Origin of the sequence: Desulfovibrio sp. JC022 (genome assembly GCF_010470665.1) — a bacterium.
Lineage (GTDB): Bacteria > Desulfobacterota > Desulfovibrionia > Desulfovibrionales > Desulfovibrionaceae > Maridesulfovibrio.
Window position 1 is genome coordinate 1 of record NZ_VOPZ01000011.1, and the last position, 57525, is coordinate 57525.

57 protein-coding genes and 1 tRNA gene (1 of these 58 only partly in view) are annotated in these 57525 nt (G+C 45.3%); 27 read left to right on the top strand and 31 right to left on the bottom strand.

All coding sequences use genetic code 11. The features are described from left to right. The coding region (locus FMS18_RS17020; RefSeq protein WP_163294810.1) for an integrase core domain-containing protein at positions 1-132 on the top strand (132 nt) is incomplete at its 5' end. A 21-nt stretch (positions 133-153) separates the two neighbouring features. Next, on the top strand, positions 154-927 hold the full coding sequence (locus tag FMS18_RS17025; RefSeq protein ID WP_368854184.1) for a tetratricopeptide repeat protein: 774 nt from the start codon (positions 154-156) through the stop codon (positions 925-927). Between the two features lie 205 nt (positions 928-1132). Here FMS18_RS17025 and FMS18_RS17030 read toward each other — a convergent pair whose 3' ends face one another. The 9 genes from FMS18_RS17030 to FMS18_RS17070 all read right to left on the bottom strand — a co-directional run bounded on the left by FMS18_RS17030 (position 1133) and on the right by FMS18_RS17070 (position 8954). Continuing rightward, a complete protein-coding gene (locus FMS18_RS17030) occupies positions 1133-1873 on the bottom strand; it encodes a protein phosphatase CheZ (protein ID WP_163295885.1) in 741 nt (246 codons plus the stop codon). A gap of 42 nt (positions 1874-1915) precedes the next feature. Continuing rightward, positions 1916-2428 carry a hypothetical protein gene (locus FMS18_RS17035; RefSeq protein WP_163295886.1) on the bottom strand — a complete coding sequence of 171 codons (513 nt, stop codon included), beginning with the start codon at positions 2426-2428 and terminating at the stop codon, positions 1916-1918. A 34-nt stretch (positions 2429-2462) separates the two neighbouring features. Next, on the bottom strand, positions 2463-2891 hold the full coding sequence (locus FMS18_RS17040) for a 4Fe-4S binding protein (RefSeq protein ID WP_163295887.1): 429 nt from the start codon (positions 2889-2891) through the stop codon (positions 2463-2465). 19 nt (positions 2892-2910) lie between these two features. Then, positions 2911-3822 (bottom strand): tol-pal system protein YbgF, encoded by a 912-nt coding sequence (gene ybgF, locus FMS18_RS17045; protein WP_239061085.1) that lies wholly within the window; start codon positions 3820-3822, stop codon positions 2911-2913. Between the two features lies 1 nt (position 3823). Then, entirely contained in the window at positions 3824-4060 is a 237-nt protein-coding gene (locus tag FMS18_RS17050) for a PLD nuclease N-terminal domain-containing protein (protein WP_136675960.1), read from the bottom strand. Continuing rightward, positions 4060-4815 (bottom strand): prolipoprotein diacylglyceryl transferase, encoded by a 756-nt coding sequence (gene lgt / locus FMS18_RS17055; protein WP_163295889.1) that lies wholly within the window; start codon positions 4813-4815, stop codon positions 4060-4062. The genes FMS18_RS17050 and lgt overlap by 1 nt, the downstream gene beginning before the upstream one ends. Position 4816: 1 nt before the next feature. Beyond that, entirely contained in the window at positions 4817-5287 is a 471-nt protein-coding gene (lspA, locus tag FMS18_RS17060) for a signal peptidase II (protein ID WP_163295890.1), read from the bottom strand. A 327-nt stretch (positions 5288-5614) separates the two neighbouring features. Next, positions 5615-8428: an isoleucine--tRNA ligase gene (gene ileS, locus FMS18_RS17065; RefSeq protein ID WP_163295891.1), complete on the bottom strand. Its 2814-nt coding sequence runs from the start codon at positions 8426-8428 to the stop codon at positions 5615-5617. A 265-nt stretch (positions 8429-8693) separates the two neighbouring features. Further along, positions 8694-8954 carry a DUF493 domain-containing protein gene (locus FMS18_RS17070; protein WP_163295892.1) on the bottom strand — a complete coding sequence of 87 codons (261 nt, stop codon included), beginning with the start codon at positions 8952-8954 and terminating at the stop codon, positions 8694-8696. 223 nt (positions 8955-9177) lie between these two features. On the opposite strand from FMS18_RS17070, the gene FMS18_RS17075 reads away from it, so the two are divergent. Beyond that, positions 9178-9597, top strand: coding sequence for a hypothetical protein (locus FMS18_RS17075; RefSeq protein WP_163295893.1), 420 nt, complete (start codon positions 9178-9180; stop codon positions 9595-9597). A gap of 189 nt (positions 9598-9786) precedes the next feature. Next, positions 9787-12018, top strand: a complete 2232-nt coding sequence (locus FMS18_RS17080; RefSeq protein WP_163295894.1) for a DUF3536 domain-containing protein — start codon at positions 9787-9789, stop codon at positions 12016-12018. Positions 12019-12104: 86 nt separating this feature from the next. Here FMS18_RS17080 and FMS18_RS17085 read toward each other — a convergent pair whose 3' ends face one another. The 8 genes from FMS18_RS17085 to FMS18_RS17120 form a co-directional block, all read right to left on the bottom strand. Next, complete coding sequence (locus FMS18_RS17085) at positions 12105-12944, bottom strand: MBL fold metallo-hydrolase (RefSeq protein WP_163295895.1); 840 nt, start codon at positions 12942-12944, stop codon at positions 12105-12107. Further along, positions 12929-14530: a citramalate synthase gene (gene cimA, locus FMS18_RS17090; protein WP_163295896.1), complete on the bottom strand. Its 1602-nt coding sequence runs from the start codon at positions 14528-14530 to the stop codon at positions 12929-12931. Before cimA ends, FMS18_RS17085 begins: the two co-directional genes overlap by 16 nt. Positions 14531-14533: 3 nt before the next feature. Then, positions 14534-15772 (bottom strand): aspartate kinase, encoded by a 1239-nt coding sequence (locus tag FMS18_RS17095; RefSeq protein WP_163295897.1) that lies wholly within the window; start codon positions 15770-15772, stop codon positions 14534-14536. A gap of 38 nt (positions 15773-15810) precedes the next feature. Then, entirely contained in the window at positions 15811-16305 is a 495-nt protein-coding gene (tsaE, locus tag FMS18_RS17100) for a tRNA (adenosine(37)-N6)-threonylcarbamoyltransferase complex ATPase subunit type 1 TsaE (protein WP_163295898.1), read from the bottom strand. A gap of 2 nt (positions 16306-16307) precedes the next feature. After that, a complete protein-coding gene (locus tag FMS18_RS17105; RefSeq protein WP_163295899.1) occupies positions 16308-16757 on the bottom strand; it encodes a CBS domain-containing protein in 450 nt (149 codons plus the stop codon). Further along, positions 16751-18286, bottom strand: a complete 1536-nt coding sequence (locus FMS18_RS17110) for an NAD(P)H-hydrate dehydratase (protein WP_163295900.1) — start codon at positions 18284-18286, stop codon at positions 16751-16753. Before FMS18_RS17110 ends, FMS18_RS17105 begins: the two co-directional genes overlap by 7 nt. Before the next feature lie 220 nt (positions 18287-18506). Beyond that, positions 18507-18881: a holo-[acyl-carrier-protein] synthase gene (locus FMS18_RS17115; RefSeq protein ID WP_163295901.1), complete on the bottom strand. Its 375-nt coding sequence runs from the start codon at positions 18879-18881 to the stop codon at positions 18507-18509. A 3-nt stretch (positions 18882-18884) separates the two neighbouring features. Continuing rightward, complete coding sequence (locus FMS18_RS17120; RefSeq protein WP_163295902.1) at positions 18885-19610, bottom strand: pyridoxine 5'-phosphate synthase; 726 nt, start codon at positions 19608-19610, stop codon at positions 18885-18887. A 274-nt stretch (positions 19611-19884) separates the two neighbouring features. On the opposite strand from FMS18_RS17120, the gene FMS18_RS17125 reads away from it, so the two are divergent. Beyond that, positions 19885-21228, top strand: a complete 1344-nt coding sequence (locus FMS18_RS17125) for a UDP-glucose/GDP-mannose dehydrogenase family protein (RefSeq protein WP_163295903.1) — start codon at positions 19885-19887, stop codon at positions 21226-21228. Positions 21229-21594: 366 nt separating this feature from the next. On the opposite strand, the gene FMS18_RS17130 is transcribed toward FMS18_RS17125, so the two are convergent. After that, positions 21595-22536: a tetratricopeptide repeat protein gene (locus FMS18_RS17130; RefSeq protein WP_163295904.1), complete on the bottom strand. Its 942-nt coding sequence runs from the start codon at positions 22534-22536 to the stop codon at positions 21595-21597. A 190-nt stretch (positions 22537-22726) separates the two neighbouring features. Between FMS18_RS17130 and FMS18_RS17135 the strand changes: the two genes are divergently transcribed. After that, positions 22727-23050, top strand: a complete 324-nt coding sequence (locus FMS18_RS17135; protein ID WP_163295905.1) for a helix-turn-helix domain-containing protein — start codon at positions 22727-22729, stop codon at positions 23048-23050. Between the two features lie 55 nt (positions 23051-23105). Here FMS18_RS17135 and FMS18_RS17140 read toward each other — a convergent pair whose 3' ends face one another. The 6 genes from FMS18_RS17140 to FMS18_RS17165 form a co-directional block, all read right to left on the bottom strand. Next, a complete protein-coding gene (locus FMS18_RS17140; protein WP_163295906.1) occupies positions 23106-23456 on the bottom strand; it encodes a hypothetical protein in 351 nt (116 codons plus the stop codon). Next, positions 23450-24553, bottom strand: a complete 1104-nt coding sequence (locus FMS18_RS17145; RefSeq protein WP_163295907.1) for a DNA sulfur modification protein DndB — start codon at positions 24551-24553, stop codon at positions 23450-23452. Before FMS18_RS17145 ends, FMS18_RS17140 begins: the two co-directional genes overlap by 7 nt. A 214-nt stretch (positions 24554-24767) precedes the next feature. Continuing rightward, on the bottom strand, positions 24768-25322 hold the full coding sequence (locus FMS18_RS17150) for an RNase H family protein (protein ID WP_203544685.1): 555 nt from the start codon (positions 25320-25322) through the stop codon (positions 24768-24770). A gap of 332 nt (positions 25323-25654) precedes the next feature. Next, positions 25655-25864 carry an AlpA family transcriptional regulator gene (locus tag FMS18_RS17155; protein ID WP_163295908.1) on the bottom strand — a complete coding sequence of 70 codons (210 nt, stop codon included), beginning with the start codon at positions 25862-25864 and terminating at the stop codon, positions 25655-25657. Between the two features lie 315 nt (positions 25865-26179). Continuing rightward, positions 26180-26728 carry a hypothetical protein gene (locus FMS18_RS17160; protein ID WP_163295909.1) on the bottom strand — a complete coding sequence of 183 codons (549 nt, stop codon included), beginning with the start codon at positions 26726-26728 and terminating at the stop codon, positions 26180-26182. A gap of 110 nt (positions 26729-26838) precedes the next feature. Next, complete coding sequence (locus FMS18_RS17165; RefSeq protein WP_163295910.1) at positions 26839-28059, bottom strand: tyrosine-type recombinase/integrase; 1221 nt, start codon at positions 28057-28059, stop codon at positions 26839-26841. Positions 28060-28577: 518 nt separating this feature from the next. Here FMS18_RS17165 and FMS18_RS17170 point away from each other — a divergent pair. The 10 genes from FMS18_RS17170 to FMS18_RS17215 all read left to right on the top strand — a co-directional run bounded on the left by FMS18_RS17170 (position 28578) and on the right by FMS18_RS17215 (position 38848). Beyond that, positions 28578-29345, top strand: a complete 768-nt coding sequence (locus tag FMS18_RS17170; RefSeq protein WP_136676022.1) for a hypothetical protein — start codon at positions 28578-28580, stop codon at positions 29343-29345. A 181-nt stretch (positions 29346-29526) separates the two neighbouring features. Then, on the top strand, positions 29527-29739 hold the full coding sequence (locus FMS18_RS17175) for an AlpA family transcriptional regulator (RefSeq protein ID WP_136676023.1): 213 nt from the start codon (positions 29527-29529) through the stop codon (positions 29737-29739). Next, complete coding sequence (locus FMS18_RS17180; RefSeq protein WP_136676024.1) at positions 29740-31359, top strand: DUF3987 domain-containing protein; 1620 nt, start codon at positions 29740-29742, stop codon at positions 31357-31359. A gap of 265 nt (positions 31360-31624) precedes the next feature. Beyond that, positions 31625-31927, top strand: coding sequence for a plasmid mobilization relaxosome protein MobC (mobC, locus tag FMS18_RS17185; protein ID WP_136676025.1), 303 nt, complete (start codon positions 31625-31627; stop codon positions 31925-31927). Continuing rightward, positions 31918-33453, top strand: a complete 1536-nt coding sequence (locus tag FMS18_RS17190; RefSeq protein WP_136676026.1) for a relaxase/mobilization nuclease domain-containing protein — start codon at positions 31918-31920, stop codon at positions 33451-33453. The genes mobC and FMS18_RS17190 overlap by 10 nt, the downstream gene beginning before the upstream one ends. A 409-nt stretch (positions 33454-33862) precedes the next feature. Further along, positions 33863-34360, top strand: coding sequence for a hypothetical protein (locus tag FMS18_RS17195; protein ID WP_136676027.1), 498 nt, complete (start codon positions 33863-33865; stop codon positions 34358-34360). A 12-nt stretch (positions 34361-34372) separates the two neighbouring features. After that, complete coding sequence (locus FMS18_RS17200) at positions 34373-35338, top strand: hypothetical protein (RefSeq protein ID WP_136676028.1); 966 nt, start codon at positions 34373-34375, stop codon at positions 35336-35338. Next, entirely contained in the window at positions 35338-36591 is a 1254-nt protein-coding gene (locus FMS18_RS17205; protein ID WP_136676029.1) for an MBL fold metallo-hydrolase, read from the top strand. The genes FMS18_RS17200 and FMS18_RS17205 overlap by 1 nt, the downstream gene beginning before the upstream one ends. Beyond that, the gene (locus tag FMS18_RS17210) at positions 36588-37955 is read left to right on the top strand and encodes a PD-(D/E)XK nuclease family protein (protein WP_136676030.1); all 1368 of its coding nucleotides are present in this window, start codon (positions 36588-36590) and stop codon (positions 37953-37955) included. The genes FMS18_RS17205 and FMS18_RS17210 overlap by 4 nt, the downstream gene beginning before the upstream one ends. A 41-nt stretch (positions 37956-37996) precedes the next feature. Beyond that, the gene (locus FMS18_RS17215; protein WP_136676031.1) at positions 37997-38848 is read left to right on the top strand and encodes a Fic family protein; all 852 of its coding nucleotides are present in this window, start codon (positions 37997-37999) and stop codon (positions 38846-38848) included. Positions 38849-39043: 195 nt separating this feature from the next. Here the strand turns inward: FMS18_RS17215 and FMS18_RS17220 are convergent, their stop codons facing one another. From FMS18_RS17220 to FMS18_RS17235, 4 genes are all read right to left on the bottom strand, one after another. Next, positions 39044-39352: a HigA family addiction module antitoxin gene (locus FMS18_RS17220; RefSeq protein ID WP_136676032.1), complete on the bottom strand. Its 309-nt coding sequence runs from the start codon at positions 39350-39352 to the stop codon at positions 39044-39046. 13 nt (positions 39353-39365) lie between these two features. After that, the gene (locus FMS18_RS17225; protein WP_136676033.1) at positions 39366-39644 is read right to left on the bottom strand and encodes a type II toxin-antitoxin system RelE/ParE family toxin; all 279 of its coding nucleotides are present in this window, start codon (positions 39642-39644) and stop codon (positions 39366-39368) included. A 53-nt stretch (positions 39645-39697) separates the two neighbouring features. Then, positions 39698-40915: a tyrosine-type recombinase/integrase gene (locus tag FMS18_RS17230; protein WP_136676034.1), complete on the bottom strand. Its 1218-nt coding sequence runs from the start codon at positions 40913-40915 to the stop codon at positions 39698-39700. 179 nt (positions 40916-41094) lie between these two features. Further along, a tRNA-Arg gene (locus tag FMS18_RS17235) sits at positions 41095-41171 on the bottom strand. Between the two features lie 372 nt (positions 41172-41543). Between FMS18_RS17235 and FMS18_RS17240 the strand changes: the two genes are divergently transcribed. From FMS18_RS17240 to FMS18_RS17250, 3 genes are all read left to right on the top strand, one after another. Next, positions 41544-43109: a methyl-accepting chemotaxis protein gene (locus FMS18_RS17240; RefSeq protein WP_163295911.1), complete on the top strand. Its 1566-nt coding sequence runs from the start codon at positions 41544-41546 to the stop codon at positions 43107-43109. A 137-nt stretch (positions 43110-43246) separates the two neighbouring features. Further along, positions 43247-43717 carry an Sbal_3080 family lipoprotein gene (locus FMS18_RS17245; protein ID WP_163295912.1) on the top strand — a complete coding sequence of 157 codons (471 nt, stop codon included), beginning with the start codon at positions 43247-43249 and terminating at the stop codon, positions 43715-43717. 136 nt (positions 43718-43853) lie between these two features. Then, positions 43854-44255 carry a hypothetical protein gene (locus tag FMS18_RS17250; RefSeq protein ID WP_163295913.1) on the top strand — a complete coding sequence of 134 codons (402 nt, stop codon included), beginning with the start codon at positions 43854-43856 and terminating at the stop codon, positions 44253-44255. On the opposite strand, the gene FMS18_RS17255 is transcribed toward FMS18_RS17250, so the two are convergent. The 3 genes from FMS18_RS17255 to FMS18_RS17265 all read right to left on the bottom strand — a co-directional run bounded on the left by FMS18_RS17255 (position 44256) and on the right by FMS18_RS17265 (position 46417). After that, positions 44256-45041 (bottom strand): AraC family transcriptional regulator, encoded by a 786-nt coding sequence (locus tag FMS18_RS17255; RefSeq protein WP_163295914.1) that lies wholly within the window; start codon positions 45039-45041, stop codon positions 44256-44258. Positions 45042-45052: 11 nt separating this feature from the next. After that, positions 45053-45640 carry a LysE family transporter gene (locus tag FMS18_RS17260; RefSeq protein ID WP_163295915.1) on the bottom strand — a complete coding sequence of 196 codons (588 nt, stop codon included), beginning with the start codon at positions 45638-45640 and terminating at the stop codon, positions 45053-45055. A 96-nt stretch (positions 45641-45736) separates the two neighbouring features. Continuing rightward, positions 45737-46417: a Crp/Fnr family transcriptional regulator gene (locus FMS18_RS17265; RefSeq protein ID WP_163295916.1), complete on the bottom strand. Its 681-nt coding sequence runs from the start codon at positions 46415-46417 to the stop codon at positions 45737-45739. Between the two features lie 127 nt (positions 46418-46544). On the opposite strand from FMS18_RS17265, the gene FMS18_RS17270 reads away from it, so the two are divergent. The 8 genes from FMS18_RS17270 to FMS18_RS17305 all read left to right on the top strand — a co-directional run. After that, a complete protein-coding gene (locus FMS18_RS17270; RefSeq protein ID WP_163295917.1) occupies positions 46545-47534 on the top strand; it encodes an arsenic resistance protein in 990 nt (329 codons plus the stop codon). A 184-nt stretch (positions 47535-47718) separates the two neighbouring features. Beyond that, positions 47719-48033, top strand: a complete 315-nt coding sequence (locus FMS18_RS17275; protein ID WP_163295918.1) for a tetratricopeptide repeat protein — start codon at positions 47719-47721, stop codon at positions 48031-48033. Positions 48034-48341: 308 nt separating this feature from the next. Continuing rightward, positions 48342-49649, top strand: coding sequence for a trigger factor (gene tig, locus FMS18_RS17280; RefSeq protein ID WP_163295919.1), 1308 nt, complete (start codon positions 48342-48344; stop codon positions 49647-49649). 257 nt (positions 49650-49906) lie between these two features. After that, positions 49907-50515, top strand: a complete 609-nt coding sequence (clpP, locus tag FMS18_RS17285; RefSeq protein WP_163295920.1) for an ATP-dependent Clp endopeptidase proteolytic subunit ClpP — start codon at positions 49907-49909, stop codon at positions 50513-50515. 6 nt (positions 50516-50521) lie between these two features. After that, the gene (clpX, locus tag FMS18_RS17290) at positions 50522-51775 is read left to right on the top strand and encodes an ATP-dependent Clp protease ATP-binding subunit ClpX (protein ID WP_163295921.1); all 1254 of its coding nucleotides are present in this window, start codon (positions 50522-50524) and stop codon (positions 51773-51775) included. 190 nt (positions 51776-51965) lie between these two features. Continuing rightward, the gene (locus FMS18_RS17295; RefSeq protein WP_163295922.1) at positions 51966-54644 is read left to right on the top strand and encodes an ABC transporter substrate binding protein; all 2679 of its coding nucleotides are present in this window, start codon (positions 51966-51968) and stop codon (positions 54642-54644) included. 303 nt (positions 54645-54947) lie between these two features. Further along, a complete protein-coding gene (gene lon / locus FMS18_RS17300) occupies positions 54948-57401 on the top strand; it encodes an endopeptidase La (RefSeq protein ID WP_163295923.1) in 2454 nt (817 codons plus the stop codon). 2 nt (positions 57402-57403) lie between these two features. After that, positions 57404-57525, top strand: the start of a protein-coding gene (locus FMS18_RS17305; RefSeq protein ID WP_239061086.1) for a serine hydrolase. 1123 nt of this gene lie beyond the right edge of the window; the window shows 122 of its 1245 coding nt (coding positions 1-122); it begins with the start codon at positions 57404-57406; the stop codon falls past the right edge of the window.

Sequence of the window (57525 nt, forward strand, 5' to 3'; positions counted from 1 at the left end):
AAGGACATAACCGAATACTGGATTCGTCAATACAACGAAGAGCGGCCACATGAATCGCTCGGAGACATGACCCCAGTCGAGTATGTCCAAAAACATTCACCCCAAGAGAACTCTACTTATGGATGGCACTAACTTGGGGAGGTTTACAATTTAATTGCCTCTGCGTTTGGTGGTGTCGGAATCATTAATTTGTTGAGGGGAGAATTATACAAAGCAGAAGATAACTTTATGAAAGCTTTAGAACTTCATAAAAAAGATAATAACATGCTTAATGTCGCTAGGAGTTATGCTAATTTAGGGTTAATTTATAAAATTTTTGGTCAACTTGATAAGGCTGAATGCTATCACAAAAAATCTTTAACCATAGGTTTAGAGCTTAATAATAGGGAATGTATTGGTCAGCAATATTGTAATCTTGGTATTATATGGAAAGAGCGTGGTAATTATGTAAAGGCAGAAGAACTCTACCGTAAGGCTCTAGAGATATTCATTGATTTAGGGTGCAAAATTGACATTGCTAAACAATATGGAAATTTAGGTGTACTTAGAACTATTCAAAAAAAATATGAAGATGCAGAGCAATTTTATCAAAAAGCATTAAAAATTAATCACGAGTTAAATAGTAAAGATGGTGTTGCAACTCAATATGCAAATTTAGGAATTTTACGCCGATATCAAGGAAACTTTGATGGTGCAAAAGATCTCTTTGAGAAAGCTTTAAAAATTAATGCTGAATTGGAGAGTATAGAAGGAATAGCTCTTTGTTATGTCAGTATGGGGTTAATGTATAAGGCATCTAATAAGTTAAAATTAGCTGAAAAGTATTTTCAGATGTCGCTCTGTTTATACAAGCGATTGCATGCAACTATGATGATTGCTAAAGTGCAAGGCTATCTAGACGAACTCGCTGCCGAAAAGGAAAACTAAATGCCAACCCCCGCAAAAAGAATCCTAAAAAGCCTAAAACAGGCAATATCAATAGCCAAAGGCGAAACAGATAAATCCAAGTACAGAATAAGTACTCCTGAACAAGTTGAAAAAGATAACAAAAAGCGGGAAGCCTAATCAAAAAGGCTTCCCGCTCTCATTTTTCCAATCAATAAATAAAATTTAAATCAAATCATCCCCAAAATTACAACCCAAGCGACGCCAACAAATCATCAACATCACCCTGATCGGCCTTTTCGGTGGGGCCTTTTAGTTCGCTCATTTTGGATTCAGCTTCCTGATCGAGCTCTTCAAGGGATTTTTCCGGGGCCTCTTCGCGGGCTTTGATTTTCAGCCCGGTGGACATGTACAGATCGAGAACGATCTTTTCGACACTCTTGATGGTATCGATGATTATCTTGATGCGCTGCCCGGTGAGATCCTGAAAGGAGAGGGTGGTCATGATGGTCATAATATCCTGACCTAGCGTATCATTGATATTGGCCAGTTCCTGACGCTGTTCTTTTTTTACACCGCCGGATTCAAAAGCCTTAACAATATTAGCGAGGGCTGATTGGGTTTCCTGAGTTTTCTCAAGAATATCCATAATGTCCTGCGTGGCTTTTTCGGTTGTGCGCATAATGGCATCAAGCTGGTCGGATGCTTCGGTGAAAAGCTGATCAGGGTCAGAATCAACACATACTACCGGTTCAGGAGAACCTGCGGGTCCTTTTTTGGCCTTGGCTACTTCCTGATAGATATCACGGAGACCGTTTTGCAGGTCAATGTTGATGCGGCGGTAGAATTCTCCCTCAAGCAGGGTTTTAGACATGCTCTTGGATATTTCTTTTTGCACTGCGTCGGCAATGCTTTCCTTGAGACTTTTGCTCAGGTCTTCAGAAACCTTTTCCATCATCTCCCGCACTATCTGATCATCATGAATCACTGCGCTCTCCTTGGCGTTGGCTTTATTAATAAAGTTGCAGGGCTAACCCAGCTTTTCTGTTCTGATTATTTCACGCTGTTCGCTGAAAACAAATTGGATAATGGACTCAAGGTCGTGTTCCCTGATTTTCTCAAATTTCATTACCCAGCTATTGTCTTTTTTGCCGGCTTTGATGTGTCCCTTTGCCCCGGCAAGGCGCATGGGAATCTGTTCAATTTCCGCAACCACTTCCATTATGCAGGGGACTGTGACGGCCTCTGAACGGAAGATCATGCCGTTTCCGGAAATTTCTATTATTTCAAGATCCATAGGGAAATCATGTTTAAGATCCAGTTTACTCTGCATACCGAGCAACTGATCCAGCTTGCGGTCCAGCTCTGTTACGTAGACCTTCAGCCATTCCGGAACCTTTGAATCATCAAGGTCTTCTGCCGGATGTTTTTTCATCCCGGTGAATCCCCGGTACACGGGCTGGCTCTCCAGAGATGAAGAGATGCGACCATGTCCTTTGATTCGTGTTTTTACACTTGCGTAGTGCGGCGTGTTCCGGTCCATGTGGATTTCCTTGATTTTCCTTTAGCAGTTGCAACTAATCCTGCGGATCAACTTCCATGGCCCGTACGGGACAGACTTTGGTACAGAGTCCGCAAGCGGTACATTTTTCCAAATCAAAAAGAACCAGACGGGTGTCCTTTTCAAGGGAAAGAGCGCCTGTGGGGCACATGGCGAGACACATGCCGCAATGCATACAGGATTCTTCATCCCTGGCAATTTTCTGAGCAACAGGGATAAGTCTTACCCCGTTCTCTTTAAGGTAATTGATACCTTTATGGTAATCTTCTTCGAGCCCGGTAATCTCAAGGGTCATACTGCCTTCGAGTCTGGGGTTGATATCAGCTTTAAGGATGTTGAAGCTGAGGTTGTAGAGTTTACCCAGATTGCACACAACCGGGCGGCCGGATGTGTTCGGGGGAAAAGAAAGGTGGATAATTTTATTAAAGTTCTTGCTCTCGCTCATGGTGTTATATCCGGTTAAATTATTTTAAGTTCTTGATTATGCTTTTCGCACGTTTTGCTTCAGCTGAATCCGGGGCTTTTTTGACCAGATCTTCGAGGATATAGCGGCCTGATTTGGTTTTGCCCAGTTTGATCAGGCAGAGTCCCTGCTTGAGCAGTGCGGATCTGTATTTGTTGCTCTTGGAATGCTTGGCAATGACAACCTGATATTTGAGGGCGGCATTGGCGTAATCCTTGAGCTGGTAGTAACATTCACCTTCCCAGAAAATCGCGTTGGGAACAAGCTTATGCTTAGGGAAGGTCTTGGTGAATTCGGCCATATCCCTGATAGCGTCTTTGTATTTACGCTCTTTGAACAAGGCAAGTCCCTTATCATACAAAGCCTGCGCCGGGTCGGCTGGTTCAGCTTTTTTCGGATCAGGAGCTACTACCGCGGCAATCCCTCCCACGGCTGCTGCTGTTTCAGCTACAGCTTCCTGTGTCGCTTTGTCTTTGGGAGCCTGAGCTTTGATCAGACCGAGATCAATGGCGAGTTGACTTTCAAGAGCCAGCCGCATGTTTTCGACTTTTTTGGAAAGATCTTCAAGAGATAAGGTGCTGTTGGTGTCCCCGGCATCAAGTCTGTTCACAGACTGGGACATAGTGTTGACTGTTCCCTGAAGTTTGGCGACCTGCATTTTCAGGGCATTAACTTCAGCATACATGTTTGCCTGCTGGGTCTGCACCGGGGAACTTGTTTTTTTTATTTCTTCACGCAGGGTGACGTTGTCTGCGGAAACCTGCTGGTCGAGATTATCAATCTTTTTATTGAGCTGGGTTCTGGTCTGCCTGAGTTCCAGACGCATTTTATCCATATCGGATGTGGTTACGCAGCCATTAAGGCCGGTAGCCAGAGGAAAGGCAATCAGGGCAGCAATAAGAGATTTTTTCATATTATTCTTCATTATTTTTTATCCCCCTTTTTCTACCGAGGAGAAAGTAAGCCAGACAGCCGAAAAAAGGAATAAAAATCGCAAGCTGTATCCAGCCGACTTTTTCCATGTTTGACGGAAATTCCCTGTTGAATGCATCCCATATGGCGAAAAGTGTCAAGGCTGCAAAAAGACCGACACTGCCGAGGATGATGATCCAGGTTTCCATGGGAAGATTGGGAATTGATCCGAAGAACATTAGGAACTCCTTTTTTTGTATATTGATAACAGGTATATACCAATTGCGAAAAAGACAAGTGTTATGAACTGAGTCATAGACAGCGGACCGAGTTCGCCCCGGTAATCCGCCCTGAAAAATTCAATAATAAATCTGAACGCAGAAAACAATATCAGGAAAAGCCCGGTAATGCGGCCTTCGGTATGAATATAGTTTCCGGCAACAAGCAGAATCAGAAATGTAACAAGCCCGGCAAGTGAGTGGTAAAGCTGGGTAGGGTGCAAGGATTGAAAGAGCGGGGCCAGCGATGCAGAATTCTTGAAAGTAACCGCCCACGGCAGGTCAGTCGGTTTGCCGTAGCAACATCCGGCGAAGAAACATCCCAGACGTCCCACTGACATTCCCAGCGCGATACCCGGTGCAAAGCAATCCAGCCAATCCATAATAGGTTGCTGCTTGGAACGCAGATAAAGCAATCCCGCCAGTGAACCGAAAATTATTGCGCCGGAAAAGACCAGCCCGCCCTGCCAGATGTAAAATATTTTGATCAGGGTTCCGGCGAATTCTTGTGGATACAGCGCAACATAAAGTGCCCGCGCGCCGATAACGCCACTTATTACAGCAATTAGCCCGGCGACCGGAGCAAGTTTATAATCCAGCTCCCAAAGTCTTGCTGCGCGCATGGCCCAGCCTATGCCCAGCAAGCACCCGGCAGTCAGGTACACGCTGTAAGCGTAAACATTTATGGAACCTATGCTGAACAGGATCGGATTCATCTTACTTGTTCTTATAAAAGGATATGATCAATGCAAAAGCACCCACGCAGATGGCGATATCTGCCACATTGAAAGCCGGCCAGTGATGCGATCCATAGTAGATATCCAGAAAATCGGTCACTTCATGATAAAGCACCCGATCGATCAAATTACCGATCGCTCCGCCCAGCACACAGCCCAGACCCACGATTTGGAATTTGTCCCGTTCTTCAGCAGATTTCAGCAGCATGCCGATGGCACCGAGCGCAATAATGGTAACCACCACAAAGAAATTGCGCTGCCAGGTGATATCCGCACGGTTCAAAAATCCGAAGGCCGCGCCCTTATTGACCACGTGCACCAGATTAAAGAAGCCGGGAATAACGACCTCTGATGTCCAGAGAACCATCTTTTCACGAACCGCAATTTTAGTGACCTGATCTAGAACCAGCGTCACAACAGAAATGATCCCAGCCAAAAAATATTTGTTCATTTTGCCTTCGGCGACCCTGCGGGGCTGATTTTGATGCGCTATTGCGCTTTTAAAAATATTTGATTTCGCCTCCGGCGGCTTAAACCCTTTTCCAAAAGGGTTTAAGAATCCCAAAACGTTTTAGTAGGCTTTGTCTCTTTTGATTCGAAAATCGTTGTAACGCGCTACTTGCGAAGCATAATAAAAAGTTTTGAGGGGATGGGGTCTGGGGAAGGGGGACTTTYCCCAAAAGTYCCCCTYCCCCAGCCGTCGGAGACATTTTAAAAAAGCCCCCGCTTTTCGGAGAAAACGGGGGCATTCATATTTAATTTACAAAGATCTTGAAACTTAACCGGCCAGAACTGCTGTGCAGCGCGGGCAGAGTTCCGGGTGTTCTGCATTGGAGCCGAGGGTGTCGTATCTCCAGCAGCGGCTGCATTTTTCACCCTGTGCTTTTTCGACCTTGATGGCAAGACCTTCCAGCTCTTCCGGCTTGTCCGCATCGTCGGATGCATCGGCCAGAGACGCGATTTCAACACCGGATACGATGAAGAATTCACGACGCTCGATGTTCTCGAGAGCCTTGGCGATGTCTTCGTTGGCGAAGAGGGTGATCTTGGTATCGAGAGAGTGACCGATGACCTTTTCGCGGCGCAACGGTTCGATAGCCTTGGTTACTTCGGTACGAACTTCCATGAGCAGTTCCCATCTTTTGCGCTCGGCGTCGTCGATTTCAGCTTTGAGCAGCTCGGGACGGATGGCGAAGACGGTATCGGCGTCACCTTTCATTTCTTCCGGCATGTGGGAATATGCTTCCTCTGCGGTAAAAGAAAGTACGGGAGCCATGTCTTTGAGCAGCATGAGCATGGTCTGCCAGAGTACGGTCTGTGCGGAGCGACGCTCTAAGCTCTTCTCGCCGGACACGTAGAGTCTGTCCTTGATGATATCAAGGTAGAAAGCGGAAAGCTCAGTGGTGCAGAGGTTGTGCAGGGTGTGGTAAACTTTGTGGAATTCAAAGTTTGCGTAAGCCTGCTGGATTACCTCGTGCTGGCGGCCTACCAAATCAAGTGCGAAATGGTCGACAGGCAGCATTTCCGCGGGTGCTACTGCGTCAGTCTCGGGGTTGAAACCATTGAGGTTACCGAGAATGTAGCGGCAGGTGTTACGCACGCGGCGGTAGGTATCAACCATGCGGCTCAGGATTTCGTCGGAGATACGCACGTCTTCCTGATAGTTAACCGCGGAAACCCACATACGCAGGATTTCTGCACCGTGCTGGTCGATGATTTCCTGCGGTGCCATGACGTTACCGATGGACTTGGACATCTTGCGACCGTTCTTGTCCACAACGTAACCGTGAGTCAGTACGGTTTTGTAGGGAGGCACGTCGCGGGTACCCACGGATGCGAGCAGGGAGCTGTGGAACCAGCCGCGATGCTGGTCGGAACCTTCGAGGTACAGATCTGCGGGGAAGCGGTGTTCCTTGCGTTTTTCAACAACAGCTGCGTAACTGGTACCGGAATCAAACCATACGTCGAGGATGTCGTCTTCCTTGGCCCAGTGGTTGCCGCCGCATTTTGGGCATTTGAGGCCGTCGGGAGCGATTTCTTCAACGGATTTTTCGAACCAGTAGTCACAGCCGCGTTCGTGTTTTTCAAATTCGTCTACTACGGAGAAAACCCATTCAGATTCGTTGTATACTTCGTCGCAATCTTCACAGATCAGGGCGATGATGGGTACACCCCAGTTACGCTGACGGGAGATACACCAGTCAGGGCGGTTTTCAACCATGCTGTAGATGCGTTTTTCACCCCATGCGGGAATCCACTCAACATCATCTTTGATGGCTTTGAGGGCTTTACCGCGCAGGTCGTTTTCTTCCATGCCGATGAACCACTGGGTGGTTGCGCGGAAGATTACAGGCTCTTTACAACGCCAGCAGTGGGGGTAGGAGTGGGTGATTTTTTCATGTGCGAGGAGATTGCCCAGCTCTTCCAGTTTTTCGATGACCTTGGGGTTGGCTTCCCAGACATTCATGCCACCGAAGAATTCCACTTCTTTGAGGAACACACCGCTGTTGTTCATGGGGGAGTATATTTCAAGACCGTTCTTCAGGCCGGTTTCAAAGTCTTCGCGACCATGGCCGGGAGCAGTGTGAACACAACCGGTACCGGAGTCGAGAGTTACGTAATCAGCCAAAACGATGGGAGATTCGCGGTCGTAGATGGGATGCTTTGCAACTGCGCCTTCAAGTTTTGCACCTTCAACGGTTGCCAGCACATTCCAGCTTTCCCAGCCGAAGGACTCAGCGCAAACGGGCAGCAGTCTTTCGGCAAGGATGTAGATGTCGCCGTTTACTTCAGCAACAACATATTCAAATTCGGGATGAACAGCCACAGCCATGTTGTCGGGGATGGTCCAGGGAGTGGTGGTCCAGATACACACGTAGGTGCGGGACAGGTCCACTTTGGATGCAACATCTTCGGGCAGGGCTTTGAGAACTTTTTCATCGCTGAGCGGGAAGCGTACATATATAGAAGGCGAAGTGTGATCTTCATATTCTACTTCCGCTTCAGCAAGAGCTGTACGGCAATCACAGCACCAGTGGATGGGCTTCTTGCCGCGCACAACAGAACCTTTTTCCATGAAACGGCCCAGTTCACGGGCAGTTGCTGCCTCGTATTCGGGCTTCATGGTCAGGTAAGGATCTTCCCAGTTACCGAGCACGCCGAGGCGTTTGAATTCCTTGCGCTGGATACCGACGAATTTCTCTGCGTATTCGCGGCAGAGGCGGCGGATAACGGTGGTGGGCAGTTCTTTTTTCTTTTTCTTAAGTTCCTGCTCAACTTTGTGCTCAATGGGCAGACCGTGGCAGTCCCAGCCCGGAACATATTCGGCTTTCATGCCCTGCAGGTTGCGGGATTTCACGATAATGTCCTTGAGGACCTTGTTCATGGCTGTGCCCATGTGAATGTGGCCGTTTGCGTACGGGGGGCCGTCGTGCAGGACGTACTGCTCGGCATCAGCGTTAGCTTCTACCATCTTGTCGTATACGGACATTTCCTCCCAGCGTTTGAGCATTTCGGGCTCGCGCTGTTTGAGGTTGGCTTTCATGGGAAATTTGGTCTTGGGCAGACACAGGGTCTTTTTATAATCGCTCATGACTGGAAAAGTCCTCCGGAACTCTCTTAAGGATATGATATTTGATTAAAAGCCATTTACATAATTCACATTGCTTAAATAAAATTGTTCAAAATAAAAAACTGACATTTCAGTCTATTACTAATGATATGAACAAAAAAATAATGAATGTGGAAAATTAAACAGCCATTCTAGCTTAAACTTGAAAAATAAAAAGTGCTCGAAAATGAGCGGCGTTATCTTGAAACAAGGTGTGATGGAAGTCAACCCGGAGTTGCTTCATTATCTAAAGGGAAATGAGTCCTTCAATGGTTGCTGCTTTTTCATAGACATTCAAGATCACATCTGAACTATTGGCATGGATAACCACGGTTACGCTGGTGTATTTGCCTGTTTTGGAATCTCTTTCAGTGTAGGGGAATCCGTCGATCATGGATTTTAGTTCATCCAGAGACTTGCTGGGCACGATGAATTTAAAGGTGTAGTCGCAAGGCCATTCGTGATGTTCATCTAAGGTTGCTTTGAATTGTTCCATGGATGCTCCCATGTCTATCTCCTTATATTTTAATTAGATATCTTGTTTTTATATTATACGGCAGGTGTCAGGTAAAATCTTTACGCTGCCTGTCGGGTTTTGTTGATATATGGATCGGATATGGTGCTGTCAATGGTGTGAAAAAAGTTTTTAGCTGATCCCTAAAGGAAATTTCCGTGATGTCGATAAAGTATGCAGGTGTTCCTAAAATAATACAGAAGGGTAGGGCGGAAAAATGAGTAAAAAAAATCTACACGCAACAAATTTCAGAAAAGTACTTGAGCTTTTTAATGATGGGCGTGACCGTGATGCAGAAAGTCTGCTGAGAATTATTCAGGAAGACTATCTTAGTATGTATGAGGAAAATAAAGAACTCAGATCTCAGATTAAAGAAGTCGCTGAGATTCTGGATCTTGCAGAGTGCATGGAATTTGACGGACAGAAATACTGGATAGATGAGGATAATGATAAAACCGGTCCTTATTGTCAGGTTTGCTATGATCGCGATGGAGTCCTGATCAGGCTTCAGGAAAGATCAAAGCACTGGGAGTGCTACTCCTGCCAGAATCTGTTTGTAAAAATGCCTACCGGCAACATCATTCATAAAAGCAGGCCCAAGAAAGATAACAAGCCTCTAATCAGGCTTTTCAGTTAAATATTAAAATCATTTTTCAGTCCTTAATATACACCTTGAAGCGGGATTGTTTGCATGTGCAGGCAATCCCGCTTCTATTTTTTTGAGCAGAACAAGTTAATTTGTCGCTACAATTGTGGTTTGTATTGGATTTAATAAATTGATTGAGGTAGTCTTCTCATAATCGAACTAAAATTGTGAGGAATAATTATGTCAGGCAAATTCTTGTGCATACATGGCCATTTTTACCAGCCCCCCCGCGAAGACCCGTGGCTGGATATGATTTTTCCTGAAGGAAGTTCCGCTCCATTCCGGCATTGGAATGAACGCATCTGCCGTGAAAGTTACGGACCGCTGGCATGGGCCAGACGTATGGGCGGTGATGGTATTTTTGATATCGTCAACTGTTATGAGTGGATGAGTTTTAATGTGGGACCGACTCTGTTTCGCTGGATTGAAAGGGCCGAGCCGGAACTTTACGCCAAGATAATTGAAGGGGACGCCCTGAGCCTTAAGCGTTGGGGACACGGTAACGCCATTGCCCAGATTTACCATCATGTTATCATGCCTCTTGCTTCGGAGCTGGACCGTGATGCCGAGGTGGCCTGGGCTGTTGCTGATTTCGAGTCCCGCTTCAAGCGTAAGCCTGAAGGGATGTGGCTTTCTGAAACTGCCTGCAATACAGACACCTTAGAAACACTTGCCGACCATGGCATTGCATTTACTTTGCTGGCTCCGCGACAGGCTGAATCAATTGCTGATTTGAATTCAGATGACTGGCAGGAAGTGGACGAATATTCCATCAATATCAAAGAACCTTATCTGGTTGAGCTTCCTTCCGGCAGGACTATTTCGGTTTTCTTTTATGACGGAGGTCTTTCGCAGGCTATTGCATTTGAAGGTCTTCTTAAGAACGGGGATGAGTTTTGGAACAAACTCTCGGGTGCATCGGCTGAAGGACTTCTTTCCATTGGTACGGACGGTGAAACATACGGACACCACGTTGAATTCGGAGAAATGGCTCTTGCCTATGTTCTTGCTCAGGCTATTGAAGAGCGCGACGGAATCTCTTTGCTTAATTACGGGGCTTATCTCGAACAGAACCCTCCTACACGTAAGGTGAAAATTCGTGAAGACTCTTCATGGAGTTGCTATCATGGAATTGAGCGTTGGCGCGCCGATTGCGGTTGCTGTACCGGAGGGCATCCGGACTGGAATCAGCAATGGCGTAGACCTTTGCGTGAAGGGCTTGATGCCGTTAAAACTTTGATGAATGCCCATTATTTTAATCATGGTGATCAAATTTTCAAGGATTCCCGTAAGGCATTGATTGAGTATGGAACTGTTTTGAGTGGTCTGGCTACTGAAGAAGAATTCTTCAAGCAGAACTTTAAAGTTTCTAAAGAGAGTGTTGAGGCTGATATGGGCTGGAAGCTCCTTTCCATGCAGAAATGGGCCCTTTCATCCTTTGCGAGCTGTGGCTGGTTCTTTGATGATCTGGCCCGTCTGGAGCCAGTCAACAATATGAGCTTTGCACTCAGGGCAATTGAAATTGCACAAGAAACCGGGTTGATCGGTCTGGAAGAAAAATTTCTTTCTATTGCCGGGGAGGCCCGGTCCAATGAAGAGCGGTACGGTTCTACCGTTGATCTTTGGAGCAGTAAGATTAAACCTCAGAGCGAAACTCCGGGTAGCCTGATCGGGCAGGCTCTGGCCCGCCTTTACGTGGAAGGGGTGCTGCCTCAGCCCGGCGAAGAAGGGCGCATTGAGTGGCCGGGAGTTTCTGTGCTGGTGAGAACTAATGACAGTTCTCTGGTTGTTGCCCGCGGTGAGGCTGAAATAAAGTGGCATCTTGAATCGGAGCTCAGAACTTACGGCTGGAAGTGGGAAAAAGGAGAGCGTGTACTTACCGGATCGGTAGAAGTATCCCTTCCCGGAGGGCAAATAGAACATTATCCGCTGACTGAGATTTCGTGGAAAAAGAAGCAATCCTTAGCTCTTACCTGGGTAAACAGGTTTGCACAGAAATCATGGGAAACCCAGATATTAAACACCGGATGTGGTCCGGTTCTTTTCAATGAATTTGAAGATTACCAGACTTCACAGACTTGGGCACCGCGCTGGCGTAAATTATGGCCCGGATTGGCTTGGAGTTACATTTTTTCCGGTGATAATGTCAGTAAGGACTTTCTACTTTTCATGAAGGAAGTCGGGCATGATCATGCTGATGTGGACTATTTTATTGAGCAGCTTGCTAAGCAGCTTTGCGTAATGCTGCATAATGACCTGACACTCTGGGATAGCATCCGCGGTGTTATTGAAAGGGCGCGAAAGATTAATCTTCCTGTTGACCTTTGGCGGCTTCAGAACTGCTATTGGGATAAAATCCTGCTGGGAGAAAACGATCCTGAACTTGCGAAAATGATAGGTTTTGATTTGTAATCAATAATTACGTTCCAATAAATAATGGTCCGCTGAGAGAATCAGCGGACCATTTTTTATTGGATTAACTTTGTATACGGATTTAATCAGAATTCATAAACTGAACCGGACCCCATGGGCACCACTTCGCAAGAAAGTCTTTGTTTAAGGAAATCGTATCCGTCTTTTCCGGTACAATGTCCGGGGGAGATCATCTTGGGGTTGAATTCTTCAATTACCTTGGCGGTATGCTCGCACTCATCTTCGTCAGCAATATAAAGATGCAGGCCGCCGATAATGGCATGGACGGAATCAATTCCGGTCAGCTCACGCATGTGATAGAGCGAATTGGCCAGACCGCTGTGACAGCAACCGAGTATGACTACCGGCCCTGAGTCGCTCATGAGCAGCATAAAAGCGTCATCGCGGACATGGTCGACCTGAGTCAATTCTTCGTCCATGAATAAGCCCTTTGTTGCTTCAAACAACCCTTCACGGCGGGGAATTTCTGTGATCATGAACAGCCCGTCATCAAGCTCTGCATCATCGCGAACAATGATGGTTCCGGGATAATCGCATTTAAACGAAGCTTCTTTGGCTGTACCGTCATCTTCTTTGGAATAGCGCTTGTTGGCAAAATCCGGGTGAGCGTAAACCGGCCCCATGAAATCGGCTTCCATGAGTGCGTCCATGCCTCCGGTATGATCCCAGTGCCCGTGACTGAGCGCCAGACCTTTAGCCTTGCTGACATCAATCTTCATGGCGTCAGCATTTTTCAGAAAAAGATCACTTGCGCTGCAATCCCAAAGCCAGATATTTTCTCCGGGCAATTCAAGGGACATGGAAAAACCCCATTCCTTTCCGAGATTTTCACTCAGGGATTCATTGTCACAGAGTACGGATATTTTGCACGGTTTAGTGTATTGTCCTGTTATAGTGATGGCCATTTTTGAGGATCATCCTTGAAGAGCTTGTAGTTGATAGAGTCCACAAGAGCCTGCCAGCTCGCTTCAATGATGTTGTGGCTGACACCCATGGTGGTCCACTGGCTTTTGCCGTCAGTGGATTCAATAAGCAGGCGTACATTTGAACTTGTACCCGCTGCCTGACGTACAGCCCCGGACAATACTCTTACCTTAAAGTCCTGTAAACGAACATCTTTCAATGACGGATAAAAAGGCTCAAGGGCCTTACGCAATGCTTTGTCGAGTGCGTTGACCGGACCGTCGCCGGAAGCAGCGGTATGGTTTTCCTGACCATGGACCTTTACGATGACAGTTGCTTCGGAAAAAGGTTCCTGATCGTTTTTTCGTTTTGCATCTACAACAAAGAAGTTGATGAATTCAAAGTAACGTTTGGACCAGCCCATAGCCTTGAAGAAAAGCAATTCAAAAGAAGCTTCAGCCGCAGAATATTCAAAGCCGATGGATTCACGTTCCTTGATGTCAGCCAGAATGGTCTGTACCGCAGGATCGTTCTTATCAAGCTCGTAGCCGTACTGCTTGGCTTTGTAGAGTACGTTGCTCTTTCCGGAAAGATCGGAGAGCAGGACTCGCCGATCGTTTCCGACCAGCAGGGGATCGATGTGCTCGTAGCTGGTGGAATCTTTAAGTACGGCACTGACGTGTATTCCGCCTTTATGCGCAAATGCAGCCTGCCCGACAAAGGGTTGCCTTAAAAACGGGCGCAGGTTGGCGATCTCCGTAATATAGGTGGAGGCTTCTTTTAGCTTGATCAGCTTATCTTTGCCGATGGTCTCATAATCCAGCTTGAGCTCAAGGTTGGGGATGATGGAGCAGAGGTTGGCGTTACCGCATCTCTCACCATATCCGTTCATGGTTCCTTGAATCTGGATTGCGCCGTTGTTTACTGCCGCAAGGGAGTTGGCTACAGCCAGTTCGCAATCGTTATGGGCATGAATACCGATACTGCAACCGGGAATTTTTTCCTGCACAACTTTGCATGCTTCAGCAACCTCTTCAGGCATGGAGCCGCCGTTGGTATCGCAGAGAATGAGAACATCAGCCCCGGCTTCATGCGCTGCCTTGAGACAGTTGATGGTAAATTCCGGGTTGGCTTTAAAACCGTCAAAGAAGTGCTCAGCATCAAAGAACAGCTCTTCCACATGCGGGCGCAGGTAGCCGATGCTGTTGCTGATCAGCTCGATGTTTCTTTCAAGGGTGACGCCCAGCGCATTGGTGGCGTGGAAATCCCATGTTTTACCGAAAATGGACATGGCCTTGGCACCTGATTCTATCAGGGCGTTCAGGTTGGGGTCATTTTCAGGGGTCAGGCGGTTCATGTGGGTTGAACCGAAAGCGGAAACTTTGCAGTTTTTAAGGGCGTAGTTCTGGATTTCCTGAAAGAATTCCTTGTCAGTGGCATTGGAACCGGGCCAGCCGCCCTCGACGTAATGTACGCCGAGGTCGTCCAGCTTGCGGGTAATACGCACTTTGTCTTGTACGCTTAAGTTTATTTCTTCGGATTGTGTGCCGTCACGCAGGGTGGTGTCGTATATTTTTATCTTTTTCATTTGTTAAAGCGAGTTTTCATCGGACCCTTGCTTGTCGAGACCGAACGTGTTGTGGAGCGTTCTTATGGCCAATTCAGTGTATTTTTCTTCAATCAGGCAGGTAATTTTAATTTCAGATGTGCTGATCATCAGGATGTTGATGTTTTCGTCACGCAGGGCCTGAAATGCTTTGGATGCAACACCGGAGTGATTGCGCATTCCAACGCCGATAACGGAAACTTTGCAAACATGCTGATCGTAAAGTACGTCCTGCGCTCCCATGGATTCTTTGATGGTATCAATAATCTCAAGGGTCTTTTTCAGGTCCCCTCTGGGGATGGTAAAAGTCATGTCGGTACGGCCGTCACGGCTGGGGTTCTGGACAATCATATCAACCAGAACGCCTTCTTCAGCAAGAGGAGTGAAAAGAGTTGCAGAAACACCCGGTTTATCCTCAACCTTGGATAGGGTTACACGGGCCTGATCTTTATCATATGCAATTCCGGAAACAAGTACTGATTCCATATTCTTATCCTCCTGAGTGACGTATGTTCCGATCTCATCGCTAAAAGTAGAGCGGACATGAACTTTAACATTATATTTTTTAGCAAATTCAACTGAACGAATCTGTAGTACTTTCGCGCCCATGCTGGCCATCTCGAGCATCTCGTCATAGGATACGTGGTCCAGTTTGCGGGCCAGAGAACAGATGTTGGGGTCGGTAGTGAAAACGCCCGGAACATCAGTAAAAATTTCACAGACATCAGCTTCGATAGCCGCGGCCATGGCAACAGCGGAAGTGTCCGAACCGCCACGGCCAAGGGTGGTAATTCGCTTATTCAGGTCGCAGCCCTGAAAGCCGGCCATGACTAGAATATCATGCTCTTGCAGCATTTCTTCAATTTTATCGCGATCAATATCAAGGATACGGGAGCGCGAATAATTAGAGTCTGTTTTAATGGGAATCTGAAAACCGAGCAGTGAGCGAGCCTTGATTCCACGATCATTAAGAAGCATGGAAAATAAGGCTACGGAAACCTGTTCTCCGGTAGAAACCAGAGAATCCATTTCCGCCAGATCCGGGTTTTCGGACCATTCGTAGGCCAAATCAATCAACCGATTTGTTTCACCAGCCATTGCGGAGAGGACTACGATAACTTTGTTGCCTTGTTCATAAGGCACCATGACTTTTTCCAGTACTTGCTTCATGCATTCGAGGTTCCTGACCGAGGTTCCACCGAATTTCTGTACTACGATGTTCATCTGAACATTATCTCCTTACCACATTAGTTCAACGGATGTTATTGGAATGACTTGAGAAGTGAGGCAAGCTCTTCATAGAGGGAGGTCGCTGAACCATGCAGGGTCAATTCTATTATTCTGCCGGATGCGGCAGGGGTCCAAGTGAAGAGCAGTGCGTTTTCAGGCCAGAATTCCATATTCAGATACTGAATCCACTCTACAACTGTCAAAGTTTTTTTATCACTCAGCAGGTCAAAGAAGTCATCATCAGGTGTCTGACCTTCCAGTCTATAGAGGTCAAAATGATTAACCTGCGGTTTTGTGGGGTAAATATTAAGAATATTGAAACTAGGGCTACTTACTTCTGCGTTTTGCGCACCGGGAAAAGATTCTACCAATGCGCGAACAAAAGTTGTTTTTCCAGCTCCAAGGTCGCCGTTCAAAAAGATAGGGACCAGTTTTTTTGATTCCAGAAAAAAAGAAGCCAGAGTGGAGCCGAGCCTGAGCGTCGCCTCCACATCCGGCAGATTGATGATCAGTTTATCATTACTCATTTTTATTTAGCTAAAACCTTTAAAACGTCTTCTTTACCGACTACTCCGACGAGCTTGCCTTCTTCCACCACAGGCAGGGTGTAGAATTTTTTCTCGACCATAAGATCGGCAATTTTTTCGATACTTGTGTCAGGACCGATAGTTATGGGATCAGGTGTCATGGCATGTTCCACCTTAGTCGCCGCGATTTTGTTCACTTCCCGTTCAAGTTCCTCGTTGGAGGAGAAGGAAATGAATCCGTCCAGAATGGTGAACAGGGAAGGCATGGAAATGGATTTCTGCTGCGCCACAAGGTCGCTCTGGCAGATAACCCCGACCAGTTTCCCGTCCCGGTCAACAACCGGGAGTCCGTTCAGGTGTTTTTCAAGCATAAGCTTGGCAGCGGTTGCCACATCGTTTTCCGGTTCGAGGGTCAGGGCACCGGATGTCATAATGTCTTTGGCTTTCAGCATAATTCCTCCTTGAGCACTTGGGGGAGCACGTCAGCTATTTCAGTTGCGATGTTACCTCGATACGGAAATTTTTCAGCCAGATACTGTCCTGCCAGTCCATGCCAGTATACCCCGATACACGCGCTTTGCATAGCAGGAATTCCTTTTGCCAGCAGAGCACCGCCCATACCCGCCAGAATATCCCCGGACCCCGCTGCTGCAAGGTTCGGTGCGGAAAGTGGAGAGATCACAACTTGTCCATCCGGACAGCCGATTACAGTTCCTGATCCTTTAAGAACCAGCAGGGTTTTGCTTGTACTGGCAAAGCTGCGGGCTGTGTTGATACGCTCCGCTTCCACTTCAGGAATGGTACTGCCGATCATGCGGGCCATTTCGCCGGGATGCGGAGTTAGAATGGAATTTTCAGCGATTGATTCCAGCAACTCAGGGCGTTCAGCTAAGGCGTAAAGAGCGTCAGCATCATATACAGCCGGAGGATGTCCGTTTTTAATCACCGCCTCCACCAGATCAAGAGCGCCTTTGTCCCGGCCAAGCCCCGGTCCGATGACAAGTGCATCATATTTATCAAGCTCCGGAAGCAGTTCCTCGATCATTTGATCATTCCACTGATCGCCGGAACCAAGCCCTTTAGTCATCAATTCCGGCTTGCCTGCTTTCACTTCGGAAGCAAGGCCGTCCGGGCAGGCCATGGTCACCAGTCCGGCACCGGCACGCAGAGCGGAAATTCCTGCCAGATGCAATGCCCCGGTTAGTCCTTTTGAAGCACCTACCAACAGCACATGGCCGGAACTTCCTTTATGCATAGCCGGGGAGGGCCCAGGAATGAATTCAAGTACATTTTCTGTGATCAGCTGGTTTGTAGCCGGATGCTTGTACTTAACTTCTTCCGGGATACCGATGTGAGCAACCACTAATGTGCCAGTGTATTCATCCGCCTGCGGCAAAGCAAGGCCGATTTTGGCTTCCTCAAAAGTTACGGTCATATGAGCCCGCACAGCAACAGGCTGAGGATTCCCGGTCAGCCCGTTCAGGCCGGAAGGAATGTCCACCGCAAAAATAAAGCAATTCTTTGCACTATTGATTGCGTTCACGATTGCATGGGCGAAGGGGCGCAGTTCCCCGGAAAATCCGGTACCGAGCAGCCCGTCAATAATGATATCAGCTTCCGGCAGTACGACTTTTTCCGTGGCCCGGAAAAATCTCATATTCACGCCCAGCCGTGCGGCAACCTTGAGCATGTAAGCCGCATCGCCTTTATACTTACTCTTGGGGGCTGTGTGCAGAATCAGAACTTCCGCACCCATATCAGCCAGCATGCGGCCCATGACAAAACCGTCGCCGCCATTATTGCCTGATCCGGCGATGATCAGAATTTTCTTGCCGTAAACGTCGCCATAACCCCTAAGCAAGGCGAAAACAGCCTCGCGTCCGGCGTTTTCCATCAAAATTTCGCCCTTGATGCCGATTTCATTGATGGTGACTTTATCCCAATTGGACATTTCAGCGGGAGTAGGAAGCGGTGTAAGCATGTGGACTCCTTTTGCCTCCGGCGGCCCTGCCGGGGGCCTTAAACCCTTTTGGGAAAAGGGTTTAAGAATCCCAAAACTTTTTATTAGGGCTTCGCCATCTATTTATTCGAAGGCTGTTTTTAGTGCATTTACAGCGGAACACTATTAAAAGTTGTTGAAGAGTCCAGAGAAACTTTTATCAAAAAGTTTCTTTGGCCCTCGGAGAGCCGCCGGAGGCATCTTATTTTTCAAGTACGACGACAGCGGCGGCAGTATCGCGTCCATGGGTAATGGAAATATGAATTCCTTGAATACCCATTGTGTTGCTGCGTTCAAGGGCTTCCCCGAGAAAATTAAGTTGCGGCGCACCGGACTCCATGCGGGTTATCTCGATTGTGTGGAAAGTTATGCCTTCGGCAAATCCGGTCCCAAGAGCTTTTACTGCGGCCTCTTTAGCAGCAAAGCGGGCGGCTACGTAGGGAACGGGATTCTTTGCCGGAAGCAGCTCCAATTCTTTTGGGGTAAGGATTTTTTCCGTAAAGCGTTCGCCGTATTTGTCCAGCGAACGCTTTATGCGGTCAAGTTCAGTTATATCTATTCCAAGTCCGATGATCATGGATTAATCAGCAAAGGTTCTAATGATTTCAACCATGTCGCGGACAGCGCGATCAATGCCCACGTAGATGGCGCGGGACATGATGGAATGACCGATGGAATATTCGACGATGCCGGGAACGTTTGCGAAATCAAGGATATTCACATAGTTCAGGCCGTGGCCGAGATTAACTTTAAGTCCGAGATCCTGAGACATTTTGATGCCGTCAATGATACGGGCAAGTTCGGCTTTCTGTTCGGTACGGGTGGGTGCATCTGCAAAATGTCCGGTGTGAATTTCAACATACTCAGCACCGATGGCCTTGGCTGCTTTGATCTGATCGGCGTCAGCATCGATGAACAGGCTGGAACCGATTCCTTTTTCATGCAGCGGGGCAAGATATTCTGTGAGACGCTTTTCCTGACCGATACAATTAAGACCGCCTTCAGTGGTCAACTCTTCACGTTTTTCAGGTACGAGGCAAACGGTGGCAGGATCGATGCGCAGGGCGATCTGCTGCATTTCTTCGGTAGCAGCCATTTCAAAATGGAAGTCGGTCTGAATCGTCCTGCTGATCATATCGATATCGCGGTCCTGTACGTGCCTGCGGTCTTCGCGCAGATGCATGATAATACCGACTGCACCGGCCAGCTCACACATGGCAGCAGCTGTAACGGGATCAGGTTCGATTCCATGGCGGGCCTGCCTGATAGTGGCAACATGATCAACATTGACGCATAAGAAGGGCATGATTATATCCTCCGGTAAAATTATTTCTTAATTTAAGAAGTCGTTTTTTTATTATATTAAAATGAAGCTGAAAGCGGTTTTCGGCTTGCTAACAGCACAATATAGTTAATGGACTTTGATGGCAACCGTCATATCTTTGTAACCACGAAGAGTTGACATTAAAAACATAAAGGCGTTATCCGCACTAGGATCAATCAAACGTCAGTCCGGCAATTAATATTATGCCAGCTAATTATAAAAAATAAAACGCTATAAATAAACGAGAGAACAGCTAATGAACATTTGTATTGTAGGGACCGGATATGTGGGTCTGGTCAGCGCAGCATGTTTTGCTGAAATGGGTAACCACGTCTGGTGCGTGGATGTTAATCCTGATGTTGTTGAAACCCTTAAGCAGGGTCAAGTCCATATTTTCGAGCCCGGTCTTGATGTCCTTGTTAAGCGTAACTATGAAGATAAAAGACTTTTCTTTACCACCGACCTTAAAGAGGGACTTGAAAAAGCCAAGTTCGTTTTTATCTGCGTAGGAACACCCTGCGGTTCTGATGGCAGTTGTGATCTGAGCTACGTGGAAACTGTTGCGAGTCAGATTGGTCAGAACATGACCGAGCCTAAGATCGTGGTCGACAAATCTACAGTTCCTGTGGGAACCGCTGACAAAGTTCGTGCTACTATTAAAGAAGAACTTGATAAGCGCGGTCTGGACATTGAGTTTGATGTTGCTTCCAATCCTGAATTTCTTAAGGAAGGGGATGCTGTAAGTGATTTCATGAAACCTGACCGGGTTGTTGTGGGTACTGAAAATGAAGATACCCGCAAAGAGTTTGAAACCCTTTACGCACCTTATGCCCGTAGCCGTGAAAAACTTATCTTCATGGGCACCAGAAGTGCTGAGATGACCAAGTATGCAGCAAACTGCATGCTGGCTACAAAAATTTCTTTTATTAACGAAATGGCCGGAATCTGCGAAAGGGTCGGCGCAAACGTACGCGAAGTACGTCTCGGTATCGGCTCTGACCATCGCATTGGCTACTACTTCATCTATCCCGGTGTAGGATACGGTGGATCATGCTTTCCTAAAGATGTGAAAGCCCTGATCAACACCGCCAAAGAAGTAGGCGCACAGCCTGAACTTATCGAGGCTGTTGATTCCGTTAACAACCGCCAGAAAAAAATGCTTTCCTCAAAAATCCTAGATTACTTTGAAGCTCAAGGTGGAGTAAAAGGTAAAACCCTTGCATTGTGGGGACTTGCATTCAAAGCTAATACTGATGATATGCGCGAATCTTCCGCTCTTTCCATCATTTCAGAGCTTACTGCCGCTGGTATGAAAATCAAGGCTTTCGATCCTGTTGCATATAAAAAAGCGGAAGAAATTCTGCGTGATAATGATCTGGTGGAGATTGTCCATAACCAGTATGAAGTACTCGAAGGCGCGGATGCCCTTGCGGTTGTAACTGACTGGAACCAGTTCAGGAACCCGGATTTCGACAAGGTTAAAGATTCCCTTCAGGCTCCTTTGGTTTTTGACGGCAGAAACCTTTACGATCCTGCATATCTCGGAAGCAGCGGCTTTGCCTACTTCAGTGTGGGACGCCGTCCGGTGGGAACCGAATAATTCAGCAAGTAGAATAAGAATTGTCCGCTTCAACTGGAGCGGTTATCGGATATAAAAAAGTCCCTCTCGCTTTTGCGGGAGGGACTTTTTTTAGTGTTGACTGCCATTTAGTAAAATATATTTAAGTTTGAAAAGTAGTGTAAATAGAATTTCGGTATACTGCCCATCCAAGAATAAATTGTCTTAAAAATTGTACTCGCACTTGTGGATTATGTTTGCTGCATGAGCCAACAGTACACACAGTTCTGGAGACGGAGCAACGAGAGTCCAAGGAGATTCGCTTGGATTTATTTGGATGCAGATGGATGAAATGCTCCTGAGATTCAGGGACTTTCTGTATTGGACGGTATAATTTTGAAAATTTTGCTAATTAAACGTTGGTTCGTCCGCTTTTGGGTTAAGTTGCAGTGCTTTTTTTGTGTCTTTTATGGATTCGGCAATTCGTCCCAATTTCAGATAGACTGCGGAACGTTCCTCATAAACTCCGGCAATATTAGGGTTGATTTTTATCGCTTTGTCGAAATTGAGAATACTAGCTTCAAGTTTATTCTTATTTTTTAGAGCTACACCGTCAGGTATAATCTGGACGAAATTGCCATTGTTATCCATTTGAAAAACTTTAGCACCATCAACCGAATCCTGAACATTTACGGTAAGCTTGTCGTCAACAATTCTTAACCCTGAGTACGTGCCGTTATCACTCAGTCTGTTGTCAGTGCCTGAGCTTATACGATTCCATGTTCCATCATCATAGCGATAAACACGGCTCCGCTGGTCAGTGGCATACAAATTCCCTTTGTAGGTAATAAGGCTTCCCTCAGTATTAGCCGCATCCCCAAATCCAGAAGCGTTTATCTGCTGCGGGTCCATTTCAAACTTCAGCACATCATCATTAATGACTTTGATTCCGTTAAAATCTGTGGCCTCGCTGATGCGCTGAATCTCCCGTTTCATGGCTTGGAATTCGTCATTGATGATCAGTCGCTGATTGGCGTTGTAGGTGCCTGTGGCGGCCTGAGTGGCAAGCTCTTTCATGCGGATAAGTTTTTCATCGATGACAGAGAGCGCACCGTCTGCAACTTGGATCATTGAGATTGCGTCATTGACGTTGCGTAATCCCTGCTGGTTGGAGGCAATGTCACTGCGCATCAGTTCCCGAACAGCAAGACCGGCAGCATCGTCTGCCGCTGTGCCAATCCGCAGACCGGAAGATAATCTACGGGTTGATACTCCCAGTGAGCCGTAATGCTTGCTCAGGGATCGGGCGGCAGAAGATGCCATTAAATTGTGGTTTATCGTCAGCGTCATTTTCTACAATCTCTTCAGCGGGGAACTTTTTGCCTATCCACATTTTCAAGGAATCCCTTGAAACAACTGGAATCAACGCAGATACACGTTTTAATAATGTTCGTTGTCTTTATTGAAGCAATTTATATACCATCATTGCTTATTGAGCGTGTAAATATCAACTACCATTGTCCCTTTTAAGGAGGAGACTATGGTTGCTGTGCAGGATGCTTTTGGTAAGCGGTTACGGGATATACGCCGCAGAAAGGATTTGACTCAGGAGCAGTTGGCGGATTTGTCTGGTCTGTCAATTCAGTATGTGGGTGAAATCGAAAGGGGCAAGCGTAACCCATCGCTCACAACGATTGAAACTCTGGCGAAAGCTTTAACTTTGCCAATTACTGATTTTTTTGAATTACAGGAATTTCAGCTTGAAACGAAGGATATTAAGGCAAAGCTTATCTCGCAGATCGAAAATGCAGACGATGAAACATTGAATAATTTCTTTGCTATTTCACGGGTGTTCTTCGGGTAAGGAAATAGGGCGAAACAAGGCTCCCTCCAAGAAGAAGGAGCCTTGAGGTTGTTGTTTAGCTTTGCCCTTGACGGCGCGAAGGCAACCCGCACATAAAGCGGATCATATCTCCAAGAATTTGCATCTTGTCCTTGTCATGCCCAGCAAAATTCATGGTCTTTGAAGATGTGTTATAAAGCCCAACACTTCTTTGCTTCCCATCTGAATCGTCAGGAAGGTATTCTCTAAGTTTTTCAAGGCGGTTTTCTGTTACTTCTTCTTCGGAGAGATCATAATACCGCCAAACAGGGGTCTCATGGGAAAAATCGATTTCCTCGATTTTTGAAAAGAGCATTTCTAATTGCTCTGCATCATTGTTTTGCCCGAAGGCACAATCATGAGTGAGCTTGGCAAGGGATTTTAACATGATCGGCTGGGCCGCAACTGTTTATTGCGAGCCTTCTCTTCGCCATAGTTTTCAATTTTTGACACACACGCCCAAAATCTGCGAGCCGTTTCCCATTTTCCTTCAAGCTGGGCTGGCGTGACAGCCCCATAGGCCACTTTGCCTGTGAAAATCAGGCTGTTAATACGGATTGCATCATTCAATGCGACTTCGCCTGTGTCTTTATCCCAATCCTTAGGCATTTTGTCTGTGAGACGAATTCCTATCTCCTCTGACGGCAACACTTCCTTAGTAAACATGGTTACAGGGTTTGAGCTGTCAAAGTCTGCTACAATTGCGGGCTCAACTGTTTTTACATGAAGGTTCATGTCTGTGAATAACTGACGTTCTTGCTCAATGGTAAGGCCGAGATGAATTTCAACCTGCACGTCACAAAAACCAAATGCTCTGTCTGAGCATTCCTGCCAGACTTCCATCATTTCATTTGAGACCTCACCTTCTTCATACGGATACAGATTTTTTCTCTGGGCAGGGTATTGCCCACTCCTGCAAATTTCATCCAAGAATTTAATCACATTATCCATAGCCTTTCTGCGGTGCTGTCCATCAAGGACATACAGTAGGGATCTGCGTGGAAGTAGCAGTTTGTAGCCCACAATCTCATCGTTAATTTTTATGCTCTGCCTGCGCAGGTCTGATCCATCCGGTTTGCAATCTCTAAGGTTTACAACCAGAGGCTGTAAACCCATATAGGGCTGGACTCCCAGTTTTCCCTGAGCCATATAAAAGCCTTCGGGTACTTCTCTTCCTTCAGCAGTAAACTTTTTGACGATGGAATTAAGGATTCCTTTTAAAATGTACGTACTAAGCTTCCATGCATGTGTTGGAAACAAATCTCTTTGCGCCTTGTTTTCCTTTCTGCCTTTGTAATTAGCAACGGTGGACATGGCATAGAACTTATCCATGGGCAGAGAGGCCGTTAAAGTCATGTAGCCTAAATTGTAACCTTGGAAGACATTCAATGGGATTTCGTTTCTGTTGTCTTTCGCGGTCAATGGTCCTTGATCGATATATCCTTCGGGAGTCGCTGTTTCTTGTACTGGGTATAATTCTGACATTTGCTATTCCTTATCGTCCGTCACAACGGACGGTTATATCTTCTTAACAACAACTATAGTTACCATTATGGCCTAATTGTTTGTTGTTTCATTTCTGAATCTAAACACCCCCAGCACTGGGTACTGTACGCACCCATGCTGGGAATGCCGGTCTTCGGTCCCGTTACAGGTTTCAGCGGAAACCCAAGTAGCGAGACTTAGTTATTCACGGTGGTTACCGGGAGGAGTTTTCAATAGATTTTTTGCGATCCAAGGCTTTTGCGTGTGCAGCAGCCTTTGTTTCGGCAACAAGCTTTTTATCTGCTTTTAGCCATGTGATGCTGCGTTCTCTATTGGCGCGATACAATTCCTTCCAGATGTCGGCATTACGAATGGTTGTGACTGAATCTTTTTTCCAATTGTTCAGTTTCCACTTCTCAATCCAGCCTTTTCTGAAAGCATCTATTAGGTAGGACGATTGACTATAAACGCATATCTTACGTTCACGAGGGAAGAGATTAATTGCGCTCAGAGCGGCTGCCAGTTCTGCGGCGGGACCTCTTGGGCTAATTCCAATTTGAGAATCTGTTGCGAAATCACCATCAGCATAAATGCTTGCGGCACCTGCTGCGATAGTTTTTCCAGATTTCAGTTCTGCTGTTGAATAAGAAACGGCGATGTGAACGAAATCATCAAATACAAATCTGATTCCATTTTTTCCTGTTGGCATCAGACCCTTCTCTTTATTATCAGAGAAAGTCTTAATTATTCTTGGCAAAGAATTACTCATTATTCTTCCGATGTTTTCACATGCCTTGAAAGACCGACTTCTGTTGACTTCCGTCAATACAAGCCTTTAATATTGTCTTTCAAAGCATGCGTCCCTTAATGGGATGGTTGTTTTGAGCCGATAGTCCTGCCTCAGGTCGACTAAAATCTAATGGCAGAGACTTGCCTTTTTTCAGGTTGAAAGCGGTTTTCCCTGTTGTCGCAGATAGGGTTGGCTGCTTTCGCCTGATCTGCATCAAGCACAATATTCATTTTTTTAAAGGCTCTTGGAGCCAAAAAAAGTTGTGCATGCAGTTGTGCCGCATTGCTTTTACGTTCTGTGTCATGGACTCATTACCTTACCTCCTGTCCGAGTTCGTCTATCAGCGCACGGATGTCCTCGGCCTTCCATGCCGTGCTTTTGGGGGTTAGCTTATAGGGTTTTGGAAATCTTTCGTCTTTAACTCCCTGCCACCAAGCAGACCTGCTCAGTGGTATGAATTGCAGCACCTGCTCCAGCCGCAGAAAGCCAGCTTCAGGGAAGGGGATAGGGTTAATATTCATAAGTGATCTCTCCTTGTTTTTGTCCTTGTATGGACGTTTAAAAACATAAAGAGATTCTACAGGTGCGTACTGGATAAATGCAATCTAGATGTTTTTTAGAAGACAAAAAATATCGCCTTATTGAAGCGGGATTGGTGAAATAGTCCCATGATTTCAATAAGGCGAGTAGCTTTTGAAGTTGTGAATTTTTAGTAAAAAAATGGCTATATTTGTATTGATAAGGGGTGTTGCTGTTGTAGTAAAAATAAATAAGCTATTTTAGATAGATAGCTGACATAAAAAGATGTCGAGTAATTATTTTTGCTACTTAGATTTTTAGTTCTTTTGACGCATCATAATAGGCTCATACTGACAATTAGCTATTGCTTTTCTCAGTGCGTCACGAGTTGGTTTTGACAGTCCTGTGATATACTTAACTTGTTCGTCAGTTAAGCCTCTTATACGCATGTTCTTTATTTGTTTTCTTGTTGTCTTTGGTTTTAAAAAAGGTTCTTTGGGACGTTTCATTCCGGTAAATTCATCAATTGCTTTCTTATTGTGCTTTTGATGAATTCTAAGCCACACATAAAAAAGCTTAAATAAGCCGTCTACAATTTGAGGCATTTTTTGGTCCCAATCCTTCATGGCTGGCTCCTTCAATCCTCTTTTCTTCAGTTGCGTTTCTAGCTCATCAATATAGGATGTGAGGAGGGCTATTTCTGCTTCATTTTTTTCTTTGTCTGCTAAGAGGTAGTCAATTTCTTCTCTTAGGCTCAGCATAGAAAGGACCCGTGATGGATCAGGTCGTTCCATTTCTTCCAGCTCATCCAATTTTTGCATAAAATTATCTGTTATCGATTCGAATTTTTTCTTTTCAGTAGTCATTTTCCACCTCTGAAATTTTGGGTTTATCAGCAATTATACCACAGTTTTGCTATAAATATAGTCATAAGTCAGGTGATGTGTTTCTTTCAGCTCTCAACAGACGTGAATCGTTAGGCTGTCTTTTGGAGTGGGAGAACCTTTCCCCCATCCCGCAGCCCATCAAAGTCATCAGCAAGCCATTGCATCATCTTGCGGCGATCTTCGAGGTGCGTGGCATGGTTGTATGATGCCTTTACTCCGTTGCGCTCAACGTGCGCTAGCTGTCTTTCGATCACATCTCCAGCCCAGCCCTGTTCGTAAAGCCTCGTGGCGCATGTCGCCCTGAAACCGTGGAAGCAGAGTTGTTCCTTGGTGTACCCAGAACGGCGCAGGGCAACGTTAAAGGTGTTTTCGGAGAGTATTCTGCCTTTGCTGAAAACACTTGGGAAAACGTAGTTTGAAGGGTGATTCAGGGCTTTTACTTCGGTGAGGATGTCCATAACCTGCCTTGAGAGCGGTACGATGTGCGGTTCCTTCATTTTCATGCGCTCGGCAGGTATGCGCCATTCCTTGTTCTCGAAATCTATCTCGTCCCACTCCATGCCCCTTACCTCAATGGAGCGCGTGAAGGTATACAGGCCAACACGCAGGGCCTGTTTTACAATGTAGTGTCCAGTGTAGCCTTCAAGGGCGCGTACCAAGCCGCCGATTTCTTTGGGGCTGTTCAGGTATGCCCTGTGCTTTTTTGTTTTACTGGTAGGGGGGAGGGCTCTTTTTACCCTTTGCACGGGATCATATTCGATTTTGTCCAGAAACACGGCGTACCTGAACACTTGCGAACAGAGCGAGGATACCCGCCGAGCAGTTTCGATGGTGCCTTTTGATTCTATCCTATGCAGTAGGGTAAGGATATTCTGGGCTGAAATTTCTGCAATGGGCATTGAGCCGATGTATGGGAATACGTGGTTTGTCAGCCGTCCTGTGTTGGTGCGGTATGTTTTCTGGCTCCACTCAGGTTTATTGCGCTCAAGCCATTGCTCGGCAATGCTTTTGAAGAGGTTTTCTCCAGATGATTGAATACGATTCTGCTTTTTATTTTCACTTGGATCAATGCCCTTGGCTATTAGTGCCTTGGCTTCGGCATGCATCAACCGTGCTTCTTTTAGGGATATGTCTGGGAACATTCCGTAGGTAAGTACTCTTTGTTTCCCTGTGTCTGGTCTACGGAATCTGTATATGAAAGATTTGCCGCCTGTTGGTTTTACTCTCACGTAGAGAGCATTACCATCGCTCAGGTCATATGTTCTGCTTTTTGCAGGGGCTTTCTCTATCTTCTTAACGGTCAGCAGCATACGCCGTTCCTCCTAAATCTTAAATGTGTATACTGGCGGGTGCCTGACTGAGCAATATACACAGAAATATACACGGAGCAACGAGGATACGAGTAAATCCACATGGACACATATGGATACAAAAACAAAAAAGCCCCTGAAATTCAGGGGCTTAATAGACAGTATCGGACTGTATAGTTTCATGTTCTGGCGGGCAATACAGGACAACAAAACAGTTCATAAGGTACTGTAATTAATTGTAAAATTGTGGCAAAAAAGTTTGCATACTCACAGCCGTACTCACGATTTTTAAAGTCACTGCCGGAAGTTGTTTTTTGAATTAAATTTCGTTTTAGATCAGCTAGTTAGTCATATTTTAGAGTTTTTACGTCCTTTGTCGTTTGACTCACTTTGTCCGCATCCATATAAGGCTGCAAGCGCGGCTTTTTTGGTCACGAAGATTTGAAATTTTGAATCGTGCAAGCCGCAGCTTATTAACTGGTACTGAAATTCCAGAAATAAACTAAGGAGAAATAAATTTGTCAAATTCAAATAAAAATCTAAAAACAGTTAAAAGATACCTCACAGGCTTCCTGTTGCTCTTTATCGGCTTCGCATTGTGCCTGCTCATATATCCCCCTTCATACCTCTCTGCGTCAGCGTACAGGTTTACCTTTTTTATGATGGCAACAGCCTTCTTCTCAATGATGCTGCTATATATGTATGGTCGTATCAAAGTGAGCGATATTCTTAATCAAGGCATTGCCAGTGTAAAAGAAAAGGATAAAGTCATTAATGAACTGATAACGGAAAACAGCCAGCTCAAAGAAGAGGCTGATGGGCTTGTCCGTGATTACGATCAATTGAGTGAAGAAGTTGCTGCATTAGCCAGTGAAAAGGACCGACTGAAAGAAGAGGCAAGCATACTTATCAACGAAAAGGATCAACTAAGGAATGAAGTCTCCGAATTAAAAAGTAAGCCTGAAACAGATGTTCAGCATTCTGATGATTCGCAAGGCTACAAAGCAAAAATAGAATCCTTAGAGACTCAGCTGGCCGAGAAGGAAGAAATCATAAACAAGAGCGGTTGGAAAAAATGGTATCTCGCAGCCTGTTCAGTTATGGGTGAAATCATTCGCGAAAATACGGTCAACTTATCTAATCCGGTGACGATCAAAAGGGATGCCTTTTTCGAGCGCATCAAATCGAACTACCCCGATCAGAATGAAAAGGAATTCGGCTCTGCGAATCGTGTAGCATGGAAGTGCGTTCCCGACACTGTAAAGCACACAGACGGGTCTTCTTAGGGGGTAAAAACTGTTAAAGAAGACTATTTTACCCCTCCTGCCCTTAAAAAACATCCTCATTTAATACAGGGGCTTAAATTTTAAATTTACAATTTAAGCCCCTGTACCCCTTTTACCCGTCTAGCAAACAAATCCGGTTCTTGTAGGCTCGTCCGAAACGTCAAAACACGGAGGAAAAACTATGCGAACCGAAACCAATCATACCGCATACCATCTGCCCAATACGGGCTTTGTAAGACTTGTTGATGTCCTGAAAGTCATTCCTGTTTCCAAGACAACTTGGTGGAAAGGAATCCAGACCGGACGCTTTCCAAAGCCTGTAAAACTTACCGAGCGCACAACCGCTTGGCGGGTCTGCGACATCCACAAACTCATCGAAGAGCTGGAAGCATAGATGTCTGACATGGCGTCTATGGCTTATGGAGGGGGCAGCTTGCTCCCTTCGCCTTCTTCTTTTCCGCATGGAGTGCTTCCGCCCAGCATCGAGGATTCGCTCGATGTCGCGGCTTCGGCCTACAATGTTCCGCTTGCGGTTCCGGCTATCACCTTTCTTGCGGTGATCGGGGCCACGGTGGGCAGGACTCGCGGCCTTGAAGTGAAGCCAAGCTGGATAACACACCCGAACCTGTACTGGGCATTGGTTGCCAAATCCGGCACGGGCAAAAGCCCTTGCTCTGCTGCGATCATGAAGCCGATCCATGAAAAGGATCAGACCGAGTACCAGAAGCATAAGCAGGAGCTTTCCGAATACGAGCTGGATTTAAAGGAATGGAAAGCTGAATTCGCCCGCGCCCAGCGAGAAAATGAAAGCCTCCCGGATAAGCCGGTCTGTCCTGTATGGAAGCAAAGCTATATTGAAGATAGCACCACGCAAGCCCTCGGCACTATTCTGGCCGGAAATCCTCGTGGTGTTCTCTGGTATCGTGACGAATTGGCCGGGCTGCTCTCCGATCTTGGCCGCTACGACAATAAAGGCGGCGATGGAGGTGATAAAGCCCGGTTGCTTTCCGCTTATGATTGCGGACCATGGAAGGTTTCGCGCAGCACTAGAGAAGGGCTGCATATTCCGCACGCCTGCGTTTCCATTTTCGGGACGGTCCAGCCGAAGTTGCTGCCGAACCTCTTCAAACCGCAAGATACGATTTCTGGCTTTCTGCCGCGTTTCCTTTTTGTTCGCTGTGAGCAGGAAGCACCGCCGCTTTGGACATCCAAAAGTTTCGATGGAGAGCAAGCGGAACTTATTCATGGATTCATTCATCAAGCGCAGGGCTTGAATTTCGGGTCGGAAGATTCGCCGCAAATTATCAGCTTGTCAGAGGCTGCGCGTGATCTGGTGCAGGAGTGGTACGACCAGCAGGTTCTGGCCCACTGGTATCAGCCGGAGCTGGAGCAGTTTGAAGCTCTGGCTCCAAAACTGCGCGGTGCGTTTTTCAAGCTTTCGCTGATCATCCACATGCTTGATTGCTGGAGCGCAGGCAAATCCGAACTCTGTCCGGTCCTCCCGGAGTCGATTCAAAGAACGATTCAGTTGATGCAATGGCTTGAGGAGCAGCAAAGGCAGGTCTGGACTCTGCTCTCTGCCGGGAACAAATTTCAGGAGACTACGACCATCGGCCGCAGAGTTGCGCGGGCCATCGTTGCCCTTTCAAAAGATATGAATCAGAGCCTGTTGCCGACTTCAAAAATTGTAGAATTTCTGAATCAAGATTTGGCAGATTCTTTCCATGTGAAAGCGGACGCGGTGGGCAAGAGCTACAAAGAATTGGGCATCGAAATCGGACGCAACAGCCGCGAAAGAGGTGCCAAACTCACCCCGGAAATCATCAAAACGCTCTCCCAATACTTTCCTGCCGAAAAAGGCGTCATACCCGTCACAGGCGTCATTGACCCTGATAAAAACAAAGAAATTCAGATAGATACGAGAATGACGGCTGGAGTGACACCTGAGAATCAGGCGTCACCGGATGTCACCGCAGAAAAGTGCAATAATATCAATATAATGAAACAGGAATGACGGCTATGACGTCTATGACACGTATTTTAGAGTTCTATACATTTTTGGGTTCCATGACGCTCAAATTCTTCCATGGAGTTAACCCTGCGACGGTCATTCGAGCTGGAAAAAGCGACCGAGAAGCGCATGGATTGATGCGTATCTGCTGTCCAAGCCAGTTTACCCAATGTTTCACATTGGGAACTGGCGAGGGAGAAATCTCCCTTCGATCCCTCTTGCTTTTTGAGCCGTGCGAGCACTCCATTCTCTGCGAGGGTTGGACTCCATGAAGAATGAAGAGAAGCGCACCGAATTCGTGAACACGCGGGTCACTCCCACGGAAAAGCACTTGCTCAAAATTCAGGCTGAAGCGGAAGGCATGAGCCTCGGAGATTTTGTCCGCGTGCAGCTCAATCGACCGCGCGTCAGGAAGACAAAAGTCGAAAGGCAGAAGGTCATCCATCTGGCCCGCATCGGAAACAACCTGAACCAGATCGCCCGTTGGGCTAATACATATAAAAAGAATGCCGAGGTCGCGCAGGTTGTGCTGGTCCTGCTAGAAATCAGGGAAGAGTTCAAATGCTTATGAAGGTCTTCCGACACGGAGTCGGACGTGGTTCCAAAGTCATCGGATATGTGACCGGCCAGCATGACGCCAGAAGAAAGGTCACGCCGCCCGAAGTTTTGCGCGGTGATCCCGATTCCGTCTGCGACCTCATCGATACCACCACTCGCAAATGGAAATACACTTCCGGCGTTCTCTCGTGGGCTCCGGGCGATAAGGTCACGCCCGAAGATGAGAAGAAGCTCATGGACGGTTTTGAATCGCTGGCATTCTCCGGGATGGAGCCGGACCAATATTCCATCCTTTGGGTGCGACACGGCCATGCTGGCCATCATGAAATGCACTTCGTAATCCCGCGCACTGAGCTGCGCACGGATAAGGCCTTCAATCCCTGCCCGCCGGGATGGGAAAAGCAATACAACCCATGGTGCGAATTGCAAAATCGCCGCCGCAACTGGGCGCGGCCCGATGAGCTGAAACGCGCAAGACTGGTTAGCCCCGGCAGCTCAATTCAGAGCTACAAATCCGGCAATGCTTCCGAAATCCGGCGCACCGTGACCGAGGCCATTGTTCAAGGCGTCAAAGCCGGACTTATCCATAACCGAGAGGACATTATCAATACGCTGGAAGAGTTCGGCTTCGCAGTACCGCGCAAGGGCAAGGAATACATAACAATTGAAATACCGAAGGACGATAACGATACCGTTTCCCAGAAACGCAAAAACAACCGTATCCGTTTAAAAGGAGTACTTTATGCAGAATCATGGACAGCCGAAGAATTCAAACAACGCGCTGGGCTTGGCCGAGAAAATGAAGCAGCAAATGGACGAGCAAACGCAAAGTTCAAAGCAGATAATTCAAGAAGAATTGCAGAACTTGAGCAGCGAGTTGCAGGAATCCGCGAGACACGAGCTGAGTACCATCGAAGCCGCTATAAAAGCAGAAGTTATTCAGATCAGGAGCCGTCAGGAAAGCTTGATAGAAAGCTTAAAAACAACCTCACGTATCCCGTTGTTGGTCTCCATAGTCCTCACGATTCTGGTCTGCCTAACGATCATCGGAGGGACCATGATCTGGGAGAAGTGGGAAATCAAAAAATTGCAGGAAATATCAGCGAATCTCAAAAATTCTCAACTGGTATCAATAAATCTCACGGAAAATCAGAAAAAATCAAAAATTCTCATCGACTGGGGGATTTCACCATACGTTCAGGAGGGACAGAAATATCTCATATTTCCCAAGGGCGTGAAAATCCATCCGACAACAACCAAGCACGGGGACGCAGCTTTATACATAGAGGATTAAGCCATGAACGAATTACAGCAGAGCTTATTGGATTTGATGAACCGGATCGAACGGGACCAGTCCCAGCGTCTAGCCGCCCAAGACGCCAAGATAGCGGCCTTGGAGCAGGAAATACAAGGCTGCCGGGACTTGCAGACCGAATTGGAGAGAGTATTGAGCGAGTTGGAAAAATTGTTCGCTCGATGAAAAAGTTAATGTGGAGGTTTAAGAAAGTCAGAGACCGGGGAGCTGGGCTTGGGAGGTAATAACTGGTTTGAACTGTTGCATATTTTGCAACAGTTCAAATTTTATTTTTAGAGGATGTGAGAATTCTTGTCTTTTTCTGTCCTTTTTTGTCTTTGGGTCCCAGTTTCACATAATTCCAAAAAATCGCAGATAAAGACAGGGAAGGACAAATAAAGACGGATTGAGTCAGAAAAAGACAAATTTTCAGATTTAAGTTTTTCCTAAATGCGAACGTTCAGCGAGCTGATTTTTCAAGAAACACATAATAACAACTTTGCTTTTTAAAAATTAATTTACGTTTCAACACATTGATATTAATGTTTATTTTAATTATTCATCGTCTAAGTGTGAATTTAAGAGAAGGATAACTGAATATATAGGAGGGAATCAAAATTTTTAAGCCTAATTTTTAATCAAGAGGACAGGAAATTGTTACAACAGCATACGGTGAATTTATTAAACGCCATTTTTAGTCTAGGAGAATATCAAAAGTACAATTGTAGCAAAGAAGTGTCGATCAAAATGGGTAGCTACACTCTCGAGCCAATACTCACAGAAGAAAGATTACGGCAAGAAGATTTCCAGATGGAAAATTGCTGCTACGATGATTTAGAACAATTGAAGAAGGGTAAAGTTCAGCTAATTTCTATACGGGCTCCTGATAGCCAAACAGTTGCAACCGTTTGGTTTATAACTGTCGAGGATAAATGGTATTACAGTAAATGTTTAGGAAAATTTGGTAATAATTTAATTGCACCCCACTCAATTGAAGTTGACGGAGCATGTGTTTTAATTTCGGTTAAAACTGACGAAGTGGATCTCGTCTACGACTATGATGAAACCATTGAAGATATTTCGTGGATTATTTTAGATATTGACGATATTACATTGGAGCTCTTAGCTGAGCTTGCACAAAATTTTAAATGAGCGGGGTAAAAAATGAGTAGAGGTTTGAATTCTTTGTTTCTTGCGGACTTGAAGGATGGAATTTTAACTCCTGTTTTGGAAAGAGTTCTTAAGGATCATACTTTGGATTTTCAAATCAGAGATGATGAGGTTCATATTTATTATCGAGGCGGACAGTTATCATCCATTAAACCTGCAACAGCTAAAGAAAAGTATTCTGTCTCATTTGATAAAAACTATTTGAAGGGCTCTGACTTGGACGTTGATCTCGTTCCTGAGATTACTGATGCAGAGACAGCAGAATTGTGTGTCTCGACATTTCAATCATTAAAACTTGCTATGGATTTTCATTTTGCTAGGCAGCAAAAAAATGAACGAGAATTTCAACAATTGGTCTCACGCGAGAACAGCTATTCCAGCCTGTCGAATAAAACAGACTACTTCATCGTAGACATTGAGTTTGAAAATAAAACAGAGGATGTCACCACTAAGTTTGATTGTATTGCAATCAAATGGCCCAGCGTTTCAGCGGCAAGAAGAGATCCCAACAATAATAAGCTCAAGCTGGCAATAGTTGAAATTAAGTATGGTGATAACGCCCTGGCAGGAAAATCTGGGTTAGTTGATCATTTAGATAAGACATATAATTGCTTACGTAACAATGGCGTATTGGAAAATATTACGTCAACTACACTCAAGCAGTTCAATCAAAAAAGGGAGCTTGGATTAGTCCATTTCTCAAAAAATGGTAACCAAAATGAAATTACTCATTTGCCAGCTAAGCCTGAATTTATTTTTCTTTTTTCCAACCATGATCCTTCATCGTCAACTTTGAGCAATGAAATTGACTCAGCTGCATTTAAGGTTTCATTCGAGAAGCTACAGGAATATGCCGATGTGCGTTTCGCCGTATCTTCTTTCATGGGGTATGGCTTATTTGAAGAATGTGTTCTTACTTTAGATGATTTTAAAAAAGTGCTCAAAGCACAGGCTAGTTAATGAAAATTATTATTCATCGTGGAACAAATGAAATAGGTGGTTCTTGTGTCGAAGTCGAAAACAACGGCACAAGAATCCTTTTAGATGCAGGATCACCACTGGATGACTCCCCTGCTTTTTTGCCAGATTCAATTGATTCGTTTGATGGTGTTTTTATTTCACATGGGCATCAAGATCATTATGGATTGATTGAACATCTTCCTGATGAAGTTCCTTTGTATATTGGTGATATAGCTTGGAAATTTATGAACTCTTTGCGTCTCTTCTTGGAAAAACCAATTTTAGAGGTCAACAACAAGACCAGCCTTGATGCTGGTAAATCTTATTCTGTCGGAAGCATTTCTGTGACTCCTTATCTTGTGGACCATTCTGCTCCTCAAGCTTTTGGTTTTCTTATCGAAGGTGACGGAAAGCGAATTTATTATTCCGGTGATTTCAGAAGCCATGGAAGAAAGTCTCAGACTTTTGATTATTTATGTAAGAATATTCCCCAAAGAATTGACGCGATCCTTCTAGAAGGAACGATGATGAAACGGGATAATTTGGATTTTTCCAGTGAAACAGATGTTGAAAAAGGAATGGTTGAATCAATCAAATCGGAAGAAGGTTTGGTTCTTGTTAGCTGTTCATCTCAGAATATCGATCGGATAGTTTCCCTGTACAGAGCAACCAAAAGAACAGGCCGAACACTCGTTGTTGATATTTATACTGCATGGATATTGCGCCTCGCTCAGCAAATGTCATCAAACCTTCCAGACATTAGTTGGGATAATATGAAAGTTTTTTCAAGGAATAAGCCAGCTTCTGGTTACTATAAAAGAATTAAAGAGCATCACGAGTTCTTCGGTAATTTTAAATATGATCTATATAAAAAAGAGAATGAACTGAGCTTGGACGATCTCCGCGCAGCCCCTTCTGCATATGTATTAAAGATGAGTGACTATTGGCTGAATTATGTGAAGGAGCTGCTGCCCAATTATTCGTCCACAGTGATCTATTCACAATGGGCAGGCTATTTAGACGAAGGAGCCTCCTACTTTAACGAGAATGCAGCGAACTTGCAGAAATTAGAAAACTCTAAATTTGAACTTATCCATACCAGTGGACATGCCGTTCGGGACGATTTGATCAAATTGGTTGAATCTATAAAGCCAAGAACAGTCATACCAATGCATACGGAGCATAAAGATATGTATACTGAATATTTTAAGAATGTGCATATCTTGGAGGATGGTGAGGTATATAAATTATGACAGATATTGCGTGTAATAATGACTCTGTTAATGGAATAGAGTTCTGGGAGTCTTTTTTTGACCAATATAAAGATTTTAGCGACCAAAGAGAATGGGAAAAGAAACAAGGTATAAACGATTTTAATATTTTAACAACGGTACTTAAATCCACAGATGAAGTCCGTTTGCACACGCGCTATCTATATGCGCTACTAAATCCCAAAGGCCTTCACTACCAAGGGACACTGTTTCTAGAAATTTTTATGACCGCTATAGGATATAAAGACTGGTTAGACTATAAAAAAACAAGGGTACGCAAAGAATACAGCCTTATAGATAGCAAAGACGATGATCAGCAGAATCAAGTTGATCTCTATATCACTGATGGAAATAGACATATTATTGTTGAAAACAAATTAAATGCAGTCGATCAAAAAGGGCAAATAGCTCGTTATGCCCAGACTATTCATGATAAATACGACCTTGAACATACAGATTTACTTTTTGTATATCTTAATAAAGGCCGAGAGCCAGAAGGTAGAGCGTTGAAATGGAACAATGAAGGTTACAATATAGATCAAAGTCATCAAACTTTAAAAAACAAATCTTCTGGCTCTAATATTTGTCTTTATATTAGCATTCAATACTCAAAAGAAATTATTTCATGGATTAACGAATCCATAAAAGCCATAAATCATATTGAATCGTTAAAATTTGCTTTAAATGATTACAAAGTAGCTGTTGATAAAGCCACAAAAAAATATATGAGCAATATAATGACACTAGAAAAATTCTTAGAAGGCAAAACACCAAAAGAAGAAAATCAATTTTACCTTCAAGCTATGCGTGCTGCTGAGGAGTTACCTAAACTCCAGATACGTTGGTTTAAAACAATGGTAAAAGAACTAAAAAAAACTATGTCTGGATATGAAACTGAAGGGAAAGCAATACCTATTTCCGTTGCTGAATGTCCAGAGCTGGATTCATTCTTTTACAAAGATAAAATGGCATCTTTATATATTAATAAAAAAGAGAAATCTTCATACAACAAAGGGTGGTTTTGGAAAATAACTACTGGAAAATTTTGCAACAAAGCTTTGCTCTGTATTGTATATGGTAGGTATTATTTACATGTCGGCTTAGTTCCAATTGATTTTATAGATTCTGATATAGATTGTATTAGAATCAACCTGTCGAAAAATGACGACTTTATAAATAAAAATAAGTCTATAGACTTGAAAGCATATGATGCGATGCGTAAAAAACTGCCAAATTTTATCAGCAATGCGGTCAATCTTATTGAAGAACTTCCTGCCTTGAAAGACTTTTCGACAAGTTTTCAAGCAAATCTTATTAAAGAGTTGCTTAAAGAGGATGGTGTTTAATTTTTCTATTTACGAAAAAGTAGACAAAACAAGAACATAAAATGTCGCAAATAAACCCCACATATATAATCCCTAACTCCGCAGACCTCACGGCCAGCCTTGCCGAGAACGACCGTTTGCAGAAAGCCATCGAAGAGAAACGCTTCTCGCAAGACAATTTGTGGGATGTGATCCAGTTCAAGTTGAAGGTGGACTGGACTTATAATTCTAACGCCATTGAAGGCAGCACTTTGACCTTAAGCGAAACGCTCTTTTTCCTGCGCGAAGGTCTTACAGTGAATGGTAAGCCACTTAAAGATTTTCTGGACGCCAGAAATCATTCTGAGGCCATTGATTTGCTTCAGGACGCCATCAAGAACAAGCGGCCTTTTTCTACTGGGTTTATGAAAGAGATTAATGCCCTGATCCTGAATGGGGTCAGCTACACAGCAGCGCAGACACCGGACGGGCAGAGCACCAAGAAAAAAGCCCATGCAGGTGAATACAAAAAGCATCCCAATCATGTTTTGACGCCAAGCGGTGAGATTCATACTTATGTTGCGCCGGAACAGGTGGCTGCTGAAATGGATCAACTTTTTGAATGGATTGCTGAGCAGGAGCGAAACGGAATCCATCCACTGATTATGGCTACCATCGCGCACTATAATTTTGTACGTATCCATCCATTTGATGATGGAAATGGACGCGGGGCAAGGCTTTTGATGAACCTGCTGTTTATGAAAAACGGTTATCTCCCTGCCGTTATCAACAATGAAAACCGTCAGGATTACTTTGAATGTCTGCAACTGGCAGACAAGGGAGATCTGGCTTCTTTTTGCCTATTCGTTTCACAATCCTTGCGGGAAACTCAGGAATCGGTAGTAAAAATTCTGGAAGAGAACGGCAATAAGTAAGAGTGATGAATGGCGCGGAATTCAGCTATCCGGAAATTCCGGATAGCTGGGGGATTTGCAAAATGATCTGGAGCGGGATTGAACTATCCGGAAATCCCGGATTGTTGGAAGATTTACACAATGAACTGAGGCGGAATTGAACTATTAGGAAATTCCGAATAGTTCACAGAGAACATTTTCATAGGATGGGCATCCTCAGCCCAACTCCAAAACTCCCGGAACCGGGGTTACGTCCACAAATGCAGCAGGATTCTGTTCAGCTTCCCAAAGATCACGCTTGCGCTGGAGATTAAGCCAGAGGTCGGGGGTAGTGTTAAAAGCCCGTGACAGGCGTATGGCCATAACAGGGGTTACACTGGTCTTTTCATGGAGGACTTGAGACAGATGCTTGCGGCTGATTCCTAAATGGGCAGCAAGGGCCGTTACAGTCAGTCCCAACGGTTCCATGTAGTCATACTTTATAATTTCGCCGGGGTGTGTCGGCTTACGGGTAGCGGCGTGCATGTTGCCTCCGTGTTTAGTGGTAGTCTTGATAGTTTACTACGTAGGCATGGCCGTTTTCAAATTTGAACGTTAATCGCCAATTGCCGGAAACCTTTACGGAATAATGATTTACAAGGTTTCCTTTCAAGGGATGCAGATTAAAGCCCGGAGCGTTCATATCCTGAACGTCAGAGGCTGAATCCAACCTGTCAAGCATCCGGCCCAGCTTTGGCGCATGTTTAGCCTGAATCCCTTTTGTTGTTCCGCTATTAAAAAAAGCTTCAAGGCCCTTGTGGGCAAATCCTTTAATCATAATGTAACCTCTAAGGTAACACGGGTCAATGACCCGTGTTAGCCTTTTTCGCGTTAAGCTCTTTTCTTAAACGGGATCACAGTTCCGCCGTCACGCAGACTATCAAGGTAGTCTGAGAAGCTTTGCATCATTCGGGTACGTTCCTCAACGTATTGAGCATGGTCGTAGGCTGCGCGGACTTGGTTTTTCTGGACATGTGCCAGTTGGCGTTCAACCAAGTCGGTAGACCATCCTGCTTCATAGAGCAGGGTTGTGCATGTTGCTCGAAAACCGTGGAAGCAAAGCTGGTCTTTTGTAAAACCCATACGGCGCAAAGCGGTATTGAGTGTGTTCTCAGAGAGAATGCTTGAATTATTGATGACGCTGGGAAAGACATATTCAGACGGGGTATTTAAATCTTTAATCTCTTGAAAGATTGATAAGACTTGTCTTGAAAGAGGGACTATATGATGGTTACGCATTTTCATGCGGTCGTTAGGCACGCGCCATACTTTGCGTTCAAAGTCTATTTCTTCCCATTTCATACCGCGTATTTCTTTTGAGCGGGTGAAAGTATACATCCCGACACGCAAGGCTTGCTTCACAATGTAGTGTCCGGTGTATTCCTCAATATAGCGTAACAGCTTGCCGACTTCTCTTGGATCGGTCAGGGCCGCACGATGTTTGCGAGTCTTCGTGACGGGAGGCAGCGCGCCTTTTACGATTTGTACGGGATCACTTTCAACCTTATCGATGAAAACAGCGTATTTGAAAACCTGAGAACACAAAGAAGCAACCCTGTGGGCTGTCTCAATAGTTCCTTTGGATTCAATGCGTTGCAGTATCCGAAGTATGTCCTTGGGTGAAATCTCAGAAATGGGCTGAGAGCCTAAATATGGGAAAACGTGATTTGAAAGGCGTCCCTGATTTGTGCGGTAGGTCTTTTGCGTCCATGACTCTTGGTTCTTGTCCAGCCACATTTTGGCTACCAGCTCAAAAGTATCATTTTGCGCTTGAGTCTCGGCTTGCTTGGCTTCTTTGACCTTTTTAGGGTTCCGTCCGCTCTTTAAGGTCTTGGCGGCATTAAGATGTGCAAGACGGGCGTCAGCCAGACTTGTTTCAGGATAGGTTCCAAGACCCAACATAGTGGCCTTGCCTTCAAAACGATAACGATAACGCCAGAATTTTTTACCTGTAGGTTTTATCTCGATACAAAGACCGCCCTGATCTGCGAGGCGGTATATTTTTTCTTTAGGTTTGGCGTTCTTAACCTGTGTGGCTGTAAGGGGCATGCTTGTCTCCGTGTTTTGTGAGTATGACCAAAACTACGTACTCACCATACTCACAAATGTACTCACAATTGGTGAGTATGTCCACAGACCGCATGGGAGTGTATGGGACAAGCAGAAAAGAAAAAACCCTGTGTTTACAGGGCTTAAAGTGTCCTATGGGACATTAAATTTTTTTATTCTGGCGGGCAATACAGGATTCGAACCTGTGACCTTCAGCTCCGGAGGCTGACACTCTATCCAACTGAGCTAATTGCCCGCGCAGAACGTTTTACTATCCATCACTAAGCTCATCTGTCAAGAAAAATCTATTAAATTCGTGTGATATTCATCGTGCTGCAATCTGATTGAAATTTTCATAAGCAGATTGGATGATCATAATTTATTTGATTATTATGTTTTGACTATCGAGTATGTCTTTTAAAATTCAAATAATTTTCTGAATGTGACATTTAGGTTGATGAAAATGTCACAATTTATTGACTCAAGTGGTTTGATTGAGTAATTTCGAAAATAACTTTTTCGGAATCGCTTACAGTGTGTTCGTTGTTGTTCATAATTGCTCAACTTGAAGCTGATTCCATATGGGGTGGATTATTTTCTTTTGAACCTTTTTGAGGTTGAGGGTGCTATGAAGATCAAATTGCTTATTGGCGTTGTGGTTTGCGCATTTTTGGGGGCGTTGTCAGTTTTTGCTGCCGCTGAACTTGTCAGTGATCCGGGATCTATTTCATTGGTCACAGCTGTTGTTGTTTTTGCAGTTGTCCTGCTGGGCGGGGGAATTACTGTTCAGGTGGTTGCCGGCAGTGCTTCTAATGAAGCGGACGGAATTATGAATTATTTAAAAGGAGTTTCTGAAGGAGATTTTAATTCCAACAGACCTGAGTGCGCTGAAAGTGAATATGGCCGCATGGGTGAACAGCTTTGCAGTACTATTGATGTTTTGAAAAAAAGGATCGGATTCGCAGAAGGTGTGCTGAATGCTATCGCAGAGGCATATCCTTTTATGACCTGTGATGCTGAAGCAAAGGTTAACTTTGTTGGTAGCAGGCTTTTCAAGATTTCAGGAAAAAAAGGTAAACCTGAAGAGTACTATGGTCTGACTACCGGCGGTTATGTTTATGGTGATAATTCTCGGAAAACACGCACTGACCGTGTTGTAAGCGAAGGTATCAGGATCGAAGGTGAAACTTCTTTTGAAGGTGAAAGAGGGCTTCATGAATTGCAGTTTTCCGGTGAGCCCTTTTATGACCTTGATAATGAGTTGTGTGGTGCATTGACTATTTATTTTGATCTCACTGAGGTGAAACAGCAACAGCGGGAGATTCAGGAAAACGCCGAGCGCGTAGCAAGTGTTGCCGCTGAACTCGTAGATATAACAGGACAGGTCAATTCCGCTGCCGGGGTAATTGCTTCCCAGATTGAAGAGGCTTCTAAGGGGGCTGCTGTACAGTCTGAGCGAATTACCGAAACTGCTTCAGCCATGGAAGAGATGAACAGCACCACCCTTGAGGTTGCGCGTAATGCCCTTGATGCTGCTGAAAATGCTACCTCCGCTGCGGATAATGCTCACGAAGGGCAGAATGAAGGCCGCAGACTTGTCGAATCCATAGAAACCATGAATACACATGCTACCAATCTTGGTACCTTTATGGGGGATCTGGGTAAGCAGACTGATTCTGTGGGCAGTGTTATCACAGTTATTCAGGATATTGCCGATCAGACTAACTTACTTGCTTTAAACGCTGCGATCGAGGCTGCCCGTGCCGGTGAGGCTGGGCGCGGATTTGCAGTTGTTGCTGATGAAGTCCGCAAGCTTGCGGAAAAGACCATGACCGCCACCGATGAAGTGGGTAAGGCGATCAAGGCAATTCAGGATGGAGCGCAACGTTCCATTGAAGGTGTTAAGCTTGCAAGTGATGCCGTGGGGCAGTCAACTGAAATTGCACATAGCTCCGGGCAGACTCTTGAAAGAATCGCTGAAATAGTGAACGGTACTTCTGATCAGGTTCAGTCCATAGCCACAGCTGCTGAGCAGCAGTCTGCCACCAGTGAGGAGATTAACCGGGCAGTTGATGACATCAATTCCATTGCCTCACAGACGGCGGAAGGCATGCATGCCGCCAATGAAGCCAGTTCCGAGTTGGTCAGGATGAGTGATGAACTTAACACTTTGATTAAACAACTTTCTTCCTAGTACGGTCCCGTACTCCATTGTCCGAAGCAGGCCGCATTGTTTATTCAATGCGGCCTGTTTCACTTTTAACGAGATGCTTTCTTGACCGGATAGTTGAACCATTATATCTCGGCATAAATAATAAATGAGGTGTTGTGGTGCAGAATTTTAAGTTGTTTTGGGTTTTTATGATTTTAGGCCTTTCGGCAGGGTGCACCTCCATTGAAGTTGTTAACGAACCTGTTCCTGAGATTCTTGAGGCTGATAAAGTTTGCATCATAGTGCATGATGATACTAGAGAAACGTTTAAAACAACGCTTAAAGAATGGTTAAGAGAGCAGGGAATAACCCCGGACATTTATCCTCAAGACAGTTCTGAGGATGTTTGTGAATGGACATTAAAATATGAGGGGCGGTGGTCGTGGATCGTTGCTCTGTATTTAGCTGATGCAAAGATTACAGCTTATAATGATGGATATGAAGCCGGGCGCGCTTGGCTGGAAGTAGGGAAATGGGATGGCCACAAATGGGAAGACGGGAAAGGGCGTATCTACAAATTGATGGATATGCTTTCCGGTAAAGTGGACCATTACGAGCTGCCCATGAAAAATAAGGATTTGGAAAAATAATATTTTTTGAAATCGTACGAATGAACCGTCTCTTTTCACGAAGGGACGGTTTTTTTATTTCCTTAAATCGTGAGATGTGAGCTGAAATATGCTATCCTTAAAATGAGACCGAATAATCTCAGCAAGGAGAGTAAATATGGCAGTCAGTTGGGGAGTCAGGATCAGGGTATTTATTCTTTTCATTTTGGGCTCAATTTTGTTTTTTCCGGGGGCGTTACTGATTGTTGCCGGATTTTTAGAACCGGATACTACCTCAGATGATGCGCTGGCCATGTTTTTTATGGGTGGCTTACTCAGTTTTTGCGGTCTGCTGATCTGGTGGGTGATGCGCAAAATGTATCGCCGGGGCACGCGCAGGGCAGCTTATATACGTACGCAGGAAGATGAAGGCATGATGATGGGAATGGGCATGGCGCATATGCATAATATGGCTGCTATGAACGCTATGGATGAGCAGGTAGATGCAAGCTCCGTTGATACCGATATTGATTCCGGTGCTGATTTCGATTCCGGGGGTGATTTTGATATCGGGGATTGATCAGCGGGATTTATTCAACAGTTGCGCGTAGGCGTGGGCTGTGAGTCCGTAGACGCTTTTGAACTGACGGTTGAAATGCGAGAGGTCGTAGAAACCGCAATTTAACATTACAGCATATAATTCTTCACCTTTATCAAGGAGCTTCTTGGCTTGCTCTGTCCTGCAACTGAGAAAGAACTGATAGGGCGAGAGGCCTTTAATTGCTTTGAACTGGCGGATGAAGTGGAATTTCGACATTTGCACTTCCTTGCATATTTCATCCAGCTTAAGCGGTGCTTCGAAACTGTCGTGCATCATTTCAACAGCGCGGCGCACGGCTTTATAATTTCGGGGCACTTTTCTTTTTTCAACGCTATTTGCCGCCCGGTCTATTACGTTCATGATCAGTTCACTGGTCAGCATGTCGCCTTTTCCCGATTCAATGGAACGGGTCAGGTTGATTATGTTTGCGGCCAGTTTCTGATCCTTAATTATCGGGGTTGAGAACTTTAACACGTCTTTTCTGCCGGATACTTTTTCAAATAGTTTCCGGGGAATGTATGTCATTACATATTCCAGACCTGTCTCGTCGCCGGAGCAGCCGTCATGCAGCTGCTCCGGGCTGAAAAGCATGATTCCGCCCGGTTTTGAATAAAGCATTTCACCTTCCAGCCAGTATTTTTGAATTCCGGTCAGGGTTACTCCGATGGCGTATTCCTCATGGGAGTGTTTCCTGTACTTGAATTCATCAAATCTGGCCGAAAGTACGGTCAGGTCGTCATGATGTGTGTAGTTGAATTCCCGCATGGCTTGAGTTGTTATATAAAATTTTGGAGTCCTGATATGGACCATGCACAATAGATCATTGTCAGCGACAAAATGATATTGGCCTGTTTCTGGTAGGGGCGCAGGTAACGGCGAAAAAGCGTTCCTAGTACGACCCATGAACTGTAGGCACAAAATCCGATAAAAGTCAGTATAGCCACGAACAGGGCGATGTCCAGAGGGTCTGAAAATGCGGGGATCACGAAACTGCCGATTACGGTCAGGGTGAAGAGAACAACTTTAGGGTTGATGAACTGCATGGTGAACCCGGTCATGAAACCACCGCTCTGGTCTGATTTTCCGCCATCGTCCATGTGCAGGATTTTCCATGCAAGATAGAGCATGTATGTTGTCCCGATGATAGCCATGATGGTTTGGACCTGTGGGATTATGCTAAACAGATAGCTGTTCAGTGCTGCGGAAAGGCTGAGCAGGAGACCGAATGCAACAGTTGCCCCGGCTACGAATTCAAGGGCTTTCCTGTAGCCATGATTTTGTGCTGTGGAAAAGATTACGATATTAGATGGCCCGGGGGTAAAAGTTACCACTATGCTGTAGGCCAGAAATGCTGCTAAATTCATTGATTCCTCCATACTGGTTTTCATTGTGATCTGAAGATCGCATGGGGAGGAGTTTATTGAATAGTACAAAGTTGCTCAGGCTGTGATGTCTTGAGTTTAGCGCAGACATCCTCCATCGCTGCAACGGCTGAGTTCTTCACGATCGTGAATCTTTATTTCTGTGCCGTTAACGTCAATCAGGCCGCCCGCGCTCATTTTTTTCATGGTTCGGGAAAGGGCTTCCGGGGTAATTCCGATGATCTTGGAAAGTTCACGGTAGGAAATGTCCATATTCACAAGTCCGCTTATTTCCCGGCTGAGGAAATAGGCTGCGAGCCTTGAGGGTACTTGTTTGAGCGCAAGTGAATCAATCATTTCCATAGCGTCTTTAAGTCTTCTGGACATGACCCGCATCATTTGCATCAGGATGGTTGGATCTTCTTGTACCAGTTTTTCATATTCAGCAGGGTTGATGAAAAGTACCCGGCTGTCTTCCAGTGCGCTCATGTTTGCCGGGAGGACTCCGTCTGAAAAGACCGAGCATAAACAAAACGGTTCACCGGGGCCGAATACGAAAATCGTTTGTTCTTTGCCCTCGTCCGATATCTTGAAAAGCTTAACTTTTCCCGTAAGTAGGATGTGAAGTCCTTTTGAGGTCTTGTCCTCGCTGAAGAATACGGATTTCTTGGGAATTTCATTTATGACAGCATGGCCGGAAAGTCTTTCCAATTGCTCTTTCTTTAATTTCGTAAAGAGTGCCAATTCACTGATTTCTTTTTCAATCTGCTTTCTGGTCATGATTAGTCCAATTAAAATACGTACTGTTGATCGAGGTCAATGCCCGGCTTGATTCTGTGGTTTAGTTTTTAATTCATGAGAGCGGGGTAGGGCAACGAAATGAATATTAAAGTATTGGAGTAAAGATATGTGGACTATTTTACAGAAAATTACAAAGAATTTAATTGTAGCCATTCCATTAATGATGCTTGCCGGGTTTCTTTATGGTTTAAGCTTTGATCCTGCATGGCTTAAGTCCATGATTATTCCTTTCACCTTTTTGATGGTTTATCCCATGATGGTTACCCTTAAATTAAAGAAAGTGTTTGAGGGCGGTGATGGCAAGGCTCAGTTTCTGACTCAGTTGATCAACTTCGGGATTGTCCCTTTTGTAGCTTACGGATTCGGTATGTATTTCTTTGCTGATAAACCATACATGGCTCTTGGGCTTCTTTTAGCCGGACTGGTTCCGACCAGCGGTATGACTATATCATGGACCGGATTTGCTAAGGGTAATATGTCGGCTGCGGTTAAGATGACTGTTGTAGGCTTGATTGCCGGATCTTTGCTTACTCCTTTTTTTGTAAAGATGCTTATGGGAACTTCCATTGAAATTAATTTGATGGCTGTGTTTAAGCAGATTGTATTTATTGTTTTCCTGCCCATGACACTTGGTTTTTTGACCCAGAGGATTCTGGTGGGACGGTATGGTCAGGCTGAATTTCAGAAGTCTGTCGGCCCAAAATTCCCGCCGCTTTCAACTCTTGGTGTGCTTGGGATCGTGTTTGTCGCTATCGCATTGAAAGCAAAAACCATTGCATCGGCACCGGAAGTTCTGTTGAGTATTTTTGTGCCGCTGTTGATCCTTTATGGTTTCAATTTTGTTTTGAGTACCTTGGTCGGTAAAGTCTTTCTGTCGCGTGGTGATGCCATCGCCCTTGTCTATGGCTCGGTAATGCGCAATCTCTCTATTGCGCTGGCTATTGCCATCAATGCCTTTGGTCCCCAGGGTTCTGATGCGGCTTTAGTGATAGCTGTTGCATATATTATTCAGGTCCAGTCTGCGGCGTGGTATGTACGCTTTACTGATAGGATTTTTTGGGAAAATAAGCCTGCAAAATTTGCCTGTCAGGGTTGATAGTTTTTGTGGAAAGAGCACCGTGGAAGTGCTCCGGAGAACTTAATAAGCTTTGTCCTTTTGGGCAGGGCTTATTTTTTTAAATTAATGTTTGACATTGAGAATCGTTTTCAATATCTTCTATTCAACCAACACGGTTAGTAAATTTTCCAAAACCAATTTGAATATATTTCAGGAGATTATTATGTGCAAACTCGGAAAAGCGTGGGAACTGAACAGAGAAGGTATGCAGGCTTGTAATAAAGGAGATTTTAAAAAAGCTGAAACCAATCTTAAGGCCGCGATCAAGATGTCGCAGTGCAAGTCCAAGAAAATCCACCGGGCAACCTTGCATAATAATCTTGCCGTTGTATTGCAGATGTCCGGCAAAGTGGAAGAAGCTGTGCTTGCCTATGATCTTGCCATAGGTTTTCTCAATCCGGATCATAAAGGGCAGGCGGCCTTGATTGAACGTTTTGAATCGAAAAGGGATGGTCTCAAGCTGAAACTTGCGGCATAGAATTTTTAAATACGCATCTCCTCCTTGCTATTGGCGAAATTCCGTTACGGGGTTTCGCCTTTATATTTAATGATAAGAAGTGCGGTTTTGGTTTAGGCAGTGTTTTTTACGGGATATTAAAGAAATCTGCTCATTATTTGCGCATGAACTCCCTTAAGGGGGTTGACTTTGTGGAGAAACTGCCTAAATAATCCCAGTTCTTTTGTTGGAATAATGTGAAAGACTTCACGTTGACCGACTCAAGCCAAAGTACACAACTGCCGTAGCGGTTTCGCATGGCGGATATATTTTCTAGGAGGATGCCTAAGATGGATTTTAATATTGAAGAAGTTTCAGCGGTAGAGAGAGAGATTAAAGTTGATGTTCCTGCTGAGGAAGTTGGTGCAGCTCTGGACGCAACCGTTGCTTTGTACAAGATGCAGACCCCGGTTAAAGGTTTCAGAAAGGGTAAAGTGCCCGCATCTGTTATTCAGTCCAAGTACAAAACACAGATCATCAGCGAAGCTACCACTGACCTGATCAACTACCAGATCAACGAAATCCTCAACGGCGAGTCCTTTGTTCCGGTTTCCAAGATCGATGTTGACGCCAAGGAACTGGTTCGCGGTGAAGATTTCAAATACACCATTAAGTTTGAAATCGTTCCTGAATTCGATACTCCCGGCTATCTCGGTCTTTCCGTTGAAGAAGAGCGTGCTGAAGTTTCTGAAGATGAGCTCAAGGACGTTGAAACCAGACTGCTCCAGTCCATGGCCAAGATCGCTCCCATTGAAGACGATCGCCCCGCTAAGGACGGCGAACTCGCTTCCGTAACTTTCTCTGCAGAAATGGACGGCGAGCCCATTCCCGGCGTGCAGGCTGACAACTTTGACCTGCCCATCGGTGAAGGTCACTCTCTTGAAGAGTTTGAAGAATTCGTCAAGACCCTGAAGACTGGTGAGTCCGGTGAAACCGACATCACTTTTCCCCAAGATTTCATCAACGCCGACCTTGCTGGCAAGACTGCAACCATGAAGGTTACTGTTCACGCGATCAAAGAACGCAAAATGCCTGAACTCACTGACGATATCGTTAAGCAGGCAGGCGGTTTCGAGTCCGTTGAAAAAATGCGTGAAATCGTTAAACAGTCTTACTCTGCAAACCGTAAGCAGCTCAACAAGTCTGCCGCACAGACCAAGCTGGTCAGCGGTATTGTAAAAGAACTTGACTTCCAGCTGCCTCCTTCCCTTATGGAAGACCGTCTTGAGCGTATGGTTGCTGATGTTATCGGCCGCGCAGAACGTGCCGGTAAAAGCTTCGATTCTCTTGGTAAATCCATGGAAGAGCTTCGCGATGAACAGCGTCCTGTAGCTGAAGAGTCAGTACGTACTGAAATCTTCCTGCTCACCGTTGCTAAGCGTGAAGAACTCGAAGTTCAGCCCCAGGAAATTGAAGGTGCTCTCTACCAGATCGCACAGCAGACCCAGCAGGACCTTAGCTCTGTTAAGTCCTACTACGAAGAGAATAATCTCCTCATTCCTCTTAAGGACAGACTGCTTGCTGACAAGGCTGCCGAGTTCATCTACGAAAACGCCGATGTTACTGAAATCGATCCTGTTAAGAAGGACGAAGAGTAATCTCGACCGGTTGAATAAATATGTAAGGCGGCGCGGTTCTCTGACCGCGCCGCCTTTTGATTTTTTTTTGAAAACGGGTTGTGAATAATTCTATATGCGGTTAACAGTGTGTAAAATTTAGCCCGCCGGATTTGTGCTTGTACTCAAGCCTTCAAATGATTAGGATGAATTGTTAAATGATTATCCGTTCCGATTCGGGCGGTTTTTTCCGTTAATTTGAATTCCCTTTTATAAATAAATATTTCCGGGAGATATAGATGTCTGGAACCATACCTATTGTTGTTGAAACTACCGGGCGCACAGAGCGCGCTTACGATATTTATTCCCGTCTTCTCAAGGATAGAATCATCCTGCTCAGCGGTGAAGTTAATGACCATGTAGCCAGTGTAATCTGCGCGCAGCTTCTCTTTCTGGAATCCGAGGATCCGGAAAAAGAAATTTACATGTACATCAACTCCCCCGGCGGCGTCGTAACTGCCGGTATGGCTATTTACGATACCATGCAGTACATCTCTGCTCCGGTGGCAACCCTGTGCATGGGACAGGCCGCCAGCATGGGCGCATTCCTGCTCAGTGCAGGTGAGAAAGGGCAGCGTTATTCCCTGCCGCACAGCCGCATCCTTATTCACCAGCCTCTGGGTGGTGCACAGGGTCAGGCTACTGACATTGATATTCAGGCTAGAGAAATTTTAAGACTTAGAAAATCCCTCAACTCTATCATGGCCGAGAATACCGGCAAAACAGCAGAAGAGATTGAGAAGGATACTGATCGCGATAACTTCATGTCCGCCGAAGAAGCCGTTAAATACGGTCTCATTGATAAGGTTCTGGAGAATCGCGGAAATATTGAATCCAAGGAAGGTTAATTCCTGATGAGTAATGAAAACCAAGGTTCAGGACAGGACCTTCATTGCTCCTTTTGCTCCAAGTCTCAGGATGAGGTGCAGCGACTGATCGCCGGGCCTGATGTTTACATCTGCGACGAGTGTGTCCAGCTTTGTAATGACATCATGGCTCAGGAAGCGGTCGGTGAGGAGTTTGATGCAGGTACGCTCCTGTCACCACAGGAAATCAAAGAATTGCTTGATGAATATGTTATCGGTCAGGAACATCCTAAGAAGATTCTGGCTGTAGCGGTTCATAATCATTATAAACGTGTGCAGTACACTCAGGCCTGCGGCAATGACGATATTGAAATCGATAAGAGCAATATCCTGCTGATCGGGCCTACCGGTTCCGGTAAGACCCTGCTGGCCCAGACTCTGGCAAGAGTTCTTAAAGTTCCCTTTGCCATTGCGGATGCCACCACACTGACCGAAGCCGGTTATGTGGGTGAGGATGTTGAAAACATTCTCGTGCAGCTTTTGCAGAATGCCGATTATGACATTGACGCCGCATCGCGCGGAATCATCTACATAGATGAGATCGACAAAATTTCCCGCAAGGGAGACAGTCCTTCCATCACCCGCGATGTTTCCGGTGAAGGTGTGCAGCAGGCACTGCTCAAGATTATTGAAGGAACCGAAGCCAATATTCCTCCCAAGGGTGGGCGTAAGCATCCCCAGCAGGAATTCATCAGGCTCGATACTTCCAATATTCTGTTTATCCTCGGCGGTGCGTTCATCGGTCTGGATACCATTGTGCAGCAGCGCATGTCCGGTTCCGGTATCGGCTTTGGTGCCAAGGTAGAGCAGAAGTCCGATAAGGGCATCAGCGAGCTTTTCTCCAAGGCAGAGCCGGCGGATCTGGTCAAGTTCGGTCTTATTCCCGAATTTGTCGGCCGTATCCCCGTGCAGACAGCTCTTTCCGAGCTCACCGAAGACGATCTGGTGCGCATCCTTCAGGAGCCCAAGAATGCTTTGGTCAAGCAGTATAAGAAGATGTTTGAACTGGACAGCGTCCGTTTGACTTTTACTGCCAACGCTATGAAGGCCATTGCAGCCAAGGCTGTTGAGCGTAAAACAGGTGCCCGTGGTCTGCGCAATGTTCTTGAGTCCATTATGCTGGACATCATGTATAAGCTCCCCTCCATGACTGGAGTTAAAGAGTGCGTTATCAACAAAAGTGTGGTTGAGAATGGGTTAGAACCCATTTTGTTCTTCCATAATGAAGTCAAAAGCGCTTAGTCAGAATATACGTTAGTCTTCAGTTAAGCCTCCGGTTCCTTTGGGACCGGAGGCTTTTTTCTTTATGCAGGGTTTGCCGGAAATTTTATTATGAGAAAGGATGTTTTTTATCATATGGGATTGGCTTTATCCGAGTAATGGCGTATGAAAAATTTAATTTAAATATTATATTTCTCAGGTCGGCCAGCACATGAAAAAGATTCTTGTACTTAATGTTTTTGCTCTGTTTATTTGTGCCTTTTTGCACCCTGCGATTTCGCACGCCAAGCCTCAAGTCTTGCTTATCAGTTCCTACCACCCCGGATTTCCGACTTTTTTTAAGCAGATTAATGGACTTAGATCTGTGCTTGATCCGGCTGGGGTTCATCTTGATGTGGAGTTCATGGATTCCAAGCGGTTTATGAATAAAAAGAATCTTATTGCTTTCCGCAGACTGTTAAAGATGAAACTCGCGTCATTGGATAAGTATGATGTTGTTGTTACTTCTGATGATAATGCCTTGAATTTTGTTGTTAAAAATAAAAAGGATCTTTTTCCTGCTACTCCCATTGTTTTTTGCGGGGTGAATAATCAGTCTTTGGCCCGCTCAATGAATATTAATGAAAATATAACCGGTGTAATTGAGGCTGTTTCCATAAGTGATAATATTCAGGCTGTTTCTGATTTAGTGCCGGGACTTAAAACTATCTATTTAATTGTGGATTCAACACCCAGCGGGCAGGCCGATTTAGAACAGGTGAATAGCCTCAATGATGATTTCCCGGAGATAAAGTTTGTTGAAATTCCCCTGAAAAGGATGAACTGGGCGGAAATGGAAGAGATATTGGGCAGGCTTCCGAATGAGACTGCCGTTCTTCTTCTTTCTGCATATCGTGATAAAGATGGTGTTTCACTGTCGTTTGAAGAAGGGTTGCAGAAAATCATATCAAGCAGCAGTCGTCCTGTTTTTCATCTTTATGAGCATGGCATAGGGGCCGGGATTATTGGTGGTAAGGTTATATCGCATCATGAACAGGGTGTTGTCGCCGGGCGTATTGCTCTTGATATTTTGAACGGAACTCCGGTGAAGGATATTCCTGTAGTGGAAGGAATAGATGCCAATAAATTTATCTTCGACCGTATTGTACTTGATCGATTTAAGATTAGGGATTCCGGTCTGCCTGCCGGCAGTTTCATCGTAAATGAGTCTGAGTCTGTGTGGGGCGCGCATAGAATTGAGATTCTTACCGGGCTGTTCATTATTGCTGTGCTGCTTGTTTTTTCAATTGCTTTATCCATGGCCTATTTAAAGTTGCGCCGAACACAGGAAATGGTCCGTGAGAGTCGGGAGCGTTTTGCACTTGCTATGGCTGCTAATAAGGATGGAATCTGGGATTGGAATATTGAAACAGACGATGTTTATTACAGCCCCGGATATAAGGCCATGCTCGGTTATAGTGAAAACGAGCTTCCTTCCCATGTTGATTCATGGGTTGACCTTATACATGAAGATGATCGTAGTCGTGCCTTTGAAGTGAATAATAGGTGCATTAATAATGAGATAGAAAATTTTGAAGTTGAATTTCGTATGCAGGCCAGAGATGGCAACTGGCTGTGGATTCTCGGGCGTGGCAATGCAGTGGAAAGGGATGAGACCGGGAAGGCTGTACGAATGATTGGCACCCATACAGACATCACCGAATTGAAAAGCTCTCTTGAGGAAATCAGGTACCTGCGTAACCAACTAAAGAGCATTATTGACTCCATGCCGTTTATTCTGATCGGCCTGAATAGCAAAGGACAGGTTACCCGTTGGAACAGGAAGGCTTCGGAAGTAGCCGGTATCAGTGATGAACAGGCTGTAGGAAAGCAGGTGGCTGATGTTTTCCCCCGTCTGAGCCCGTATATGGAACATGTCAGGGAGTCTTTGCGTGATCGTGAAATTTGGACTGATCCCAGAGTCGCGCGCAGGGAAAATGGAAACATTTTTTATGATGACATCATGATTTATCCTATTTGTTCCGGGGAACAGGACGGTGTTGTCGTACAGATTGAAAATGTTACCGAACGTGTCCGGCTGGAAGATATGCTGGTTCAAAATGAGAAAATGCTTTCAGTGGGAGGCCTAGCGGCAGGTATGGCCCATGAAATTAATAATCCATTGGGAATCATTGCTCAGGGAGCCCAGAATATAACAAGGCGCGTTTTAGGTGATCTGCCGGCGAATCAAAAGGCAGCTGAGGCTAGAAATCTCGATCTTAATGAGTTGCACGGTTATATGAATGATCGGGATATTCCCAAAATTATTGAAGGGATTTCCGGTGCGGTGGACCGTGCTGGAAAAATAGTAAGAAATATGCTCAGTTTCAGCCGTAAGAATCAGGATAGTTTCAGAGAGCATAATGTTTCAAAACTCTTAGACAGAACAATTGAGCTTGCTGGCAACGAGTACGATCTTTCAACTAAATATGATTTTAAAAAGATTGAAATTGTCCGCGAGTATGACTCTGATATATCGAGCGTTTTTTGTGAAGGAAGCGAGATTCAACAGGTCTTTTTGAATTTGTTAAAAAACAGTGCTCAGTCCATGAATGCAAAGCGGTACAGGGCTGGAGGACCGAAATTTATCCTCCGGGTCTTTGAGCAGGAGGGGTACGTAAATATTGAAATTGAAGATAACGGACAGGGGATTGATAAATCAGAGGGTAAGCGTATTTTTGAACCTTTTTATACCACCAAGAAAGTGGGTGAGGGCACCGGGCTTGGGCTGGCGATTTCATATTTCATTATAGCTGATCTCCATAGAGGGAAACTGGACGTTTCCTCTTCCCATGGAAACTGGACAAAGTTTGTTGTCTCGCTGCCTGTTAAACAATCTGTGTCCTCCTGATTTACAGGGGTAATTGCTTCTGATTATTTGCCGATAATTATTATGACTCTCTCCAGTTGTTTATTTTTAAATAATGTAATTAATAACAGTTTGTGGTTTGACAAAACGGATGCAGGTATTATTACATGTTTCTGTAGGGTTATCTGTTTTATTGTTTTTTTGAAATTTAATCGTTGCAGTTATTCATTTAACTGACGTGCTAAAATAACTTTTTTACCTGATTAGGTGTCCATCCTGTGAACGGATGTATTGTTTGTTCTCGTTTGGTTTAAAGACGTTTCCGGGTTAAAAGCAGGAGGATATATGTCGTCCACAGTTTTAGAAGGTGGCAATGAGTCCGCTGAACAAAATATTCTTCCGATGATGTCACTGCGGGAAGTTGTCATGTTCCCGCGTTCCATTGTGCCTCTTTTTGTCGGCCGCGAGTCTTCAATTAAAGCGATTGAAGAAGCCATTGCCGATTATGATAAGAAGATTTTTCTGGTCACTCAGGAGTTTCCCGAAAAAGAAAAACCCGAGCCTGAAGATCTTTTTCAGGTAGGGACTGTCAGTAAGATTCTCCAGATGCTCAGGCTTCCTGACGGCACTATTAAAGTGTTGTTTGAAGGGATGTATCGTGCCCGCTGGAATCCTGAATCCGGCGATGTTGTTTTCGGTGAAAATTTTCCGCTGGTAAATATTGACCGAGTGGATGATTTGCCTGCTGAAGAACATACCACCGAAGCTCTGGTCCGGTCTGTTCACGAAGCACTTGAAAAGTTCGGCAAGGTGAACAAGAAAATCGCACCTGAGACCATTCTGGCTATTTCAACTATCCGGGTTGCCGGAAAGCTGGCTGATTCAATCATGCCCCACCTCAAGGTGGAGTTTCTCAAGAAGCAGACAATTCTTGAGATGGTTGATCCCATCAAAAGGCTGGAAGCGGTTTATGAACTCCTGCTCGGTGAAATTGAAATCGTGTCCATTGAAAAGCGGGTCAAGAACCGCGTCAAAGGGCAGATGGAAAAGAACCAGCGCGAGTACTATCTCAATGAGCAGCTCAAGGCTATCAATAAGGAAATGGGCCGTGAGGATGACCCTCAAGCTGAGGCTCATGAGCTTGAAGAACAGCTCAATGAAAAGAATATGGAAGACGAATCCAGAGAGCGGGTACTCAAGGAAATTAAGAAGCTGCGTCAGATGGCTCCTTCTTCTGCCGAGTATACCGTTGTCCGCAACTACGTGGACTGGATTATGGAGCTTCCCTGGAACAAATATAAGAAGACCAAGCTTGATATAGCTGAATCCCGCAAGATTCTGGATGAAGATCATTACGGTCTTGAAAAGCCCAAGGAACGTATCCTTGAATATATGGCCGTGCAGTCTCTGGTGGATACCATCAAAGGCCCCATTCTTTGTTTTGCAGGTCCTCCCGGTGTCGGTAAGACATCCATCGCCCGCTCCATAGCTCGGGCCATGGGCCGCGAATTTGTGCGCCTCTCGCTGGGTGGAGTACGTGATGAAGCTGAAATCAGGGGACACCGCCGTACTTACGTGGGCGCGCTTCCGGGTAAAATTATCCAGTCCCTGAGACGTTGCGAATACAGCAACCCGGTGATCTGTCTTGACGAAGTGGATAAGATGAGTACCGATTTCAGGGGCGATCCTTCCGCGGCTCTTCTTGAAGTGCTTGATCCGGAGCAGAACGGAACTTTTAATGATCATTACCTTGATTTGGATTACGATCTCTCCAAGGTCTTTTTCATCACCACTGCAAACGATTTGCATTCTATCCCGCTGCCTTTGCAGGACAGGATGGAAATTATAAAGCTGCCCGGTTATCTCGAGACAGAAAAAGTGCATATTGCCAAGGACTTCCTGTTACCTAAGCAGGTCAAGGAACATGGTCTGAGCGAAGATAATCTCGCCATTTCTGATAATGCCATGATCGACATTGTCCGCACTTATACCCGTGAGGCCGGTGTCCGTAACCTTGAGCGCGAACTTGCTAAGGTCTGTAGAAAGACGGCAATGAAGATTGTTGAATCCGAAGATAAGAGCAAGAGTGTTCATGTTACTACCGCGAATCTGAGTAAGATTCTTGGAGTCTTTAAGTTTCGCCATGGAGCCAGTGAAGAGAAATCGCTGGTCGGTGTTTCCACTGGCCTTGCCTACACACAGGTGGGCGGCGAAATGCTCATGGTGGAAGTTGTGCTTATGCCCGGTAAGGGTAAAGTGGTTATTACCGGTAAGCTCGGTGATGTTATGCAGGAGTCAGCTCAGGCTGCGCTTTCATATATCCGCTCCCGTTCCGATCTGTTCGGGCTAAAGTCGAACTTTCATGAGAAGATTGATATCCATGTCCATGTGCCTGAAGGTGCCACTCCCAAGGACGGACCTTCTGCCGGTATTACTCTGTGTACGGCTATTGCTTCCGCTTTTCTGAATGTTCCGGTACGCCATGATCTGGCCATGACCGGGGAAATTACTCTGCGCGGACGCGTTCTGCCTATTGGCGGACTTCGTGAAAAACTGCTCGCTGCTCATCGCGGACTTTCCAAGACCGTACTCATTCCCATTGATAACAAGAAAGATCTTAAGGACGTGCCTGATGCAATCCTTAAGGATCTTGAGATCATTCCGGTGGAAAATATGGACGAAGTCCTCAGCTGCGCGCTGGACAGCCTTTCTGCGGAAGAGTTGTTCCGGGGGCGAGACAGTGCCTCCCCCATTGCGCTCAACCTGATCAAGGAAGAATATCAGGCTCAGCCGCATTAAGCTTGATTACACAAAAAATATTAAAAGGATGCTCTGTTTCAGGGCATCCTTTTTTTATATGCTGTTCAGGTGTGCTTCTTTTTGTGGTATGGGTAAGTATGGATAGTCGTTACAGAATATATAG

Coding starts and splice junctions, on each gene's coding strand:
- FMS18_RS17035 (WP_163295886.1), bottom strand. CDS start 2,428: ATGGACCGGAACACGCCGCACTACGCAAGTGTAAAAACACGAATCAAA.
- FMS18_RS17040 (WP_163295887.1), bottom strand. CDS start 2,891: ATGAGCGAGAGCAAGAACTTTAATAAAATTATCCACCTTTCTTTTCCC.
- ybgF (WP_239061085.1), bottom strand. CDS start 3,822: ATGAAAAAATCTCTTATTGCTGCCCTGATTGCCTTTCCTCTGGCTACC.
- FMS18_RS17050 (WP_136675960.1), bottom strand. CDS start 4,060: ATGTTCTTCGGATCAATTCCCAATCTTCCCATGGAAACCTGGATCATC.
- lgt (WP_163295889.1), bottom strand. CDS start 4,815: ATGAATCCGATCCTGTTCAGCATAGGTTCCATAAATGTTTACGCTTAC.
- lspA (WP_163295890.1), bottom strand. CDS start 5,287: ATGAACAAATATTTTTTGGCTGGGATCATTTCTGTTGTGACGCTGGTT.
- ileS (WP_163295891.1), bottom strand. CDS start 8,428: ATGAGCGATTATAAAAAGACCCTGTGTCTGCCCAAGACCAAATTTCCC.
- FMS18_RS17070 (WP_163295892.1), bottom strand. CDS start 8,954: ATGGGAGCATCCATGGAACAATTCAAAGCAACCTTAGATGAACATCAC.
- FMS18_RS17075 (WP_163295893.1), top strand. CDS start 9,178: ATGAGTAAAAAAAATCTACACGCAACAAATTTCAGAAAAGTACTTGAG.
- FMS18_RS17080 (WP_163295894.1), top strand. CDS start 9,787: ATGTCAGGCAAATTCTTGTGCATACATGGCCATTTTTACCAGCCCCCC.
- FMS18_RS17085 (WP_163295895.1), bottom strand. CDS start 12,944: ATGGCCATCACTATAACAGGACAATACACTAAACCGTGCAAAATATCC.
- cimA (WP_163295896.1), bottom strand. CDS start 14,530: ATGAAAAAGATAAAAATATACGACACCACCCTGCGTGACGGCACACAA.
- FMS18_RS17095 (WP_163295897.1), bottom strand. CDS start 15,772: ATGAACATCGTAGTACAGAAATTCGGTGGAACCTCGGTCAGGAACCTC.
- tsaE (WP_163295898.1), bottom strand. CDS start 16,305: ATGAGTAATGATAAACTGATCATCAATCTGCCGGATGTGGAGGCGACG.
- FMS18_RS17105 (WP_163295899.1), bottom strand. CDS start 16,757: ATGCTGAAAGCCAAAGACATTATGACATCCGGTGCCCTGACCCTCGAA.
- FMS18_RS17110 (WP_163295900.1), bottom strand. CDS start 18,286: ATGCTTACACCGCTTCCTACTCCCGCTGAAATGTCCAATTGGGATAAA.
- FMS18_RS17115 (WP_163295901.1), bottom strand. CDS start 18,881: ATGATCATCGGACTTGGAATAGATATAACTGAACTTGACCGCATAAAG.
- FMS18_RS17120 (WP_163295902.1), bottom strand. CDS start 19,610: ATGCCCTTCTTATGCGTCAATGTTGATCATGTTGCCACTATCAGGCAG.
- FMS18_RS17125 (WP_163295903.1), top strand. CDS start 19,885: ATGAACATTTGTATTGTAGGGACCGGATATGTGGGTCTGGTCAGCGCA.
- FMS18_RS17130 (WP_163295904.1), bottom strand. CDS start 22,536: ATGACGCTGACGATAAACCACAATTTAATGGCATCTTCTGCCGCCCGA.
- FMS18_RS17135 (WP_163295905.1), top strand. CDS start 22,727: ATGGTTGCTGTGCAGGATGCTTTTGGTAAGCGGTTACGGGATATACGC.
- FMS18_RS17140 (WP_163295906.1), bottom strand. CDS start 23,456: ATGTTAAAATCCCTTGCCAAGCTCACTCATGATTGTGCCTTCGGGCAA.
- FMS18_RS17145 (WP_163295907.1), bottom strand. CDS start 24,553: ATGTCAGAATTATACCCAGTACAAGAAACAGCGACTCCCGAAGGATAT.
- FMS18_RS17150 (WP_203544685.1), bottom strand. CDS start 25,322: ATGAGTAATTCTTTGCCAAGAATAATTAAGACTTTCTCTGATAATAAA.
- FMS18_RS17155 (WP_163295908.1), bottom strand. CDS start 25,864: ATGAATATTAACCCTATCCCCTTCCCTGAAGCTGGCTTTCTGCGGCTG.
- FMS18_RS17160 (WP_163295909.1), bottom strand. CDS start 26,728: ATGACTACTGAAAAGAAAAAATTCGAATCGATAACAGATAATTTTATG.
- FMS18_RS17165 (WP_163295910.1), bottom strand. CDS start 28,059: ATGCTGCTGACCGTTAAGAAGATAGAGAAAGCCCCTGCAAAAAGCAGA.
- FMS18_RS17175 (WP_136676023.1), top strand. CDS start 29,527: ATGCGAACCGAAACCAATCATACCGCATACCATCTGCCCAATACGGGC.
- FMS18_RS17180 (WP_136676024.1), top strand. CDS start 29,740: ATGTCTGACATGGCGTCTATGGCTTATGGAGGGGGCAGCTTGCTCCCT.
- mobC (WP_136676025.1), top strand. CDS start 31,625: ATGAAGAATGAAGAGAAGCGCACCGAATTCGTGAACACGCGGGTCACT.
- FMS18_RS17190 (WP_136676026.1), top strand. CDS start 31,918: ATGCTTATGAAGGTCTTCCGACACGGAGTCGGACGTGGTTCCAAAGTC.
- FMS18_RS17200 (WP_136676028.1), top strand. CDS start 34,373: ATGAGTAGAGGTTTGAATTCTTTGTTTCTTGCGGACTTGAAGGATGGA.
- FMS18_RS17205 (WP_136676029.1), top strand. CDS start 35,338: ATGAAAATTATTATTCATCGTGGAACAAATGAAATAGGTGGTTCTTGT.
- FMS18_RS17210 (WP_136676030.1), top strand. CDS start 36,588: ATGACAGATATTGCGTGTAATAATGACTCTGTTAATGGAATAGAGTTC.
- FMS18_RS17215 (WP_136676031.1), top strand. CDS start 37,997: ATGTCGCAAATAAACCCCACATATATAATCCCTAACTCCGCAGACCTC.
- FMS18_RS17220 (WP_136676032.1), bottom strand. CDS start 39,352: ATGCACGCCGCTACCCGTAAGCCGACACACCCCGGCGAAATTATAAAG.
- FMS18_RS17225 (WP_136676033.1), bottom strand. CDS start 39,644: ATGATTAAAGGATTTGCCCACAAGGGCCTTGAAGCTTTTTTTAATAGC.
- FMS18_RS17230 (WP_136676034.1), bottom strand. CDS start 40,915: ATGCCCCTTACAGCCACACAGGTTAAGAACGCCAAACCTAAAGAAAAA.
- FMS18_RS17240 (WP_163295911.1), top strand. CDS start 41,544: ATGAAGATCAAATTGCTTATTGGCGTTGTGGTTTGCGCATTTTTGGGG.
- FMS18_RS17250 (WP_163295913.1), top strand. CDS start 43,854: ATGGCAGTCAGTTGGGGAGTCAGGATCAGGGTATTTATTCTTTTCATT.
- FMS18_RS17255 (WP_163295914.1), bottom strand. CDS start 45,041: ATGCGGGAATTCAACTACACACATCATGACGACCTGACCGTACTTTCG.
- FMS18_RS17260 (WP_163295915.1), bottom strand. CDS start 45,640: ATGAATTTAGCAGCATTTCTGGCCTACAGCATAGTGGTAACTTTTACC.
- FMS18_RS17265 (WP_163295916.1), bottom strand. CDS start 46,417: ATGACCAGAAAGCAGATTGAAAAAGAAATCAGTGAATTGGCACTCTTT.
- FMS18_RS17270 (WP_163295917.1), top strand. CDS start 46,545: ATGTGGACTATTTTACAGAAAATTACAAAGAATTTAATTGTAGCCATT.
- FMS18_RS17275 (WP_163295918.1), top strand. CDS start 47,719: ATGTGCAAACTCGGAAAAGCGTGGGAACTGAACAGAGAAGGTATGCAG.
- tig (WP_163295919.1), top strand. CDS start 48,342: ATGGATTTTAATATTGAAGAAGTTTCAGCGGTAGAGAGAGAGATTAAA.
- clpP (WP_163295920.1), top strand. CDS start 49,907: ATGTCTGGAACCATACCTATTGTTGTTGAAACTACCGGGCGCACAGAG.
- clpX (WP_163295921.1), top strand. CDS start 50,522: ATGAGTAATGAAAACCAAGGTTCAGGACAGGACCTTCATTGCTCCTTT.
- FMS18_RS17295 (WP_163295922.1), top strand. CDS start 51,966: ATGAAAAAGATTCTTGTACTTAATGTTTTTGCTCTGTTTATTTGTGCC.
- lon (WP_163295923.1), top strand. CDS start 54,948: ATGTCGTCCACAGTTTTAGAAGGTGGCAATGAGTCCGCTGAACAAAAT.